Origin of the sequence: Roseimaritima sediminicola (assembly GCF_009618275.1) — a bacterium.
GTDB classification, from domain to species: Bacteria; Planctomycetota; Planctomycetia; order Pirellulales; family Pirellulaceae; genus Roseimaritima; species Roseimaritima sediminicola.
This window is the reverse complement of sequence record NZ_WIAD01000013.1, coordinates 57,672-109,851: the sequence shown is the minus strand read 5'-3', so window position 1 is coordinate 109,851 and position 52,180 is coordinate 57,672. Positions and strand designations below refer to the sequence as shown.

The following is a 52,180-nucleotide window of genomic DNA, read 5'->3' as shown; positions in this document are numbered from 1 at the left end:
CAACCAACAACCAACAACCAACAACCAACAACCAACAACCAACAACCAACAACCAACAACCATGCTCCGCCACCACCTTCCCTTGATCCTCTTCGCCGCCCTCGCCATCCCCGCCACCGCTCGCGGCCAGGGCAGCGAAGCGGACTACTACCGCGTGATTTCGGTTGCCGTCGCCGAGACGGCCACCGAGTCGCGGTCGAAGACGTGGCAACCGGCCCCCGACGGGTTGCCGCTGGAGGTCAGCGGGATCGCGGTGCTGGACGACCGCCGGGTTGCCGTCGCAATCCGCAAAGGCGAAATCTGGATCCTCGACGGCGTCTACGACGACCCGCCGGCGGAGGTGACCTACCACCGCTTTGCCACCGCCCTGCATGAACCGCTGGGGTTGCTGTGGCACGAGGGCAGCCTGTACACGGCCCAGCGCAGCGAACTGACGCGGATCACCGACACCGACGGCGACGGCACGGCCGACCGCTACGACACCGTGGCCAAGGGCTGGGGCGTCACCGGCCACTACCACGAGTACGCCTACGGGCCCAAGCTGGATGGCCAAGGCCGGTTGTGGGTCACGCTGAACATCGGTCTGGGGCTCAAGGGCGAACAACTCGACCACACGGTCCAGCACCCCGAACTGGGTTATCGCCAGGGACTGTGGCGCGGCTGGGGACTGCGGATCGACGACGCTGGCGACCTGGTTCCGGTGTGCGCGGGAATGCGTTCTCCCTCGGGCCTGGGCGCGAACGCGGCGGGCGACATGTTTTACACCGATCAACAAGGCAATTGGGTCGGCGCCGGGACGCTGCATCACATGCGCGAGCGCGCGTTCTTTCATCATGCCGACGCGTTGGCGTCGGCCGAGCAGCCGGGTTCGCCGCTGAAGGATGTGGCCGCCGTGCCCAATGGCCTGCCCTTCCCCGAAGCGCTCTCACGCTTTCCCCAGTTGGTCCCGCCGGCGGTTTGGTTTCCGTACAAGAAGATGGGCCAGTCGGCCACCGACATCATGTTGGACGCCAGCGAGGGGCGTTTCGGCCCGTTCGCCGGTCAGTTGTTTGTGGGCGAGTTCACGTTGGCGGGCATCAACCGCGTCTTTTTGGAACAGGTCGACGGCCAGTATCAGGGCGCGTGCTTTCCCTTCCGCAGCCCTCTGGCCTCGGCCGTACTGCGGTTGGCCCAAGGCACCGACGGCAGCGTATTCGTGGGCCTGACCAATCGCGGCTGGAGCAGCCTGGGCAGGGCGTCCTACGGGCTGCAGCGGTTGGTCTGGACCGGCAAGACGCCGTTCGAGATTCTCGAGATGCAGGCCCGGCCCGACGGCTTTGAATTGGTGTTCACCCGGCCGGTCGATCCCGCAACCGCCGCCGACCCCGCCTCGTACGCGCTTCGCAGCTTTACCTACCAGTACCACTCGGCCTACGGCAGCGACGAGATCGACGCCCGGCCCTTGGCGATCCAGTCCGCGGTGGTCAGTCCCGATGGCCGCCGCGTGCGACTGCGGATCGAGGGCCTGCGCGAGCTCTACGTTCACGAACTGGTGGCCGCCGGCGTGCGCGATGGCCAGGGGCATCCGCTGCTGCACACCGATGCCTACTACACGCTGAACCGGATCCCGGCGGTTGATCCGTAGTGGCGGGGTGGGGATTTCTTTCACAGGCTGGAAGCCTATGCCACTTAGGCGTCTTCGCTGAGGGCTTCGTCGGTGATGTTCAGGTTCGTGCTGACGGTTTGCACATCGTCGTGATCGTCGAGCGCTTCGAGCAACCGCAGCGCCTGCTTGGCGTCGGCGGGTTCGACGTCGACGGTGGTCTGCGGAATCTGGGTGACCTCGCTGTACAGCATCTCCAGCTCCCGCTCCTTGAAGGCGTCGAAGAGCTGCTGAAAGCTTTCGGGATCGCAGGTGACTTCCAGCTGGCCATCGGACTCGGCCACGTCTTCGCCACCGTTTTCGAGCGCAATCTCGGTGATCATTTCCTCGTCGTACTTCTCGGCGTCGAACTGAATCAGTCCTTTGCGGTCGAACAGGTAGGACACGCACCCGGTGCTGCCCAGGTTGCCGCCGAACTTGGAGAACAGCGAGCGGAGTTCGGGGGCGGTGCGGTTGCGGTTGTCGGTCATGATCACGCACATCACGGCGACGCCGGCCGGTCCGTATCCCTCGTACAGCAGCTCTTCGACCGGGCCACCGCCCAGTTCGCCCGTGCCGCGTTTGATCGCGCGGTTGATATTGTCCTTGGGCATGCTGACCGCTTTGGCATCGTCGATGGCTTTGCGGAGCCGCAGATTGGCGTCCGGATCGCCGCCGCCCATCTGTGCCGCCACGATGATGGCCTTGCTCAACTTGCTCCAAACCCTCGCCCGAGCCGAATCAACGCGGCTCTTGCGGTGTTGGATATTCGCCCACTTGGAATGGCCTGCCATAGGGAATCGATCTGAAAAGAGAGGAAGAAGGTCGGATCGCAGGACCGTTTGTTTAGCGAAAAAGGAGCGTTTTTTCCAGTCCGCCTGGCGTCGAAAGCCGCCTGCCGTTGCTCCGCTGGCCTCCGCCCCGTAGGCTCTGGGCCCACACCAAACCGTCGCACACGATCGATCACATGGCCAAGAAAAAACCGAAATTCTACGTCGTCTGGCAGGGACACACCCCGGGCGTGTATCGAACCTGGGACGCCTGCCAGCGAGAGATCAATGGTTTTTCCGAAGCCCGCTACAAATCCTTTCCCAGCCTCGCCGCGGCCGAAAAGGCCTACGCGGAAGGCTCCGAAGCCTACTGGGGCAAGAACCCTGCCGGCCGCAGCAAGCCCAAGACGCCGGTCCGCGATCGCGAGGAACTGGCCGACCTGGGCGTCGACATGACCGCTTGGTGTGTTGACGCCGCCTGCAAGGGCAACCCCGGCGAACTGGAATACCAGGGCGTGGAACTGGCTTCGGGAATCAACCTGTTCCACCGCGGCCCCTACCCCGAAGGGACGGTCAACATCGGCGAATTCCTGGCCATCGTGCACGCCCTGGCCCTGTTGGACCACGGCCAACTGGGCGACACCCCGATCTATTCCGACTCGCGAATCGGGATCAGCTGGGCCAAGAACGGTCGCTGCAAAACCAAGCTGCCGCAGACCAAGAACAACCAACAACTGTTTCGCTTGATCGCTCGGGCCGAGAAATGGCTGGCCGAACACCACTGGCAAAATCCGCTGCTGAAATGGGAAACCAAACGCTGGGGGGAAATTCCCGCAGACTTTGGACGCAAATAGAATTCCAATCGGGCCGCCGGCGCATTCAACCGAACCTACTTTCCGTCGGCGGCTGCAAGGCCTAGTTGGGGGGATTCCCACGGAACCATCCGCAGTTAGAATGGCTGCTGTGGTGCGGGAGATTTTTCCACACCCACTTTTATCTTTCGTCTTTGTGCGAACGCCGTTTGGTCCAGTTGCCCCTGGCCGAACGTGCTAGGCTGCCGTGATCACTGCCCCGGTCACGGCGGCCGTTTTTTTGCGCTCTCTCTGAGTTTTGCGTCATCTCTGAAACCGGATTCGCGTACGCGAAACCGCCGCCGCCCCGCACTCCCTGGTCACTCCGCGGCTGGGCCAGCACCGCGGCTGGGCCGGTACGATTAGTGGACGGCCGATGTATTCGAAAACGCATTGCGAATCGACAGGCCGATTAGCGGACGGCCGAGCCCAGGGTCTGCTCGTACCAGGCGGTCACCAAATCGACCAAGTGTCCAGCTCGCTCGGGGTGCTTTGCCGCCAGATTCTCGCTCTCTCCGGGGTCCGCGTCCAGGTTGTACAGCTGCGCACCGCTGCCGTCGTAGTCGCACAGCAGCTTCCACTTGCCGTCCCGGACCGCCAGATCGGGCAGATTCGACTCGCCATAAAACTGCTTGCGGTCCGGTGGACGGCTAAAGAACAGGGGGCCGGAGCGTGAGCGGGTGGCTTGGCCCAACAGCGTCTCGGCCAGCGACTGGCCATCGTACGGCGTCGCCCCCTGGGTGCGACCGAAGGCCGATGGCGGCTGCGCCGGAGGATCGACTCCGGCGATTTCGATCAGGGAGGGAACCAGATCAAAGGCGGCCAATACCGACTGAGCATTGCGGGTCCCACGTGCCGCCTCCGGCATCCAGCCAGGCGCCCAGACGATCAAGGACGAGCGGATGCCGCCTTCGTACAACTGGGCCTTGAATCCGCGGAAGGGCCCGGCCTGCCCGGCACCTCGCTCGGGTCCGTTATCAGAACAGATCAGGATAATGGTGTTCTCGCGCAGCCGGGGATCGTCGCGGACGAAGTCGAACAAGCGGCCCAGCTGGCGGTCCATCGCTTCCAGAACCGCCAGATAAAGCCCTCGTTTACCGGCCTCCTTGGCTACGCCGTACTCCTCGGCCGGCGGCCAGAACGGACTGTGCACGTCGTCGGGCCAGACGTTCACATAGAACGGCTGCTCGCTCTGGCGAGCCTGCTGCATGAATTCCACGGCCGCATCGACAAATCCCGTGGTGATCTCGCTCCGCTGCATCCAGGTGACCGGACCGCCCAAGATCTCGGCCCGTTGCCAGATCCGGCCTACCTTGCCGTTTTCATCCATGGTCAACGGCAGTAGCTTGGCGCCCATGCCTTCGAAATTGGTCAGCGACGCATCGAACCCGTACCGCGAGATCGGCGGAGCGTCGTCGACGTCGCGCTGACCTCCCATGTGCCATTTGCCAAAGTGCCCGGTCGCGTAACCGGCCTGCTGCAGCGTGCGAGCGAGCATCGGGGCCGCCGGATCGAGCCACTGGGCCATGCCGCGCTGGCGATTGCTTTTGCGGTTATTCAAAAACGACGTGATGTTCCAGCGCTGCGGATACTGGCCGGTGGAAATCGCCACTCGCGAGGGCGAACAGATGGGCGAATTGACATAGAACTGCTCAAAGGCCAGCCCTTCGGCCGCCATCCGATCGATCTGAGGCGTCTCGGCATCGGGGTTGCCGAAGCAGGAGAAGTCGCCCCAGCCCATGTCGTCGATAAAGACCAACACGATGTTCGGTTTGCGATCGCCGTCCGCCGCCGAGCCAGGCTGGCGCGGGCCCTGCGACGGCTCTTGAGCATCCAGCGTCGCCCCCAGCAACGCCAACGCTGCGACCCACGCACCGTTCCAAGCAATCCAATATGTACGCCTACCCATAACGTCTCTCGCTCGCTGTATCAGGAGAGGAAAATGTTTGAGGTGGTGTCGGCACGGGGGCCGCCAACGTCCAACATAATACCATCAAACCAATAAGGATTCAGAGTCGATCGAGCGTCTCACCGTCGCAAGCTCCGCGGCGATAGTCACCGCCGACGTTTACGTCACAGGAGACGGATCAAAGGGGCCAGACGGATCAAAGGGGCCAGGCTTCTTTGATGAGCGGGTCAACCCTGAGCAATGAGCGTTAGCTTACTCCTTAACAACGAGAATTCGGGAAAGGGCTGGCGTCAGGCATCGCGGCAGGGACGACTGCGGCACAGATCCGTATGCGAAGGACTACCTCAAGCGGCTCCTGCTGCTAGTCGGGCCCGAAAACGATATTTCGGGTGCTGAGCGCAAGGACTCGCTAGCCTGCAGGGCGACCCAGCTTGCGCGCACCCCTGTCGCCCCTCCGGGGCTTTTGTTTGTTTGGGCAATGCAGACCGGCGGTTGACACCGCCGGCAGGGGCTGTGTCGCCCTTCGGGCTGGTTCTGCGGTCGGGACGATTGTTGCGGCATGGATTGTTTGCGTGCCGCTGCCGATCTAACTCTTGGTGTCCGAGCGGACAACCCCCACGCGGGTTCTTAGCCCGAAGGGCGGCACAGCCCCTGCCGGGGCCGGCGAGTCCCCGGATACGCGCGATTTAATCAACTGGCCGCGACGCCGGCGCCGGGGTGTGTTGGCGAGCAATTGTGGCATGTGGTTTGCGGCCGAAAGCTTTCAAAACTGACGTTTCCGTATGTCTTTGAACCCAGTCTGTCTCCGAACCTAAGGATCGATCCATGAAGATGGCACCCGCTTCCCGTTTGTTGTGCTCGCCGCTGCTATTGCTGCTCCCGTTGTTGGGTCTTGGCCTGGGGTGTGAGGGTCGCGACGAGACACCGGTCGTTACCCCGGCGCCGGTGGACCCGGAGCTGGCCGATCCCGAGGTGGACATGGATCCCGCTCCAAGTTCCAACGCCGGCGTCGATGTGGATAGCGACGGCGAGGCCGAACCGATCGAAGCGCTGGCTGTGCTCGAACCGGTTGGTGACAGCAAGGTCAAGGGTTCGGTCCGGTTCACGCAAACCGGAGACACCGTCCACGTGCACGGCGAAGTCACCGGGTTGACGCCGGGCCTGCACGGTTTTCACGTCCATGAAAAAGGCGACCTGTCCGACAAGGAAAAAGGCCAGAGCGTCGGTGGCCACTACAATCCTACCGATCAGCCTCACGGTAAACCGGAGGACCAAGAGCGACACGTGGGTGACCTGGGCAATATCAACGCCAACGACGAAGGCATCGCCACGATCGACCTGCAAGACGACGTCATCCGTTTGGACGGAGAACATTCGATCGTGGGCCGAGCCTTGGTCATTCATGCGGGCGAGGACAAATTCACTCAGCCCGCCGGCGATGCGGGTGCCCGGGTCGCGTTTGGCGTGATCAAACGCGAAGAATAAATCCACCGTCGCCCCCGGTGGACGGTTCGGCTGGCAAGCGACCCGCATCCCACGGGTTGGCAGCGGATTGCTGCTGCCATAACGGCTGTGGCACGACTTATGCAATACTCCTGGCAGTCTCTGAATTACCAAGGAGTATTGAGATGTTTGGTTCGTGGAATCTCGGCCGCTTTGCAGGGATCGATGTCCGTATTCACTGGACGTTCCTGCTGCTGCCACTGTATATCTATTTCTCCAGCCTGGTCGCTGGCAGCGGCGTGGTTGCTGCCAGCGTGGCAGTCCTGCTGTTGCTAGCTATTTTTGGCTGCGTGGTGCTGCACGAATACGGCCACGCCCTGACGGCTCGCCAGTTTGGAATCCCCACCCGCGACATTACGTTGCTGCCGATCGGCGGGGTGGCTCGGCTGGAGCGGATGCCGCGCAGCCCGCTGCAGGAGCTGGCGATCGCGGTGGCGGGCCCGGCGGTCAACGTCGTCATCGCCGCTGGACTGTTCGTCGCCTTGGCGTTACCGCCAGTCGTAGCAGCGCTGCCCGTGGCCGTGGCGTCCTTTCTGACCCAGTTGGCGTGGGTGAACGTGGCACTGGTGGTCTTTAATATGCTGCCTGCCTTTCCGATGGACGGCGGCCGGGTGCTGCGCGCTGTGTTGGCGATGGTGTTGCCCTATGCGGCGGCGACACGAGCTGCCGCGGGGGTGGGCCAAGTCGCCGCGATCGGACTGGCCCTGCTGGGACTGTTCAGCGGCAACTTTGTGCTCGTGCTGTTGGCCGGCTTCGTGTTCTTGGCCGCTCGCGGCGAAGTCATGATGGTTCGGCAACAGGACCGCGCCGCATCCGCTTGGCCCCCGCAGACCGCGGAGACCGCGGCGGGGCCCGCGGGTGCAACCTGGTCACAGCCAGCCGCGACGGACCCGTATGCCAGCCCCTCGGATCCAGCGGGCCATCATCCAGCGGGCCATCATCCAGCCTCGCAGGGCTGGGGTTCACAGACGGCAAGCCATCAGCCCGCGGGCGGCTCGGCGCCGCTGCGTTCGCTGCCGGTCGTCAGTGCAGCCTGGAACGCCCGGCATGTGCTCAGCTGGCTGGCTTCGGCGCCGGTCGAGGAGTTCCTGGTCGCCAGCGGAGGCGTGGTCATTGGAATCGTCCACAAACGGGACCTCAGCGAAGTGGTCCGAGCCGGGCTGGGGACGCTGTCCCTGGAACGCCTGCTGGCCGGCCGCCAGTTGCCGTTTCACGACGTCCGCGGCGGATCCGCAACCGTCTAAGTGGCATCGGCTTCCAGCGGCTCTCCACAGGCTGGAAGCCTATGCCACAAAGGGGGCGTCTTAGACTTCCTGGGCCTGGACCATCCAGAGATGCTTTTCCAGAGGCCCGGTGACCGCGATCAACAGGTCTTCGGTAACCGGGTCCAGATCGCCGGTCTTTTCGATCGCCTCGCGGAGGCTATCGATTGTCGTGCTAATCGCCCGAAGCTTTGCTCAATTCGCTTTCGCTCTTGAGCACTTCGGCGCCGTCCTCCTGCTGGATCAAATACGCCGGCTCCTCGTCGGTCGCGTTGCGAGTCACTTCGCTGCCCTGCAGCGTCCGCGTGACTTTATCCTTGAACGCCTCTTTGATCTGCCCGCTGGCCGTCCCCTGGCCGTAATTCCACTGGACGTACTGGTTGACTTGAAATTTCTGAGCCATGCGTCTGAACTGTGTAAGGGGCTTGAACCGTGAAAGGGGCTTGAACCGTGAAGGGATCGCGGGAGGAAAAACCGAGGGCAGGCGAGAACGACCACGCCCGTGCAGTGGCAAGGACGAGCAAATCGCGGGCCAGGTTTGCTGCAAGCCGCACCCGGCGGCCCGGCCCGATCCCGACGCCTGGAGCGGCCGACAAAAAAAAACGCGATATTTGAGTCGATCGAAGTGCAACTGGCGTAAAGCTTGCTTCACAAAGCCGGACATCGCTTTCAACCTTCGCCTTCCTCTTTGCTGCGTTAAGACATGTCCGAATCGCCTTCGCAACCCACGCCCCGGCCCGATCGCGGCCCCCAGCGGGACCAACACGTGCCCCTGAACCACACGGCCTGCCCCAACTGCGGCTTTGAGGTCGACGATCGCAGCCCCGCCTGCCCCAAATGCGGGGAGAAAATCTACGTGGAGCATCCCGGCGGGATCACCCCGACGCGGCACGAACAACTGCCGACGTTGCGTCCGGACCAGAAGGAAGAACCGCCCCAGTAAAAGTGCAGGGCCGCCAAATGCCGATAGGAGCGGTACTGCGGCGTCTACCGGGAAAGATTTCCCGGTATGATGAAGTTGCCCGTTTCCACGAAGATCGATTCTTCGGTTTCTCTGTAGATCCTCAGCACAGCTCGCCACCACTGCCGGAGACATCGCGTTGGACGAAGTACTGCTCGTCATTTACCTTCTGATCGCCATTGGGTTTTCTTTCTTGTGCTCGATCGCCGAAGCGGTCTTGTTGTCGATCACGCCCAGCTATCTGGCCGAGCGGCGGCGGGACCCGACACGCTCGGCCAATCGGATCATTCGCTTGAAGGAGAACATCGACCGCCCCTTGGCGGCGATCCTCAGCCTGAACACGATCGCCCACACGGTCGGTGCGGCGGGCGTTGGAGCGCAGGCGGCGAAGGTCTGGGGCAGCGGATACGTGGGGGTGACCAGCGCGGTCCTGACGTTGTTGATCCTGGTGCTCAGCGAGATCATTCCCAAAACCATCGGTGCCCTGCACTGGCGACGCTTGGCCGCGCCGGTGGCCGTCTTGGTGGAGGGCCTGGTGTATCTGATGTTGCCCCTGGTCTGGCTCAGCGAGGTGCTCACGCGGCTGCTGTCCAGCGGCCAACATGGACAGCTGGTTACCCGAGCGGAAGTGGCGGCGATGACCGAACTGGGCAGCCAACAAGGGATCCTCAAGGCGAGGGAATCGCGAGTGATGCGAAACCTGTTGCAGTTGGATTCGATCTTGGTCGAAGACGTGATGACACCCCGAACGGTGGTGATCGCGGCCGACCAGACCCTGACGCTGGCAGAGTTCAGCGAGCGGCTTTCCACCCTGCCGGTTTCTCGCATCCCCGTCTACGACGGTTCCCTGGATCAGATCCGCGGCTTTGTTCTCAAGAGCGACTGCTTGGTGACCACGTTGTCGGGCGACGACCAGAAGACGCTGGGCGAACTGGCTCGGCCGATCAGCGCCCTCCGCGAAAACGACTCGATCGCCACCGCCTTCGAAGTCCTCCTGAACCAACGCGAACACATCGCCATGGTGACCGACGATTATGGCGGCATGGAAGGCATCGTTACCCTGGAGGACATCGTCGAAACCCTGCTGGGCATGGAGATCATCGACGAACATGACGCCCATGCGGACATGCAAAAAGTCGCTCGCCAACGCTGGGAGGATCGCGCCAAGAAACAGGGGCTGAAGATAACCGATCGGTCCCCGTCCAACCCGTCCAACATGCCCGACGGGTCCGACACCCCAGGCACGCCCGACGGGTCCGACATTCCTGACACGTCCGACGGGTCCGACGCGCCCGACGCGTCCGACGGGTCCGACGCGTCCACCACACTCGACCGCGAAGATCGAACGTAACGCTACCGCACCGTGCGACTTCGCACGTGCGGGAGTCCCGCTTCCTTATCTGCTCCTCCTTTTTCGCACCACCGCGCCATGTACTCGGAATCCACCGGCGGCCGCAAGACGCTCGGCGATGTCGATGTCTATTTTCACGATGGCATTTACCACCTGTTCCATCTCGTGCTGCCCAACCACGACTTCGTCGCCCATGCGGTCAGCAACGATTGCTTCAGTTGGCGGCGGGTTGAGAACGCCCTGCACCTGGGCGACCCGGGTTCTTTCGACGATTCGATGCTGTGGACCACGCACGTCACCGAGGATCCCTTCCGCAAGGGTTGGTGGCGGATGTTTTACACCGGGCTGTCGCGCCGCGATCACGGCAAGAAGCAGCGGATCGGGTTGGCCGAGAGCAACGATTTGTATCGCTGGAAGAAGGTCGCGGTCCGCTGGGTCGACCGCCGCAGTGAACTGCCGTACGACTTGCCCGGCCGGCCGCCTCAGCCGCCGTTCGCCTACGACCCGGACAGTTGCTTTCCGCTGGAGCCCGATCCCGCGTACTACGAATCCAGCACCGACGAGGGCCGCCACTGGGTATCGTTTCGAGACCCCTTTTACTATCGCGACAACGGCCGCGGTTTTCTGTTGGCCGCCGGCCGCGTGAACCAAGGTCCGGTGGTACGACGCGGCTGTGTGGCCGTGATGGAAGAAACCGAACCGGGTCATTTTTCCTCGCTGCCTCCCCTGCACCACCCCGGTTTGTACGACGACGTCGAGGTTCCCAACCTGATACGCATCGATGGTGACTATTACCTAGTCGGCAGCATTCGCGAGGACGCCAAGGTTCGTTACTGGCACACCACCGAAGTCGACTTGCCGTGGCACAGCTACTCCGACAACGTGTTGCTGCCCGGCGGCAACTATGCCGGACGGATCTGCCACGACGACAAGGGCTGGTTGCTGTTCAGTTTCTACACCCCCGGCGGGCCGGATCGCACGGCGATGAATTTGATGCCACCGCCCAAGCGGATCGAACGGCTGGACAATGGCCACTTGGCGGTCCGCTCCTTCGAAGGTTTTCAGGACCTGAAGGGGCATGCTCTCGACCCGCATCAGGTTTGCCCGATCAAGGATTCGGCCGACGGCAACTGTGTGATCCTCCGCGACGGTTGTCTGGAACTGACCAACCATGCGGGCTTTCAGGTGTTCGCCTTCGACGAAGACCTGGACTGTTTCAAATTCAACCTGACGCTGCAGATGCGGACCGATGGAAAGTGTGGGTTGGTGTTTCGCGTCAATCGCGAGACCCACGACGGGTACTACTTCTCGCTGGATCTGTTTAAAGGCGTCGCCCAGGCCCGCGCCTGGGGTACCGGCCCGGACGGCAGCGGCGAGAACATGATGCAGTTTCGCAGCCTGCAGTCCGGTTACTGGCGAGCCAGTCCCGATGCCAAGGCGGAACTGCAGCTGATTGCCTACGGCAGTTACCTGGAACTGAGCGTCGAGCAGTGCGTGGTGCTGACGTTGGCGGATCAGGAATTTCGCTGCGGTGCGGTAGGCATCAGCGTGGAAAGCGGAACCGCCGTCGCGTCGAACGTACGGCTCCGCGAAATGGCTTCGCCGATCCAGAGCGACGAACACCTGGCGAACGGCTAGCCGCGGTTCACACCGTTTGGTCGGCGTGTTTGCCTTCGGCGAACTCCTCGACGGCTTTCGCACAGAACGCCGGCAGGTCGTCGGGCCGCCGACTGGTGACCAGTCCTTCGTCGCAGACGCATTCTTCGTCCACCCAGTGGGCGCCGGCATTTTTCAGGTCGGTCTTGAGGCTGGGCCAACTGGTCATCCGCCGTCCTTCCACCACTCCGGCTTCGATCAATACCCAGGGGCCATGACAGATGGCGGCCACGGGTTTGTGCTGTTTAAAAAAGTCGCGGACAAAATCCACGGCTTCGTCGTTCATCCGCAGGGCATCGGGATTGAAGACGCCACCGGGCAGGACCAGACCATCGTACTGTTCGGCCGAAACCTCACCGACCACTTTGTCGACGTCGAACTGATCCCCCTTTTCGTCGTGATGCACTCCCTGGACTTTGCCCTTTTCCAGAGACACCAAGTGCACCTGGGCACCGGCCTGCTTGATCGCCTTCCAGGGCTCGGTGAATTCGACCTGCTCGAAGCCGTCGGTGACGAGAAAGGCGATGGTTTTGTTTTTCAGCGTGTCTTGTTGGCTCATTCGGATGGTCTCCTTGTCGTGGTTGAACGGGTCGTGGTCGAACGGGTCGTGGCCGAACGGGTGTCGGCAGACGGCGTTCGCTCCCCCAGCGAGTGTGCCGGAGTCGACTGTGACCACAACATGTGCGATTTGCGTGCCACACCCCGCCGATCACGTCGGGGTTCGCCCAAGCGTTTGGGAACCGCTCACGCAAACCGCTTCCGCGCCGGCACACGGATGGGTTTTCGCCAGAGGAGCGAAATAAAAAACCCCACCGGCCACGAAGGCTTCGGTGAGGTTCTGCGTATTATTCCAAGGCTTGCGAAGCCCATTATTCGGGAACGTCGACATCGACATTGGGCGTTTCGATGGTCTTTTCTTCCATCTGCACGTCCACATCGGGCACTTCCACCTGTTTCTCTTCCATGTTCACATCCACATCTGGGCCTTCGACATCGTAGGCCGGCATTTGGCCCGGATCGCCTTCGACGTCGACATCGACGTTGGGCAGTTCACCTTCGCGAGTCTGGTCCACGTCGCAGCCGACGGTCGCGAAGACCAGTGCCGTCGAACAAAAGCTAACCAGCAGGGTTTTGGTGATGTTACGTTTCATTTGGATTCTCTCGGGGTATGCCTCACAATGGCGGATCGCGAGACAGGCTTGAAGGAAAGGCAAAGCCGCCAATACCAGGGAACTTGAGCAATTACTGTACCAAAGCCGCGAGCGCGGCGGGTCGCCGGGCTTCTTCCCCGGACCGCCGGCCGCAGTTCCACCGGAAGGGCGCTATCCCGCCGGAAGGGCGCTATCCCGCCGGAAGGGCGCTATCCCACCGGAAGGGGCACTTGCGTGGCCGCGGGGCCGAGCCCCCGCGCAGCGGCACGATTGTTGCTCCGCAAACGATCGTCGCTTCGCTACCTGGTTCGGCACCGCTTCGGCACCAGCGAGGCGATGACACGTTGCCGTTCTTCTTTGCTGCTCTAGCCCCTCGGTCCGATCGATGCCCACGCTCGCTGTGCGATCTTCTTTTCACCAATGGTTCCCCGGCCGGTTGTTCAGCACGGCTGCCGGGATGTTACTCGGCGCAGCCATCTGCCTCGCCACGGCTTCCACCGGGCTGGCTCAGTCTCCGGCGCGGCCGGACCTGCCGGAGGTGGTCGACGCGATCATCCGCCAGACCAATGAGTTTCGGCAGTCGAAAGACCTGCCGCCACTTGAGAGCGAAGCCTCGCTGACCCAAGCAGCCGAGCGTTTCGCCCAGTTCATGGCGGAAACCGATCAGTACGGCCATCGCGCCGACGACCGAACTCCGGCTCAGCGAGCCGAAGCGGCCGGGTACGATTACTGTGTGGTGCGCGAGAATATCGCCTATCGCACCAACACGGGCGAAGTCAGTGTGGATTCGTTGACCGAGGTGTTCGTCCAGGGCTGGATCGATTCGCCCCCACACCGCAAGAACATGCTGGCCGACTACTCGACCCACACCGGCGTGGCGGTGGCCTCCGAAGACGGCACCACGTTCTACGCCGTCCAGCTGTTCGGCCGCCCCAAGTCGGCCGCGTTTCGAGTGAAGCTGATGAATCAAACGGGTCAGACGCAAACCGTTCGCTTTCGAGCCGATGACCAACAGGACGAAGTGGAGCTTCGACCACGCATGATTCTGACGCTCTCCCGCTGCTTCCCTACCGAGATCTCGATCGTCGACCGGGAAGCTTCGGTGCGGGTCAACCAGAGCGCCACCTACCACGTCACCGACCAGGGGCTGGAACAGGCGGAATCCGAAGCGACCGAATCCTCCCCTGTGAAGCAATAATTCCCTCCGAAGACAGGATCAACCATGCCGGAAACCACAACCGAATCCTGGCGAAACGAATTGAAATCCTGGGTTACCCGAGCCGCTTCGTCGGTTGACGACGTTGCCGATGCAGGCATGCGCCGCTTGCGCAAACGCCTCGGCCGCAGCGGCAAACCCAAGATCCAGGCCTATCGTGGATACCGCTCGGGCGACGCGGTCCGCGTCCACGGGCGGATCCTGACCAATCCACCGCTGAACCCGGATTTCCAGAACGACCAGTGGTGGCACAACCTCAGCAATACGGTGCAGCGATTCGCCAGCGATGAAGTCCCGGGGGTGCGAATCAGGGCGGCCCTGGGTTCGGCCACGGCCACGGCAGTCAGCGATGCCGAAGGCTATTTTCATTTGGACTTGCCGTGCGACCAGCCGCTTTCGGAAAACCTGTTCTGGTCCTCGGCGCAGCTGTGCATCATCGACCACGACGGTCAACCGGTCTCCGGGACCGATACGACGGCCCCCTTCCTGCAGGTCTCCGGCGGGGCGCAGTACGCGGTCATCAGCGATGTCGACGACACGATCCTGCACACCGGAGCGACCGACCTGACGACGATGGCCAAGTTGACGTTCTTCGCCAACGCCCGCACGCGAGCTCCGCTCGAAGGCGTGGCCGGGTTGTACGAGTCGCTGCAGCACGGCGGTCATCTGCACGACCCGCCGCGGAACCCCATCTTCTACATCTCCAGTTCGCCTTGGAACCTGTACGACCTGCTGGAAGATTTCCTGGAACTCAACGCCATCCCCCACGGGCCGCTGCTGCTCCGCGACCTGGGTTTCGACCAGAACAAATTCTTAAAAGCGGGCCACGAACATAAATTGCACAAGGCCAAGGAGCTGGTCGAGCGCTTCGAAGGTTTGCCGTTTGTGCTCTTTGGCGACTCGGGACAGGAAGACGCACGGCTGTATTCCCTGCTGGCCGAAGCGCATCCGTCGCGGATCAAAGCCATCTTCATCCGCGACATCGACCCCGCCGAGGACAGCGTCCACGACGAAAAGGTCGCCCGTCACGTCCGCCGCAGCGAAGCCGCGGGCGTACCGATGCACTTGGTCCGGGACAGCATCGCGGTCGCGGAACTGGCTTGCCAGCACGGCTTGCTGCCCACCTCGGCCAAGGAAGCCATCGTCAAAGCGACCCATCGCGACAAGCAGCGCAAAGCCGGTCTGGTGTAAGTCAGACCGGGCGTCGGCGAGCCAACCAGATGCTGGCCGCGACGTACAGCGCCGGATACACCAGCGAGACCAGCGTCAGAGACGGCGGCGGGTCCGGGTAGGGCCACAACATCGCCAGCATCAACAACGACCAGACCGCCGCGCCGCCCAGCAGCCACGTTCGCCAAGGCGGCGGAGCCAGGTTGGGGTAAATAAAACGGATCGGCAGCACCGTGGCTACCGCCAGGACGGCCATCAACGCCGCGACCGGCCACGGCCCTGCCGCAGCAAACAACAAACCGGCGTAGAACGCAAAGATGTTCCAGTACGAGGGAAAGCCTCGAAAAAAACCGCCGCGCTCGTCCTTGGCTTCGCGATGGGCGAACCCGAACAGGCTGGCCCCCATCGCCACCGACACGGTCCAACCCCACCCTTCCGGCAACCACCCCATCCGCCAAACCAGCATCAGCGGAATAAAAGCAAACGTCAGGTAATCCAGCAGATCGTCGATCGTGCGACCATCGATCGCCCGCGCATATCGTTTGACGTGGTATCGCCGCGCCAGCGGTCCGTCGACCGCATCGATAAGCGTGGTCAATAACAGATACACGAACACCCACCGCGGATCGCAGTCCGGGGAAGCGATCTCCGCCATCGCCAACGCGGCCGGCACGATCCCCGAAGCGGTCAGAACGTGGACGCCGTAGGCCGGCCAGCGATGTTCTTCGATGCCATCGTTTAGGCCGTCCGTCGTGGGGTCTACGCCGTCCGTCGTAGGGTCTACGCCGTCCGTCGTGGGGATCGGGCCGTCGGAATTGGCGGGCAGGTTCAAGGTGACACCGGCGAATGATTGCAGAAAACGCACCGCGATCGGAACGCGGCGATACAGATGGCAGCAGCAGTGGCTGGGTGGGCCAGAAACGGAGCGGGCCAGAAACGGAGCGGGCCCAAAACCGAGCGGGGTGTGATGCGAATCCTATGCCAACCCAATCCCGGACAATCGCACGGCTTGGCATGCCGCTTGCACCAGCTGTAAATCCAATTGCTCGCCTCCGCGAGGCGAAACGAACGCATGTTACCTGTATCTCTAAGAAGAGCTGATATTTCGATGCAAACGACGACACTGATTCAAACCAACCATGGCGTTTCCTATCCGTTGGTAGGCGTCAGCCGGGTGGAACAGAGCGAACTGGGTGAAGACGAGGTGCCTCCTGCCAGCGGCGCCGGCTCCGATCCGTCCGGCGCCCCAGCTACCGAATCCCAGCACCGGGCCTCGCAATTCCAGTACGCCCGACCGCGGCGGGCGGCTTCGCCGGCTCCCGTCGATCGAGCGGTCGCTGGCTGAACCGTTTCTTTCTCTTCTTTTCTTTCCTCGTCACAGGAATTCGTCACATGTCCGCAACCACTCCCAGCGGCCCCATCACTTGGCATGGGTTCCGTACCCGTTCGCTGCCCGAAGTGCCCGGTTGGATCGAACCATTGGGGCGAGCCGGCTATATCGCCAAAGGAGTGGTGTACGGCATCATCGGGTTTCTGGCCTTCCAGTTGGCGATCGGTGCCGGCGGTGAGATTGCCGGGGCACGAGAGGCCATCCGCGAGATCGGTCAACAGCCCTTTGGTCGGATCTTGCTGGGTTTGGTAGCCATCGGTCTGTTCGGCTACACGGCTTGGCGGTTGGTCCAAGCGATCAAAGACACCGAGGGCGAAGGCACCGATGCCAAGGGTGTGATCAAACGTATCGGATACACGATCAGCGGTTTGGCGTATTTGACCCTCGCGTTCTTTGCCGCGTCGATCGCCATCGGTTCCGGCGGTGGCGGTGGACAGGGCCAAGCCGGTCCCCTGCTCGATACGATGTGGGGACGCGTCCTGCTGGGCATTGCCGGAGGAATCACCATCGGCGTGGCCATCGCCTTTGTTTACAAAGCGATCAAAGCCAAGTTCATGGAGAAATACGACCTGGCGGCGATGGACGAGAACAAACGCAAACTCGCCTTGTATGTCGGTCGAATCGGGCTGAGCACCCGGGCGGTGGCATTCGCCATCATCGGTGGCTTCATCATCATGTCCGCGGTTCGCGGCACCGGCGACGGCGACATCGCGGGGATCAGCGATGCCCTGGCGGCCATCGCCTCGCAACCCTACGGCAAGATCCTGATCGGAATCACCGGCCTGGGCCTGATTTGTTTCGGTATCCATCAAATCATGATGGGCCTGTATCGGCGATTCAATGTCGCCGGAGCCAACCACTAATACCAGGAGACCCTCAACCATGGCTGAGCTTAGCGTCCAGTGGAAGCACGAAGGCTTCTCGCACGATGCCGGTCGCCGCGACAGCGACGAAGTCGAAGGCACGGCGGCCGATAGCGTGCATACGGGAGTGTTGACCGATGAACACCAGGAGGTGACCGATGGTCGGCCGGTGTTGGTCGAGGACGTGACCGAACGCGTTTACCGCGCGGCGGACTTGCCGCCCGATACCCGCGTCATCGTCCCGGATGTCACCGCTGTGCGACGGGCGATGATCGACAAGGCCAAGCAGGCCGGCTTCACCATCGTGCCGCGTTGATCTGGCTCAAACCCCACGATCACCATGTCCGCCTTTCAAGAACCATCCTCCGCCGCGCAGCGTCGTCAGCTGATCCGCCAACTCGAGCAGCAAGTCGATGATCCGGCGGTTCTGCAAGCCCTCGAGCAAGTACCGCGCGAAGCCTTCGTGTCGGAGGATCTGCGGGAGGAGGCCTACGCCAACACGGCCCTTCCCATCGGCCACCGACAGACCATCTCCCAGCCCTACATCGTGGCCCTGATGGCCAGCGCCCTGCAGCTCTCACCCGACGATCGCGTGCTGGAGGTCGGTACCGGTTCGGGCTATGCCGCCGCGGTGCTCAGCCACTTGGCGGCTGCGGTTTATACGGTGGAGCGACTGGGTGAGCTGGCGTCCGCGGCTGCGGAGTGCTTGCAGCGTGGCGGTTACGACAACGTCTATGTCCATCACGGGGACGGCACTCGCGGCTGGCCGGACCACGCCCCCTATGACGCGATCAGCGTGGCCGCGGCCAGCGCCCAGATCCCGTCGGCCTTGCTGGACCAGCTGGCCGAGGGCGGCCGATTGGTCATTCCCCTGGGCGCCGAAGCCGCCCCCCAGCACCTCGTTCGCATCCTCAAGCGAGGGCCCGAGGACTACGAACGAGAAAACCTGGGCGGGGTGCGTTTCGTGCCCTTAATCGGCGATGCCTAAGTACTGGCATCCAGCGTGAAACCGATCTTCACGGTAACCTGCCAGTGGTTCACCGCGTCACCATCGATTTCGCCCCGGGTTTCGGTCACCACGAACCACCGCAGCGAGCGGACGGTTTTGGCCGCATGCCGAACGGCGTTGTTCACGGCTTCTTCGATCGAATTGGTCGAGGTTCCGGTGATCTCGATCGTTTTGTAGATATGGTCGGACATCGCGAGTAGCTCTCCTTCAGAATCGCTGGGGACAAACAAAGTGGTACAGCGTGATAGGTGCTGCGAATCCCATGCCGGCTTGAAGCCGACTTGTCCGTTCAGCGATCGACCTGAGCTTCCAACAAACGTCGGCACCTGACCGCCGCGCGCTGCCAGCGTTCTTGCCGGGCGGCGTCGACGATCTCGCGGATCGCTTGCTGCGACTCGGCGGAACCGATCGCCGCCGGATCGGTTTCCAGCAAGTTCTCGATCTGGTCCAGTTCTGCGAGCCGGCGCTGGTTACAGATCCGGTACAGCGCGATCGTGGTGTCGTACTCGTGCCGGTTCAGTTGCGGCTCCTTCTGCAGCAGCCACCAAACCAGCACGAAACAGCCGACCAGCGCCGCCGCGAGCATCGCGACCGAACGACCGTCCCATTTTGTTTCCGAGTGTTTTGATCCCATGACGGTTTTTCTCCTAGAGTTTGTCCCAGCGGATGACTTCGCCTTCGTTCATGCTCGACAGCTCTGCCCACACGTACAGATCCACGAACTCGCTGATAAAGCGGACCGAACCGTCCCCCAGGGCCACCATCCCGCCGCCGGGATGTTGGGAAAACATCTGCCCGACGTGATAGGTGGGAAAGTTAACGGGATGAATGATCGGGTGGCCGGTAATGTCCAGCTCGCCGCCCGAGGGCCCGCCATGGACCAGGGTCAGCGTGGCCGCGGCATCGGGTCCGTTTTCCGGCGAGCTGAACCGGGGATGCGTCATCGCGCCGGGCACCACGCCCACCCAGGTTTTGTCGCTGAGGGCCGAACTGTGTTCGCCGAAGAAGATCGTATTGCTCAGGCCGTCGGTGACATCGCTGTAACGGGTCCGGCTGTTGCGATAGAACGGACCATCGGCCACTCGGCTGGCATCGCCTTGGATCCTGACCACGGCGGTCTCGGACGTGTAGATATCGGTGAACACCGGCCCGCTGGTCACCGCCCCGCACTCGCCCCAACAGCTTTCTTGGCCATGGCTGGCGACGTAGTGACTGCGGCCGAGGCGAACCGGCGCCCCGCCCACGCTCAGCGGTTGTCCCGAGGGTCCGGTAACCAAGAACGGCTCGGAATCGCCCGAGCTGGTTGGACACAGCCACAGCGGCAGATTCATGCCCACGGTCGAACGGTTCTCGGGGGCCCAGATCGGGCGGTCGAAACGTAGGTTATCGGCCACCACATTGGCTTCGGCAAAGGGCAACAGGCCGGCGGCCCAGCCCCAGCCCGGACCCGCATCCCAAGTATCGGGATCGATCAACACATGCGCGGGCACCGCCCCATTGTTGGTCGGATGCGACACATAACCGGACGGCAAGCGATTGAAGGTGGCGTGATAGTTCTGTGCGGCCAGGCCGATCTGTTTCAGATTGTTGCTGCAAGACATTCGCCGCGCGGCCTCACGCGCCGCCTGGACCGCTGGCAGCAAGAGTCCAACCAATACGCCGATGATCGCGATCACGACCAACAGTTCCACCAGCGTGAATCCCGAGCGGCGCCGAGCCGCACCTGCGGCCATGCCCGCGGCCTCAACGCCGCTCGCCTCTTCGGAACCCACCTGTTTCGCCTGCCTTGGTATCTGACCTGCCATCGTTTTCCGCATCTGTTTCAAACCTCCACAAAACGTCGAGCACCGGCCCCTAAAGTTAGCCACGGCTAACTCGGGGCACAAAAAAACGGAGCCGAACCGTTGGAGCGCCTCGAAAAGTTAGCAACGACTAACTTTATGCTGGGCGATTCTAGGCTGCCGGGCACCGCGGGAGAAGGGGGTACAGAGGAAAAATGATTCAGGTAAATTAAAGGGCCCTCGGCCACCGGGCCGGACCAGCCGATCGCGTCGCCGCCGCCGAAGAGTCTTTGAATTGGCCGAAAGAATCCACAAACGCACCCGCGACGACCACGCCAGCGAAGTCGCCGAGGACTACGTCGAAGCCATCGCCGACACGATTGCCGAAAAAGGACGGTGCCGTTCGATGGACCTGGTCCGGCATTTTGCGGTCACCCACGCGACGGTGAATAATACGATTGCCCGCTTGCAGCGGGATGGGTTGGTGACGACCGAGCGTTACCAGCCGATTGAATTGACCGCTCGCGGCCGGCGGTTGGCCGCCGCCTCACGCAAGCGGCACGAGATCGTGCAAAGTTTTTTGGAAGCGATGGGCGTCAGCCCCCAGACCGCGGCCATCGACAGCGAAGGCATCGAGCACCACGTCAGCAAGGAAACCTTGCAGGCGATGACGCGGATCCTTAAAGACGGCTGGCCGACTTAACCACAGAGACACAGAGATGAGTGGATCGGAATTGACCGGAGCCGTAATCGGTGCCGCCATTTGAAATCCGTGACATCGCTGGCACCGGTGCACACGGCCCAAACACTCTCCTACATGAAACTTGCCAACGTTCCTTTGGGACTGCTGATCAATTTCAACGTCCCCGTCCTCAAGGACGGAATCAAACGCCTCGCTCTGCAACACCCACCCTCTGTGTCTCTGTGGTTAATCCTGTCCCGAGCACCAACCGATGAAAAACTGCTTTCTAACCCTCTGCCTTGGACTGCTGATCGCCGGCAACACAGTTTCCGCTGCGGCCCCGCCACCGAACGTCGTGATCCTGCTGGCCGACGACCTGGGCTGGAACGCCGTGGGGTACCATTCCGATTGGGCCCGGACGCCCAACCTGGATCGCTTGGCCGGAGAAGGCATCGAACTGGACCGTTTCTACGTGGCCCCGATGTGCTCGCCCACGCGAGCCGGATTATTAACGGGCCGCTACCCGATTCGCTTTGGGCTGGCCCGCGCGGTCATCCCGCCTTATCGCGACTACGGCTTGCCCACTGCCCAGCGCACGCTGGCCGAAGCCCTCGCCGATGCGGGCTACACACACCGGGGCATCTTTGGCAAATGGCATCTGGGACACCATCGACTGGACTGGCATCCGCTGCGGCAGGGCTTTACGGCGTTCGAAGGTCATTACAACGGCGCGATCGACTATTTCAGTTTGCAGCGTGAAGGCCAGCGAGATTGGCATGAGGGGTTAGAACCTTCGCAGCGCAGCGGCTACGCCACGGACTTGATCGCCGACGCGGCGGTCGAGTTCATCCGCCAGGCGGCCCCCGAAGAGGCACCGTACTTCTGTTACGTTCCCTTCAACGCGCCCCATTCTCCCTTCCAAGCCAAACCCGAAGCCATCGCGCGCCATACCCGCCCCGGCCGCCCGCAGCGCGAAGCGACTTACCTGGCCATGATCGAGAGCATGGACGAGGCCATCGGCCGCATTCTGGCAGCGATCGAGGCCAGCGGCAAAGCGGAGGCCGAAAACACGCAGGTTTGGTTTTTCAGCGACAACGGCGGCGTCGGCCGTTTCGAGCGCAACAACCGTCCGCTTCGCGGCAGCAAGCTGACGACGTTCGAAGGCGGGATCCGCGTGCCGGCTTGCGTGCGTTGGCCGCGCGCTTGGCCCGGTGGGCGAACGGTCCGCCAGCCGATGGGTTACATCGACGTGATGCCCACCATCCTGGCCAGCGCCGGCGTGCCACCGCAATCCGCGGAAGAACGCGTCCGCCCCTTCGATGGCATCGACGTCAGCGACGTGTTATCCGGCCGCGGGCAAACGTTGCCACCGCGCCCGTGGTTTTCCTATCACGGACAACCGGGCCCGGAAAAGGAAACGATGGCGATCACCACGCCGAATTGGAAGCTGGTCGTGATCGGTCCCGACCTGCGCCGCGCGGGAATCACCGACCGCCACCGCGTCCACCTATTCCGCCTGGGCGAAGACCCAAACGAGCAAAGCGACGTGGCGGCAGAGCACCCCGAAGTCGTGCAGACGCTGGTCGCCAAGCTGAAGACGCACCGCGAGCTACAACCGGCCGGCGGCGTGCCACCCTACAACGTCGGCAAAGCCAACTTCCAGCCCTGGCCTAACTGGGACATCCGCGCCACGGCGAAAGAGTAGCTTCTACCAATCCAAAGTCTTGCCAACGAATAGGGCCGCCCCCTTGGGGCTCGGCGCCTTGTCGGTTTTCAACCCCAGGGCGTTGCCCTGCCGTCACTGCCCGGTGGCTGTAATCCTCGCCCTTGTTCCTAACGGCCTTGGTTATTTGCCGCTTGTTCGCCGGACAACGTGCGGCGGGGGGCGCCGAAGGTGCGGGCTCCGGCGCCGAAACGGTCGTGGTCGCCGATGTCCTGCCGCGCCTGCTCGGCCAGCTCCATCAGCTCGGCAACTTTCTCGGGATGCTCGGCGGCGACGTTCGTGGTTTCGCCGATGTCGGCGTCCAGGTCGTACAGCTGGGGCCGGCCGATCCGCACCGCATCTTCCTTGGCGACATGTCGCCGCCATTTCGTGGCGATGCTGCCCTGCACCGGTTCGGTGTGCGGCAGCATCAGTTTCCACTTGCCCGCTCGCACCGCTCGCAGGCTGTCGTGTTGATAGTAGTAAAACGGCCGCTGCAGCTGGTCCTGTTCGCCGTGCATCAGGCCCGAGATATCGACGCCATCGATGACGCGGTCGGCAGGCACGGTGCCGCCGGCCAGCTGAGCCAGGGTGGGCAGCAGATCAATCGTTGCCGTCACCGCGTCACACTGGCTGGCCGCCGGAATCCGACCGGGAGCTCGCATCACACAGGGCACGCGCAGCCCGCCCTCCCAGCACGACGTCTTCGCCCCGCGCAGCGGATCCGCGTGGCCGCCGTGATCGCCACGCAGCAGCCACGGGCCGTTGTCGCTGGTAAAGATGACATAGGTGTTTTCGTCCAGCCCCAGCTGCTGCACCCTGTCCAACACCCGTCCGACGTTGAAATCGATCTCTTCGATCACGTCGCCATAGAACCCGCCGGCGGACTTGCCTTTGAAAGCTTCGGAGACGGCCAGGCGAGTGTGCGGCATCGTGTGGGCGAGATACACGAAGAAGGGCTGGTCACGATGACGGTCGAGAAAGTCGAGCGCCTCGTCGGTGTACCGCCGCGTCAACGTGGACATGTCCGCGTTGATTTCGACTCGCCGGGTACCGCGGATCAGATTGACCGCTTGGTCGTTGCTGCCGGGCGTACCGAAGTACTCGTCAAAGCCCTGATGCGTCGGCAGCAACTCCGGCACGTAGCGGAATTGATGATGCCCCGCCAAATCCCATTTACCGAACGCCGCGGTCGCGTACCCCTGCTGCTTCAAAATCTCCGCAATGGTCACTTCGTCGGTGTGCAGCTCGGGATGAATCGAATCGGGGTCGGCATGCCGGGCGACCCGCAATGGATAGGATCCGGTCAACAACGCTGCTCGCGATGGGCCGCAAACGGTTTGCGCATAAAAGTTCGTAAACCGCATCCCTTCTGCGGCCATCCGGTCGATACGCGGAGTTTCAATGTCGGGCGAACCAAAGCAGCCCAGATCCTGATAGCCCTGATCGTCGGTAAAGATGACGATGAAGTTCGGCTTGTCGGCGGCGGCCGGTGCGGCGGCCGTCAGACAAGACGCTAACAGAGCAACGCCGGCGGCGAGCCTGCCCGCCACACCAGTCAGCAAAAGCTTTTCAAACAAAACGCAATCTCCGTGACCGAACGGATTCTAGACCCCGCTATGCACGCCACAACGTTAACTTCGGCACCACTGCCCCCTTTGGGACAGTGCTGACGCAGGGGTTTACTGCTGGATTCATGCCGACGTGCCTGACCTATTGTAAACCATCACTTTGCAACAACGCGTAGAATGAGCACATACCCAGAGCCCACGGAACGTTGCCCTCTGCGGCTCCGCGTCCTCTCTTCACGTCCTTCTCTGTCCGAGAGTCCAGAGCCATGCGCCGCCCACTATTTGCCTTCCTCTGCCTGCTTACCGCGTGCCCTGCCCTGTTTGCGGACGACTGGCCTCAGTTTCTTGGGCCCCATGGGAACGCTAAAACCGAGGATGTCGTCCCCGTCACTTGGAGCAATTCGCAGAACCTGGCGTGGAAAGTTGAGTTGCCGGGGCCGGGATCATCCAGCCCGATTGTGGTCGGCGACAAGGTGCTGGTCACGTGCTATGTCAGCAGCGATTCCGAAGCGAAACGCCAGGTCCTGTGTTTCAACAAGCACACCGGCCAACCGCTGTGGTCCGTCGATTTCCCGATCGACTACCGCGAAGATCGCTACGAGGGTTACATCACCGAACACGGCTACGCCAGCAATACGCCGGTCAGCGACGGCGAGCACGTTTACGTTTTCCTCGGCAAGGGCGGCGTCCATTCGCTGAGCCTGGACGGCAAGAAAAACTGGAGCGTCGATGTAGGCAAAGAGTCCAGCAACCGACAATGGGGCTCGGCGGCCAGTTTGATCCTGTTCGAGGATCGCCTGATCGTCAACGCGTCCGAGGAGTCGAAGTCGATCATCGCGCTGGACAAGGCCACGGGTGAAGTGCTGTGGAAACAGGAAGCCGGCATGTTGGAATTGACTTACGGCACGCCCCGCTTGGTCAACCTGGGCGACGGCGATTATGAGCTGGTGATCAGCGTGCCCGAAGAGATCTGGGCGCTGAATCCGAAGACGGGCAAGCTGCGTTGGTTCTGCGAATCACCGATGTCCGGGAATGTGTGCCCGTCGGTCATCGTCGATGGGAAAACGATCTACAGCTTTGGCGGCTTCCGCGCATCGGGCAGCATCGCGGTCGAGGCCGGTGGAAAAAAGGACGTTACCGACTCGCACGTTCTCTGGTCCAACCGGTCCAGTTCCTACGTCGCCACCCCGCTGCTTCACCAGAACCGTCTCTACTGGATCGATGACCGCGGGATCGCCTACAGCATCTCGGCCGAAGATGGCGAGGAGATCTATCGCGAGCGTGTTGACGACCTGGCAAGCGGCCGCCCGGTGTACGCTTCACCTGTGTTGATCGGCGAACATATCTATGTGGTTACGCGTCGCAGCGGGACGCTGGTCTACAAGCCCGGCGATACCTTCCAGCCGGTGGCTCAAAACGTCCTGGCCGGCGACGACACCGACTTCAACGCTTCACCGGCCGTTTCTGAGAACAAGTTGTACTTGCGCAGCGATCAAGCCCTGTACTGCATCGCCGATGCCCATCGTTGAATTTCAAGCAGGCACGCTCCGCTTGGCGGGGTTTTCGCGATCGCTGCTCGTCGAGCGACTGGGCGGGCTGCCGATTCGCTTCGATCCCCGCGACGGCGGCTTTCGCTGCGACGCCATGTGGTTCGGCGAGGTGTCGCGGCGGCTGGCTCCGGAGCTGCCCGGTGGCGACACGATCCGGTGGCAGGTAGAACCACCGCGGAAGCGGCCCTTGTCGGCGTCGTTCTCTGACCGCCGAACCATTCGGCTGCGCGACGACCAGCGCCGGGCGGTGGCCGATTTCGAAGCGGGCGACCGCCGCGGGTTGTTGGTCTTGCCAACGGGAACGGGCAAAACCGTGATCGCGATCGAATTGATCCTGCGGCACGCCGACAGCGTTTTGGTCGTCGTCCCGGTGCGAGACTTGATGTACCAGTGGCACGAGAAAATCCGCCAGGCCACCGGCCTCGATGCCGGTCTGATCGGGGACGGTGTTTACCGGGTCAGCCCGATCAGCGTGACCACGTATGATTCAGCCGCCATCCACATGCCTCGCATCGGCAATCGGTTCTCGATGATCGTGTTCGACGAAGTCCACCATCTGTCGGGGTCTTGGCGATCGGACGCCGCTCGGATGTCGATCGCGACCACGCGGCTGGGGCTGACGGCGACGCTGCCGAGTTCGCCCGAGCGACTTGCGGTGCTGGAACAATGCGTCGGTCCCGTCCTGCATCACCAAACGATCCAAGAGGCCGCCGGTCGCACCCTGGCCGATTACACGGTCCGCCGAATCGCCGTCAAGTTGACCGAGGCCGAAGAGCGAAGCTACCGCCAACTGTCCGCCGTGGTGCAGAACTTTGTTTACGACCAGCGGCAGATCGACGAATCCTTCCGCTGGGAAGACGTTCACAAATTGGTCGCCGCCGCGAGCGAGGATCCCGAGCGAGCCACCGAGGCACGGGCCGCGGTCCAAGCCTTTCGTGCCAAACGCAAAATCGAAGAGCACGCCGAAGGCAAACTACGCGTGCTGGAGGACCTGTTTCGTCTGCATGCCGACGCCCCAGTGATCGTGTTCACCGGCTCCAATGTGATGGCCCGCAAAGTCTCGCTGCGGTTCATGGTGCCCTGCCTGCTGTCGCACTGCGCCAAGAAAGAACGACGGGAATACCTGGAAGGCTTTGCCGCCGGCCGCTACCCGGTCTTGGTCGCCAACCGTGTCCTCGATGAAGGCGTCGATCTGCCCGAGGTGAAAACGGCGATCGTCCTGGGCGGGCTGTCCAGCGGCCGACAAGCGATCCAGCGGCTGGGCCGAGTGCTGCGAAAGAGCAACGACGCGGACGCCACCTTCTATGAAGTCGTCGTCGAAGGGACCAGCGAAGTCGAACGCAGCCGCGCCCGCCGTCGCAACGACGCCTACCGCAAACCATCCTAAGGTCATGCTGCGCAGCGAACACGCGATCATCGCTTACGACTTTGCCACCATGACGGCGCGTCCGGATCGTCTGCTGCGCTCCCGCGACCGAGCCTATCAAGCGGCCCTCGCCGACTGCGTAACCCTCTATCGCCAGGGGACGGGGTCGCGCAGGCAGGACCTGCACGCCGCCGTCGCCGAGCGGCTGGAAAGATTGCCGGGCTGTCCGCCGCGACGCATCGCCGCGTTCTGCAAACTGCTGGACGACGCTTCGCAATTCAAGAACCCAGGCCAGGCGGCCGCCTCTTTGCGGCGGCGCTTCTTCACCGCTGCGGCTCCGCTGCACCCCATCGTCTCGACGCGAGAAGGCATCTTCGAACACGAACTGGGCGCAGCCCGGCAGGAGATCAGCAAACAACTGGGCATGCCGTGGGAGGAGATCGAAGCGGAGTTGTTTTCCGACGTGATCGAATTGCAAAGGTTGGAATCGTTCCGCGAGACACTGGGCGCGGGCGACGTGCTGGCTCGCTACAACGTCGCGCAAACACAAGCCGCTCTGTATCGCGCCAGCCAGATTCGGGTCACCGCCTTTGCCGATTTTCGCACCATCATCGCCCACGCCAAACTGGCTCGACTGATGCATCACATCGATCGAATCGAAGGGCCGCGACGCGGATACCGTTTCCGGTTCGATGGCCCGGGGTCGGTCCTGCGGACGACGACGCGATACGGCGTGGGATTCGCCAAGCTGCTCGCTTCGCTGCTGCACTGCCGCGATTGGACGTTGGCGGCGGATCTGGTGGGCCCGGGCGGCCGCCGCTTTACGCTGGCGATCAGTGATCGCGATGGCCTCCAGCCGGGCGCGGCAGCGGAGACGGGCTTTGATTCCGACCTGGAGCGCGAAGTCCAAGCCGTCTGGGACGCACGGCCCGTCGCCGATTGGACGCTGGAACGCGAGACCGAATTGATCGCCTGCGGGCAAACCGTCATGACGCCCGACTTTGCTCTTCGCCACCGCGACGGCCGCGTGATTCACGTCGAAGTCGTGGGTTTCTGGACCCCTGAATACCTGGCAGAGAAAACGCGGCGTCTGGCCGCCTTTCGCCGGCAAACCTGCCACGAATGGCTGTTGCTGTTTCCCAAGAAGCAGGTGAAGGCCGCCGAAGACATCGCTCGCGCGGTCGATTTACCCTATCGCTTGTTCACCAAACGCTCCGATCCGGCCGATTGGATCAATGCCATCAACAAAAGCCCCGCCAGCTAGAAGATTAAGGGGACGTATGTCACATGCGCCGCTGTAATGCATGGCCTGGGAACTTAAAATACGGACCTGCCAGGTTTGTCTCGGCCCGGGGTATGGCCAACCTAGACAGGCCAACATGCCAAATGAAACGCAAAACTTTTCGTTCCCGCGAGGATTGAACCATATGAAATCAGCGATTACCTCCTTAGCGATCGTGGCCTGGGGGACGCTGTCGATGTCTGCCGTCCGGGCAGATGAAGCGGGCGACGAAGCGGCGATTCGCGAAGCGGTCGAAACCTACGTGGCGGCTTATAACCAACACGACGCCGCCGCCGTGGCCGCCCTGTGGTCGCCCGAAGCGGTCTATCTGGATCCGCTCAGCGGGAACGAAGTGGCCGGACGCGAAGCGATCGAAAAACGGTTCTCGGACCTCTTCGCGGCCGACAAGGGCGTGCAACTGGCGGCGACGACCGAATCCGTCCAATTCGTCTCGCCCAACGTCGCCGTCGAAAAGGGCACCGCAGTTCTCAAGCGTCCCGAATCAACGCCGGAAGAAACCCAGTACTCGGCGGTCTACATCAAGCGGGACGGCAAATGGTTGTTGGACCGTGTGAGTGAAAACGAGCCGCCCGCGATCGCTCCCTCCAACGCCGAACACCTTGCCCCGCTGGAATGGATGATCGGCTCCTGGGTCGACAGCGATGACCAGGCCACGGTGAGGACGCGATGCCAATGGACCAAGAACCGCAATTTCATCCTCCGGCTGTTTTCCATCGCCGTCGATGACCAGATCGAGTTCGCGGGCATGCAAATCATCGGTTGGGATCCCGGCCAGCAGCGAATTCGGTCCTGGGTGTTTGATTCCGAGGGCGGGTTTGGCCAAGGCGTGTGGCGCAAGCAGGACAACGCCTGGTACATCGAGACCACCGGCACCGCACCGGACGGCAGCGCGGCCTCCTCGGTGAACATCATCGACCCGGTGGACGACAACACCTTCACATGGCAGTCCATCGATCGTGTGGCCGATGGACAACTGCTGCCGAACGTGGATGAAGTCGTCGTCCGGCGTCAGGACACCCAGCCGTGACTCCGGCAAGCGGTGTCCGAGCATCCAAACGAACAAACAGAGAAACCCCATTGCGTACTCCCAACCATGCAACCTCCGGAGTCCACACGATGAATCACATGCTGCGAATAATCCTGGTAATCGGCATCGGCTTGCTGATGTCGACCGATGTGTTGGCTCGCGGCGGTCGCGGCGGAGGCGGCTTTCGAGGCGGCGGGGGAGGTTTCAGCCGGCCGTCGGTCGGCCGCACGCCATCGATGAGCCGGCCCAGTTATCCGCGGCCCAGCATGGGAGCCCGTCCCAGTGTGTCGCGTCCCAATGTGGGAACCCGTCCCAGTGTGGGCACACGGCCCAGTGTGGGCACACGGCCGAGCGTGGGCACACGGCCGAGCGTGGGCACGCGGCCGAGCGTTGGAAACCGACCTGCCACCGGCACCCAGCCCAGCGGCGGCACCCGGCCGGCGAGCGGCAACCGGCCCAGTGCGGGCACGCGACCGAGCGTCGGGACCCGGCCCAGCTCCGGCGAGCTGCGCAACTTCTTGGACTTGCCCACCTCCGGTGCCGGCAGGCCGAGTACGCGGCCGGCGCCCGGACGGGGCAACCTGCCGGGCGGTATCGCCGGCGGCGCGGCCGCAGAATTCCTTCGCGATTCCGGACCCCGAGCCGAAACGCTGCCGGCCGAACGTCCCGGGATCGGCGAACGTCCCGGGATCGGCGAACGCCCCGGAATCGGCGAACGCCCGATTGCAGACAATCGTCCCGATCGAATCGCCGATCGCATAGACCGTCGCGAGGCTCGACAGGACCTCCGCCAGGACCTCCGCCAGGACCGCCCGCTGGTCGACAATCGTCCCGACCGGATCGAAAATCGCGGCGAACGACAAGAAATGCGACAGGAACGTCGCGATGAAATCTGGGATCAGATCGACGACACGCCGATTCGTGATTTTTGGTCGGATCACCCGGCGTGGGGCGTCTGGGCGATCACGCGTCCGTATCGCTGGGCCACCTGGGGCGGAGTCGTCCGCTGGGTCAACTATGGTTGGTCCCAACCGGTCTACTACAACTACGGCGAAAACATCTATTACCAGGGCGGCTCGGTGTATTACGGCGATCAAGTTGTCGCCACCGAACAGCAGTACGCTCAACAGGCCGAAGCCATCGTCGCCAGCGCCCCGGAGGCGCCCGCCGAGCAAACCGAGTGGATGCCGCTGGGGGTGTTTGCCCTGACACCTGATGGCCAGCAGGCGGGTCCCGAGCCGACGCTGTTCCTGCAGTTGGCGATCAGCAAGCAGGGAGTCATTGCCGGAACGCTGAACAACACTGCCGGCGACACGACACAGATGATCGAAGGCATGGTCGACAAGCAGTCGCAGCGTTCGGCTTGGAACGTCGAAGGTAAATCACGCCCGATCATGGAGACCGGCATTATTAATCTGACCAAGGACACAGCCCCCGCGCTGGTCCATTTTGCCGACGGAACCACCCAGCAGTGGTTGATGGTGCGGCTGGAAGATCCCCAAGGCCAGCCGGAATAGTTCTAGGCGCTGTCACAACGAAAGGAGATTCATCAATGGACGATAGGACCAGCGACCGGCAAGCTTCCAGCCATCGAGATCGCAGCGTTAGGACATCGCCGCTGTCAGCCGATCAGCTTCACAAACTGAACGCCTATTGGCGGGCGTCGAATTATCTGTCGGTCGGGCAGATCTATCTGCTGGACAATCCGTTGTTGGAGCAACCCCTGCGGCGCGAGCACATCAAGCCGCGATTGCTGGGACACTGGGGCACCTCGCCGGGCCTGAACATGTTGTATGTTCATCTCAATCGCGTCATCAAACGCGATGACCTGAACATGATCTACATCATCGGTCCCGGCCACGGCGGTCCTTCGCTGGTCGCCCACGCCTACCTGGAAGGCACGTACAGCGAAATCTATCCGGATATCAGCCAGGATACCGAGGGCATGCAGAAGCTGTTCAAACAGTTCAGCTTTCCCGGCGGGATTCCCAGCCACGTGGCGCCGGAGACGCCCGGCAGCATCCACGAAGGGGGCGAATTGGGTTACGCCCTCAGCCATGCCTTTGGCGCAGCCTTCGACAACCCCGACCTGATCGTCTCCTGCATCGTGGGCGACGGCGAAGCGGAAACCGGCCCCTTGGCCACGGGCTGGCACGGCAACAAGTTCCTCAACCCGGCACGCGACGGCGCCGTCCTGCCGATCCTGCACCTCAACGGCTACAAGATCGCCAACCCCTGCTTCCTGGCTCGGATCCCCAAGACCGAGTTGACCAGTCTGTTCGAGGGCATGGGATACAAACCCTACTTCGTCGAAGGCGACGACCCCAAGGCCGTCCATCAACAGTTGGCCGCCGTACTCGATACGGCGGTCGCCGAAATCAAACAGATCTGGGCGGAGGCTCGCGAGGGCGGAACGGTCACGCGTCCGACCTGGCCAATGATCGTCTTCCGCACGCCCAAGGGCTGGACCTGCCCGGCCGAGATCGACGGCAAGAAGTGCGAGGATTACTGGCGCAGCCATCAAGTGCCAATGGGCGAGATGGACAACGTCGAACACATCCGGATTCTCGAACAGTGGATGAAGAGCTATCGGCCCGAGGAGTTGTTCGATGACTCCGGCCGCTTGATCGAAGAACTGGCCGAATTGGCACCCGACGGACAGCGGCGGATGAGCGACAATCCACATGCCAACGGCGGGGTGCTGCTGCGCGACCTACGACTGCCCGATTTCCGCAACTACGCGGTCGACGTCCCGCAACCCGGCGTCACCATCGCGGAATCGGCTCGCGTGATGGGAACGTATCTGCGCGACGTGATGCGGCGCAACTTAGAAAGCAAGAACTTTCGTCTGTTCAGCCCCGACGAAAATAATTCCAATCGCTGGCAGGATGTACTGGAGGTCACCAACCGCTGCTACATGGGTGAAATCTATCCCGACGACGACCACCTCTCGCCCGATGGCCGCGTCATGGAAGTGCTCAGCGAGCATCAGTGCCAGGGCTGGCTAGAGGGTTACCTGCTGACCGGTCGACACGGCTTCTTCTCTTGTTACGAAGCCTTCATTCACATCATCGATTCGATGTTCAACCAGCACGCCAAATGGCTCAAGACCTGCAATCACATTCCTTGGCGACGTTCGATTGCTTCGTTGAACTACTTCCTCAGCTCCCACGTCTGGCGACAGGACCACAACGGCTTGAGCCATCAAGACCCCGGGTTCATCGACCACGTCGTCAATAAAAAACCCGAGGTGATTCGCGTCTACCTACCGCCGGATGCCAACTGCTTGTTGTCGGTGACCGAGCACTGCCTGCGGAGCCGCAACTATGTGAACGTTGTGATCGCCGGCAAACAACCCTCGCCGCAGTGGTTGACGATGGACCAGGCGATCAAGCACTGCACGGCCGGTCTGGGGATCTGGGAATGGGCCAGCAACGACAGGGACTCCGAACCCGACGTGGTGATGGCCTGCTGTGGCGACGTCCCGACGCTGGAAACCCTGGCCGCGGTCGATCTGTTGCGCACGCACCTGCCCGAATTAAAGGTCCGCGTGATCAACGTCGTCGACCTGATGAAGCTGCAGCCGCAGAGCGCCCATCCTCATGGCCTGTCCGATCACGACTTCGACGTCCTGTTCACGAAGGACAAACCGATCATCTTTGCCTTCCACGGCTACCCCTGGCTGATCCACCGGCTGACCTATCGCCGCACCAACCACCACAACTTGCACGTCCGCGGCTACAAGGAAGAAGGCACGACGACGACGCCGTTTGACATGGTGGTCATGAACCAACTGGATCGTTTTCATCTTTGCGGAGACGTCATCGATCGGCTGCCACAGCTGGGTGCCCGAGCGGCGTACTTCAAACAAGAGCTGCATGAAAAGTTGATCGACCACAAACAATACGTGCGGCAGCATGGGGATGACATGCCGGAGATCAGCGGTTGGGGCTGGGGCAAGAACGCGAGCGATGCCCCTGCTCGCACATCCACCGAAGGCGACAATGTGTAAGCTCCCCCAGATTCCAAGTTCCGATTCCGCATGTTGCGGTGCGATCTTTCTTCGCCGTGCGTCCGTCGCTCGGCGTGCTCATCATCCCGGTGAGCGGCGAAGTGCGCCGCACCAAAACTGGGAACGGATTGTCGTCTGAGCGGCTCAACAAATCGACAGGCCGTCGCGCCGCCTTCGGCTTAGGTTTTCAGACAGAAGCTAGAACTCCGCACCGTACTTTTTGACCATCTTGCGGCGTATCTCCGCGCGGGACTGCTCGATCTGCTGGAAGATCTGCTGCACCGACGCCGCTCCCGCGGTCCGCTCTTGCTGGCGGATCACTGCATCGGTGCGGCTCTTCTCACGCACCGAAGCCCGCCCCGGGCCGATTCCCACGGTCACGCCGGTGGGACCGTAACCGGGACCCACATAATTGGACCGGTACCCGCCCATCGTCGCGTAGTAACCGCCGGAGGCCGGGTTGTTGTTGGCGGTCCGCACACCGGTCCGCATCCCCACGCCCTTCATCGCCAGCTCCGCATCGCGCAGTGCCGAAGCCACCGATGCCCCATAGTCCACCAGTTCCTCATCGACGTTTAACAAGGGCAGGTTGTCGATCCTGCGGGCATAGCGATCGCACCACATCGCCGCTTGGCCAAAACTCTGCACGTGATCCCGCTTGGGTTTCTTGCTCAAATCGTCCAACAGCGTGTTGATGGAAATCCAGTACTGTTGGCTGGCCATCAGTTTGGCGGTTTGCTCGGGATCCGATCCCGAAGCCGCTTCACTGCGCATCGCATCGGCCAATTCACGCGGCAACTCCAGCAGACTCATGATCTTGCGCAGCCCGGTCTCCGACAGCGTGCCCCGCAACATCAACGTGTTGCCGGTGACCTCGGAACGCCAGTCGCGAATGTCCTCGATCATGGCGCCGTTGTGTTCCAGGATTTCGATCAGCAAGGGCTTGCCGACCTCGGCCAGCATCTGCGGCGACTGGTCGAAATCCACACGGATCGCGCCGACCGCTTGATCTTTCAAAGTCACCCCCAGCGTGATGCCTTGAACCTGTTCGAGCACTTCGGTCAATTGGCCGACCGAAACGCTCGCACCGGAAATCGACTCGAATTGCCCGAGGCCTCGCTGAATCATCGCCGGCGAGATCGCGTCGTGCAGGTCCATGGCCAAAATAATCGGGCTGCCCACCTTGGCGGCGTAATTAAAGGCCTGGAAGAGATAGGGCGACAAACCGTCCTCGGCGGAAATGACGTCGGTGGACGCCAGCCATCGGCTGACGTCTTGACGGTTCGCCGGTCGATGGGAACCCAGCAGGGTGGGCGTGATCTGCACGATGTATTGGTCGTTGGGCAAGCGCGCCGCGGAGCGACCGCGAATCTCGTCCATCGTGCCGCCAAACCGCGTCGCCACCGAAGCCAAGTTGGCTTGCTTGGCGAAATGAATCAACGCCAGCTCCCAAATCGGCTCGCCGAATTCAATGTCGGTACGCCCCGCCAAAATCACCTCCGTGGCGTCGGGCGGCAGTGCCATGATGCCCGCTTCGTAAGCGGCCTGCCGGCGTTCCTGCCAACGCTGCCGCTCGGCGATCGCCGAGCCGAAAACCTTTTCGGCATTGATCAATACCAACGTATTGGCGTCGCCGGGTATTCGATTTCGCATTCCCTGAAACTGGGCGGATGCCGTCGTCGTGGCCAGACAGCTGACCAGCAGGAGAAAAAACTGGAACGGACGTTTCATGAAGGGCCACCCGGATTTCTAGAGACAGAGGAGACTGAAGACAAAGGAGACTGAAGACAAAGGATCAGGGAACAGAGGCAAAACGATAACGAAAACACGCCCCGCGCGGCTCAGTTGCTGACTCTGCGCACCGGACCCGGCACATAGCCCGGATTCTGACGCAGGGCGGCCTGCGTCGCCGCCTCGCTGTTCCGACCCATCGTGACCACCCACAGCGGCGGCCGTGGATTGCCGGGCGCCGGATACAGGGTGACCTCCCAGGCACTGGTCAAGCCGGCATTGATCGCCTGCATGTTGAATTGCATCCGCGCCACCTGGTTGCGGACTTGTTGATCGCGTTGGTAGGCGGCCGCGCGCGCCTGCAGCCGCAGGGCGTGCAGGTCACCGGCCGCGGAGGCTTGTGAGCCGGTCGTCGAGCTGGAACTCGAGGACCGGGTGCCCGAACTGGCCGCGGCAACCGGGTCCGAGCTGGCAGGCTGGTCCGCGCTGTCAACCGGGTCCGCGCTGGCCACCGGGTCCGCGCTGGCAGGCTGGTCGCCCTCTTGGTCGCGCAGCCACGCGTCCCAGCCCTGCCGCAGCACTTGCCGGTCTTGCTCGGACAGCAAGAAGAAGGGCACGCCGTATTCGTCGCCGTTTTCCAGTTCGATGATGACGCCCTCGAGCGAATAGGTGCGGGAGTCGCTCCCCAAACCGCGAGCCCAGCGCTCCACGCCGGCGTCGTCCGCCAGCGTCACCCCCTCGAAATGCTCGACCACCCGTCGCAGAATCGTGCGGTAAACGCCTGGCAAGTTCTTGAACGCGCGGTCATTCACATACAGCCGACCACGGCGCCGCTGGACCGTGACTTCCCGCCGGGCGTAATCGACCAAGCGTCCGATCACCGTGACCCCGTTGACCGTGGTCCAACTCTGCAGCCGTCCCAGGCTGGCTTGGCGAGCGGCCAGGGCCTCGCGGCTTTGCAGGTATCGCCGATCCTGTTCCGACAACTGGTCCAGCCGACACGCTCCCAATTCCTTGTCGGCGCGCTGCAGGATGACTTGATGGTCGTCGAAACCGATCAGATCGGCCTCGAGACTGTATTTGCCGGTCACGTCTCGCCATTGCCGAGCCGCAGCGGGCGACGCCAGCAAAACAACCAACAAACCGAACGCAGGAGCAAGAATTCGATACATGACGAGGTGCGGTGTCCAGAGCAGGAAAGCGGACGGGTTCAACGGCATGTGTTTAGGATACACAACCGTGCGACGACACAAAACGACGAATGTCCCAATTCCTCGGAAGAGTTGCGTTCGCTTGCGTTCCGCCAACCGGCTCGTTCCGCACCAAACTAGGAGGCCGGCCGTTCGTGCAGGCGGTTGGTCTGATAGGCTTCGATCAGCCGCTCGAGCATCTGGATGCGGTACCCGATGCGCTGCCCGCGTTCGGTGTCGCCCGTGCGCCGGGCAGCGTCGAACTGGCGAATGGTTTGCACCTGGGGAATGATGTCGACGCCGTCGCGCACGGCCGCTTCGACCGACTCGAAGTGCGAATGCTGGGCCAGCACGATGCGATCCGGCTCCAGCAACAAGGTATACCCGTAGCCGCCGTAGGCTTCGGAAAAAGCGCCGTCGATCGTGATCGCTTTGCCGCTGCGTTTCAGCGGCGATTCCCCTTCTTCGACCTTCACCGGCACGTGACCGTTGACGATCAAGCCGTCGCGGGGATCCATACCAAACTCGGCCAACACCTTGTCGCAGAATGCCGCATCGTGGATCAGTGAAAAGTAAGCGTCCTTGGTCTCGCGATGCGACTGTTTGTCGGCGATGAAGTCCCGCTCCAGCGTCGCGATCCGATCCTTGCCAAACAGCGGCGACCGCGGTCCGCTCCACAGGTACCACAGAAAATCCAGGTCGGCCGCTTCCGCATTGACCACGGCCCGACGGACCACGGTCTCGATCTCCTCGAACATCTCCCGACCGGCCCGCGGATGTCCGTCGATTTCCAGCGGCAGAAAACCGCCCTCGGCGTCCACCGGCACACAGCCGTGAAAGATCAAACACTCGTCGCGGTTCAGGTACATCGATCCGTGCCCGACCAGAAATCGCATCTGTTCGGTCAATTTCTGACTGTTTAAAAAGGAATGCCGCAGCGCCGCCAGACACTGCGATTCCTCGGCGGACAGCGTGTACGGATCCTGAGGGTCGACGGTGGGAAAATGCGTATCGCGCAGCGCGTACGTCTTGCCATCGATCTCGATGGTTCCGGCCTCGTGATCGATCCGGTGCAGCAAGCGGCGGTGATCGAGATTCCAGTGCGGATTCCGCTCGATCACCTGACCTTCCAGTTTGAACTGCATGATCGCGGCGGCCTTCTGCATACGAGCCACGACCACCTTGGGCCGCATCCCATCGCCCTTGGGCATGAAGTGCTCGGCCGGATCATCCGCATAGACGGTTCGGGCCAAGTGTTCCAGCGGCGTCCAGGGAACGCTGTACCCTTCATCCAGTTGTGCCAACCGCCGGTAACGCAGCGAGACTCGCAGCACCGTGCAAATCAGGGCTTCGTGTCCCAGCGCGGCCCCCAACCACAGCACATCGTGATTGCCCCAGATCAACTCCACGTTGGGCTGGCGACGCAGATACTCCATCACCCGGTCACCGCGTGGTCCACGGTCCCAAAGGTCGCCGGCGATAATTAATTCGTCCACAGCCAGGTTGCGGATCAAACGTCCCAGCAGATGAATCAAGTGCAACGCGCGATCTCGACGCACCAATTCATCCAGCATCGCCCCCACAAATTCCGGACCGCGTTCGGTCGTCGGCGCGTGCATCATCTCCAGCAGCAACTCGCGGTACTCCGCCGGAAACACGTCGGTGGCCAGGCGAAGACTGAAGTTGGAAACCAGATAGCGCAGCAGTTCCAGTTGGGGGCGGAGCATCCGCAGCGCATAGGCTCGCACCTGTTCGGGATCCGTCAACGTTTGCCCAACCCGCTCGGTCACCTCGGCCGGATAGAAGGTCAACCGCAGAAACTCCTCGCGTTCCGCCGTGTCCATCGATTCGGCGAACAACTCCTCCACCAACGGCCGCAGCGTTCCCGAAGCGTTATTGATGACGTGCTGCAGTTTTTTGTCTTCGCCGTGGATGTCGCTGATCACGTGCACGACGCCTTTGGGCAGGGTCTGCACGGCGGCCAGACGAGCCGCTTCGGCGATGGCTGCGTCCACATTGGGATACTCGCCAGCCAACGATTCCAGGATCGCCAGATCGGCTTCGGGACGCTTGAACGAATGAGATGAGGTTTGCACGATTCCGCGCCAAGATCAGAGAAGCAATGCGGTACAGACAGAACAAGAATCATCATCGCCGCATCCTGCAGACGGCTCAACGGCCAACTCCCCTGCCGGATGCAGTTACAATCGGTGAGGCCTCGACCCAACAAGGTTTTCAAAGATATGACACATCGGTTCAACGGTCCACTCATCGGTATCGTCCTCACCGGGCTTGCGTTCGCGGTGTGGCCGTCGAGTTTGTGGGCTCAGAAAATCGATTTTTCGCGGGACGTTCAACCGATCCTTTCCGACAAATGCTTTGCGTGTCACGGTCCGGACGAGCAGGAGCGTGCGGCAGACCTTCGGCTGGATACGCAACAGGGTGCCTCCGCGGTGCTGTCGGCGGGAGGATCGGAGGAAAGCGAACTGCTCCGCCGGATCACGGCGGAGGATGAGAGTTCCATCATGCCGCCGCCGGAGCACAAGAAACCGCTGACCACCGCGGAGATTGCCGTGCTGCGGCAGTGGATACAGCAAGGCGCCTCGTGGAGCCGGCACTGGGCGTTCGAAGCGCCCCTCCGCCCTGCCCTGCCCCAAATCAAAGACGCCGAACATCCGATCGATGCCTTCGTGTGTGCCCGGCTTCGGCAAGAGAACCTCAGCGGTTCACCGGCCGCTTCGAAAGCCAAATGGCTGCGCCGTCTGTGTCTCGATCTGACCGGCCTGCCGCCGACGCTGGACCAACTGGATCAATTCCTCGGCGACGATTCCCCCGAGGCCCGCAAGACGATGGTCCAGCAACTGCTTGCCTCCGACCACTTTGGCGAACGCTGGGCGCGGTGGTGGATGGACGCCGCCAGGTATGCCGACTCCAACGGCTACGAAAAAGACTCTGTGCGATACGTCTGGCCGTATCGTGATTGGTTGATCGACGCCTTCAATGACAACCTGCCCTATGACCAGTTCGTCATAAAGCAGATCGCTGGCGACCTGCTTCCCGAGGCCACCGTTGCAGACCGAGTCGCCACGGGTTTTCTGCGGAACTCGATGGTCAACGAGGAAGGAGCGATCAAGTACGAACAGTTTCGTGTGGAAGGCATCTTCGACCGCATCGACGCGATTGGCAAATCGGTCTTGGGTCTGACGATGCAGTGCGCGCAGTGCCACACCCACAAATACGATCCGATCACCCACGACGAATACTACGGGATGTTCGCGTACCTGAACAACATGCACGAAGCCACCGTCGCCTACTACACCGCGGAACAGCGTGATCAGATCGCACAGATCACGGAAGATCTGCAGCGGACACGCGAGCGAATCCAATCGGCCAACCCGCAGTGGCGCGAGGACCTCGAGCGGTGGATCGCGGAACGCAAAGGCGATTTTGAAAGCGAGCCGTCGTGGACGGTCGTCACTCCCGAATTGCTCGGCGATGGCGGTCAGAAGTTCTATCCTCAACCCGATGGCTCGCTGATCGCCAAAGGGTTCTCACCCGCCAAGAGTACCGAGCGGTTCGCAGGCCAGACGACGCTGCCAGTCATCAACAGTATTCGGTTAGAGTTGTTGATGGATCCCTATCTAACCTACGGCGGCCCCGGCCGATCCATCGAAGGCACCGCGGCCCTCAGCGAACTGAAACTCTTTGCCGGCGAATCGCCTGACTCGCTTTCGCCCGTGGCGCTCACACTTGCGAAAGCGGACCTGGATCCACCGAAGCGCCCGATCGATTCCGCAAAGTATCCGCTGAAAAATGGCACGCCCGAGAGCGACCGCGTGGAGGGACCTGCGTCGTTTGCCACCGATGGCGATATGCAAACGGCATGGGCGACTGAAACGGATATCGCCAACACCAACCAACCGCGAGTGTTGGTCGTGAACCTCAAGCAACCTCTGCAGAACCCCGGTGCCGCAGCGGGCCGGCCGTTGCACCTGCGATTTGAAATCGCTTGTCAACACGGTGGCTGGAACAGCAACGACAACCACCATCGCAACCTTGGCCGTTTCCGACTGTCGCTGGCCTCGCAGCGCTTTCCCGAACACCGTCCCGAAACGCCGCGGGTTCGCGAGGCCATGGACGTCGAACGCGCGCATCGATCGCCGGCCGAAACCAAGCGTTTGTTTGACGCGTGGATCTCCGCAAGCGAGCGTTTTGCTGACGAAGCCGCGGAGATGGCAGAGATCCGCAGCCGCCATCCTCGCCCCACACCGCAACTGGTTGCCCAAGAACGCGAGTCACAGCGGCGGGTGACACGTCTGTTTCATCGAGGCGAACAGCACCAACCGCGTCATGAGGTCCAGCCGCATGTCCCCGCGTCGCTCCACCCTCTGCCCCACGGCCAGGACCCCCAATCGCGTTTGACCTTCGCACGTTGGTTGGTCGATCGCCGCTCTCCGACCACCGCCCGCACCCTGGTGAACCGCGTGTGGCAAGCCGTGTTTGGAACGGGGCTTGTCGAATCGGTCGAAGACCTTGGTCATCAGGCCACGCGTGCCTCCCACCCCCAGCTGCTCGATTGGTTGGCCGTGGAGTTCATGGAATCCGGGTGGGACTTCAAACACCTCGTCTCTCTGATCGTGACGTCCGAGACCTACGCCCAGCGTGCTCATCATCGCCCCGACCTCGCCGAACGTGATCCCCGCAATCGCTTGTTGGCACGCGGTCCGAGATTCCGCCCTGAAGCCGAGATGGTTCGTGACATCCAGCTTGCCGCCAGTGGCTTGTTGGATCGAGACGTCGGAGGCCAGAGCGTCTTTCCGCCGATTCCCCAGTTCCTGTTTAATCCGCCCGTCAGTTTTGGCTACAAAGTATGGCGGGAAGACACGGCACCCCAGAAGCGATACCGCCGCGCGCTGTACACGTTCCGCTTTCGCACCGTACCGCCTCCCTTCATGGCTGCTTTCGATGCGCCCACCGGTGAAGTCTCCTGTGTTCGGCGTCCCCGGTCGACCACCCCGCTGCAGGCTCTGGCCATGCTGAACGAACCGCTCTCGATCGAAGCGGCGGAGGCGCTGGGCGGCGAGATCAAGCGACAGGACGAGGACCTAAGAGGGGCGTTGTCGGCCGCCTTCCGGTGCTGCACCAGCCGGACCCCCAGCGACGGCGAACTGAATTACCTGCTCCGGCTGTTCGAACAGGAGTCCACAGCCGGAGACGTCGATCCCTACGTCGCGGTCGCCCGAGTGCTGCTGAACCTGGACGAAACGATCACCAAGTGACGGAAAGCGATCGCGACGCGACGGAAAACGATCATCAAGTGACAGAAATCGATCGCGACGTGACGGAATACTGTCACCACGTGACGCCAAACGCTCATCAAGCAAAGTGACAAGAACGATGCCGCATCACAACGTTTTTCACCAGACCCAACGCTCGTACGCGCGACGTTGGTTTCTGCGCGACTGCGCCGTCGGGCTGGGAGGGATCGCGCTAGGGTCGCTGCTGGGCAGTCCCGCCGCGGCCGGCGAGCCGACGGACCTGCTGGCGCCGCGCCGGCCGCATCACGCGGCTCGAGCAAAGCGGGTGATTTTTCTGTTCATGGGCGGAGCGCCCAGTCACGTCGATCTGTTCGAAAACAAACCGACGCTGTCGCGGCTGAGCGGAACGAATCCGCCGGCGGAGTTGCTGGAGGGTTATCGCTCGGCATTCATCAAACCGACCAACAAACTGCTGGGCCCCAAGTTCGGCTTCCAGCGTCACGGCGGGTGTGGCATCGAACTGGCCGAGATCCTGCCTCACCTGGGCAGCGTGGCCGACGAGATCACCTGGATCCGCTCGATGCAAACCGATGCCTTCAACCATGCTCCGGCGCAGATCCTGATGAGCACCGGTTCACAGCAATTCGGCCGTCCCTCTCTGGGCGCTTGGTCCGTCTACGGTCTGGGATCGGAAACCAAAGACCTGCCGCCGTTCGTCGTGCTCTCCTCGGGACAAAAAGGACCATCCGGCGGGGCTTCCAATTTTGGGTCCGGGTTTCTTCCCTCGGTGTGCCAAGGCGTGCCTTTCAATTCCGCCGGAGATCCGGTCCTGTACCTTTCCAACCCCGCGGGTGTCACCAAACGATCCCAGCGGGCGGCGATCGATGCGATCAACGCCTTGAACCAGAAACGATTTGACACGGTGGCGGACCCGGAGATCCAAACGCGAATCAGCGCCTTTGAGACGGCCTACCGGATGCAGGACGTCGCGCCGGAGGTGACGGACATCAGTCGCGAGACCGAGGCCACGCTAAAGCTATACGGTGCGACGCCCGGCAAAGCGTCCTTCGCCAACAACTGCCTGCTGGCTCGCCGACTGGTACAGCGGGGCGTGCGATTTGTCGAGCTGTTCCATGAATCCTGGGACCAGCACGGCAACCTCGAGCGCGGCTTGAAGAACAATTGCCGCGACACCGATCGCGCGGCTGCGGCCTTGATCAAGGATCTCAAAGCCCGCGGCATGCTGGACGACACGCTGGTGATCTGGGGCGGCGAATTCGGTCGCACCCCGATGGTTCAAGGCGGCAACGACGGACGCGACCATCACCCCAACTGCTTTACGATGTGGTTGGCCGGCGGCGGCACCAAGCGCGGTTACGTGCACGGAACAACGGACGAATTAGCATTCAATGCCGCCGAGAACCCCGTCCACGTCCACGACCTGAACGCCACCATCCTCCACCTGTTGGGCTTCGACCACGAACGCCTGACCTTCCGATCCCAAGGCCGCGACTTCCGCCTGACCGATGTCCACGGACGCGTGGTCCAGGAGTTGTTGGCTTAGTCTCCGATCTCGAATCCGAGGATCGAGACATCGTCGATCGGGCCGCGCTCTCCATACCACTGGTCGACCGCGCGGAGCAACTTCGCAACACTGGCCTTGAGCGTCGCTTCGGAACCTCGCTCGATGGTGTCCAACATGCGTTGCTTGCCGAATTCCTCCAAGTCCTCGTTCATCGCCTCGGGGACGCCGTCGGAGTACATGTAGATCCGGTCTCCCGGATCCAGCCGCACGACCTGCTCTTCGAACGGAGCGTCTTCCATCCAGCCGATGGTCATCCCGTCGGCTTCGATCATGACGGGGTCGCCGCCACGGGGCACGTGGATCACCGGGTCATGACCGGCCGACACGAACCGAAACTCGCGCGTTTGCAGATCGCACACGCCGTACAGCATGGTGAAGGACAGCCCGTTCTGTTCCTCCATCGGAAACCGCCGGTTCAACTCTCTCGCCACCTCGCTCGGTGATACGATGTGCGGCGAAGCGTCGCCTTTGCGGCGCCGCATCAACAATGACGAAGTCGACACTCGCGAGGTCAACAACCGCCCGATCGTCACGGACAACAGCGACGCCGCCACGCCGTGGCCGGTCACGTCCACCACGTAGAACGCAACGTGGCGATCATCCAGCGGCAAGACGTTCAGAAAATCACCGGCCAGCTCGTCACAGGGGCGGAAAGCCCAAGCCACGCTCAACCCTTCGAGATCGGGCAACTCGGCGGGCAGCAGCGAACGCTGGACGCGGGCGGCGGCATCCAGGTCATTGCGCATCCGCTGGCCCGCCGCTTCCAGCTCCGCGTTCGACTTCCGCAGTGCCTGCTCGGCGTCGTGCCGGGCCGTAACATCGGACTGGATGCCGATAAAATGCGTCGCCTTGTTCTTGGCATCCCACACCGGCGTGACCGACAACCGATTCCAAAACGGCGTCCCGTCCTTGCGGTAGTTCAACAACTCGACGACCACGGCTCGCTGCTGGCGGATCGCCGTTCGCAGGGCGTCGACGGCCGCGTGGTCGGTGTCCTGGCCCTGCAAGAACCGGCAATTCTTGCCCAGCACCTCCTGCCGCGTGTACCCGGTCAGCCGCTCGAAGCCTTCGTTGGCATAGATGATCGGATTATCGCTCTGGCTGGGATCGCTGATCGTGATGCCTTCGGCGACCGAGCCGAGGGCACGATTCTTCAGGGCCAGCTGATAGGCGTCCCGTTCGTCTTCCAACAACCTGGGCGTCGTTGCATCCGAATCCTGCGGCGGTCGCTTGGCGTTCATTCGATTTAACTATTCCACTGCTTTTGGTGCAGCAGGTTTCCATCCAGGTCGAGGATGCGGATGTTCATTTCGGCACGGTCGCCGTCTCGCTGGGCATCGACCACGGTCAGTGTGGCCTGCTCGGGCTTGGGCCCACCACCGACGAACTGCAAGACCGGCATCTGGTCGGTGGCTTCGTCCAATCGGTCGCGGTGCATGTGCCCCGACAGCACGGCCTGGAACCCGGCCGCTTTCAACGTCGGCAGCCAGAGTTTGGCGCCGAATCCGCTGTAGTAGGCATAGCCATCGACGGCCGTACCGTCGTTGTGCCCGGGCAAGCCGCGCAAGGGAATGTGCGTGGTCGCGATCTTGAAGGGCGCCGACCGAATCGCCGGCTGGGCCACGACCTGTTTCAGCCACGCGGCTTGCTGCTCGCGATACGGTTCATAGGCAGCCGTTCCGGCGAACACGGGGTGCGCGTCGGGTTTGTCTTCGCCGGTGTCCAGGGTGACGATGGCCAGGGGACCGAACCGCAGGGCTTGGTTGTAGGGCAGATCCGGTGATTCCGGACAACCGACCAGCGAACGCGATGCTTCCCGCGCTCGCTCGCCGCGAACATCGTGGTTGCCATTGGAAAACAGCAAGGGGCGCGTGCTGGCCCAGCGCTGCGCAAGATCGTTGGCGGGATTCAGCAGGATCTGCTCGGTCGCTTTGGGGGCGTTGAAATCGTTGCACGTGTCGCCGTTCCAAACCAACAGATCCGGATCCAGCTCTTCGATCTTCGCATGCAGCCGGCGGATGGTCGCCGCGTTTTCGTGCGTGTCGTTGATCGACACCACGCGCAGCCGTTTCGCATTCGGATCGGGCAGACGCAGGGCAAAGACCGGCGTTTCCTGGGGCTCGCCACGTTCCAACTGGTAAGCGCTGCGGTACCGCAGCGGCTGGACGACGACGCGGTAGAACACCGGCCGATCCGTGGGCAGCTCGTCCGGATGATGCACGCGGACATGCAGCACTTGGTCGTCGGCTTGGACCAAGCCGTGGTGGCTGGCGATCGCTGTAAAACTCAGGTCGTCTTCGGCAAAACCATACTCGACCCAGGCGGTCGCCAGTCCGGCCACGGCGATGCTGACCCCAAAACCCTGTGATCGCGGATTCTGAACCACCGGCGGACTGGCGATCAGCGGCCGATTGAAATCGTCGCTTGGGTCTCCCGTACCGGACGGATTCGGCTCGGCGCCCTGAACAACCGTCCCCGGAACCGTCGTCAGAGCCACGGCGCTGACGGGAATGACACCCATAAAATTTCGGCGATTTAACATATAAAAAACTATTTTTTCCGGTAAAGTTTCAATAACGGCAGCCCGTTCGCCAGGACCGCCCCACCTCCGCCAGGACGAATCGACAAACGCAACAAAGCGGTCCCGCCGTCAGCCATTGTCGACGCTGCAACACCATCTGGCAACATTCCCGCCCAAACGCTGTTAGAATTGATACCCGTCGTTCTGTGGCGTTCGCCGGTATCCAGCGGGTAAACTGGTGGATGAACGCATCCGTTCGAGAGCCTCTGGACGACTCCCACCTTGCCGATCCGGCGTTGATCGCCGGCCTGCCGGAGATGAAATGAGATTGCAACGCCCGACAAGTCCGCCTGTTGTGGATCGTCAAAGCCACACTGTGTGGCGCACCGCGCCAGGTGTGAGAACCGCCTCGCTAGGCGTGGCCCTGCTGCTGTGGGCAGGCGGAGCGTTGGTTCCGGCCACGTCCTTGGGGCCTGCGACGTTCTTCTGCGGGACCCGCTTGTCGGCTGCGGAGCCGACGCCCCAGCAGCGCGACCTGTTCGAGAATCACATTCGGCCGACGCTGGTCAGCGACTGCATCCAGTGCCATGGCGAAACGAAGCAGGAGGGTGGTCTGCGGCTGACATCGCTGGAAGGCCTGCTCGCCGGCGGTGACTCCGGACCGGCGATCGTGCCGGGCGAACCAGACGCGAGCTTGCTTGTCGAAGCCCTGCGGTTTGAATCCTTCGAGATGCCGCCCAGCGGTCCGCTGGAGTCGGAGGCGATCGACGGTGTCGCCGCGTGGATCGCCGCCGGCGCCCCCTGGCCGCAAGGGGTGACGCTGAAACCCACTCCCAAAATCACCGCTCACGATCGCGACTGGTGGTGTTATCAGCCGATCGCCGACCCGGCCGTCCCATCGGTGGACGATCACGGCTGGTGCCGCAACGAAATCGATCACTTCATTTTTCGGCGGCTGCACCAAGAGGGCCTCTCGCCCGCCTCCGAAGCCGACCGCCGCACGCTCACCCGCCGCGTTCACTTTGCCGTGACCGGACTGCCGCCCACCGACCAAGCGGCCGCTCCGACCGAAGAAACCGCCGCCCAGGACGCCTGGTACGAAGCCCTGGTCGATCGCCTGCTCGAACAACCGGCCTACGGCGAGAACCAGGCTCGGTACTGGCTGGACCTGGTTCGCTATGCCGATTCGGATGGCTACAACGCCGATCACCCGCGTCCCCAAGCCCACCACTACCGCGACTACGTCATCCGGTCCTTCAACGAAGACAAACCGTATGACCGGTTTGTGCAGGAGCAATTGGCCGGCGACGAAATCGATCCCGGCAACCGCGACGCCTTGATCGCCACGATGTACCTGCGGCATTACATCTACGAGTACAACCAGCGCGATGTCGAAGGCCAATGGGCCCAGATCATCAACGACGTGACCGAAACGACGGCCGACGTGTTCCTTGCGCAGGGTGTGAAGTGCGCGCGTTGTCACGATCACAAATTCGATCCTCTGCTGCAGCGCGACTACTACGCCCTGCGGGCCTTCTTCACCCCGCTGCTGCCGCGGGAGGATCAACCGATCGCCGACGTCGAGACCCGCGCCGCACACCTCGAACAACTGCACAGGTGGGAGGCGGCGACCGAGGACATCCGCCGGCGGCTGCACGAGATCGAAATGCCGGTGCTGCTGGAAAAGGCCGGCGGACAGGGGTTCGACAAATTCACCACGGAGATCCAAACGCTGGTCGCCAGCCGGCGTCACGAGATCAGTCCTTACGAGTTTCAGATCGCCGAACTGACTCGCAACCAACTGGTCATGAATCCCGAGAAGTTGCCCGAGTGGTTGGACGAAGAACAAGCAGCGGAGCGTCAGCGGTTGCGGGCCGAGCTGGCGAAGCTGGAGCACTTGAAGCCGGAACCGCTGCCGACGATTTCCTTCGTGGCCAGCGACGTGGGACCGGTCGCCCCGCCAACGTTCATCCCGGACGCCGCCGACCCGTCACCGATCCAACCGGCTTTTCCGGTGATCCTCGATGGCGAACCGGCGACGATCCAGCCGCCGCACGAGGCGTTGCAGTCGACCGGTCGCCGCACGGCCCTGGCGCGCTGGATCACCAGCCCGGAAAACCCGCTGACCGCCCGCGTCATCGTCAATCGGGTGTGGCAGCAGCATTTCGGTCGCGGGCTGGTTCCGACGCCCAGCGACTTTGGCCGCCTGGGCACGCCGCCGTCGCATCCCGAACTGCTCGACTGGCTGGCGCGTCGCTTCATGGCCGATGGCTGGAGCCTTAAACGGCTGCATCGCTTGATCCTCACCTCGGCGACCTACCGGCAGTCTTCCCTGCGGCCGGCGGACCCGCAACTGGCCGAGCTCGATCCGCAGAACGTGCTGCTGTGGCGGATGAATCCGCGGCGGCTGTCCGGCGAAGAGATCCACGACAGCGCCCTGACGGCCAGCGGCGAACTGAGCAAGGGCAAACGTGCGATCTATAAAACGGTCAAGCGCAACGCCCTGGATCCGCTGCTGGCCGCCTTCGATTTCCCGGACCGCGTCGAGAGCCAGGGCAGCCGACATCGCACCACCACGTCGCCGCAAGCCCTGCTGCAGATGAACAATCCCTGGTGGCACGAGCGTGCCCAGGCGATGGTCAAGCGAGGCCGTGGCGACAGCACCGAAGCTCTGGTCCAAACCGCTTACCAGCAGCTTTACTTCCGCGCCCCCACCGCCGACGAACAACAGCGGGCCGTGTCTTTTGTCCGTTCCTATGCCGAACTGATCCCCGACGCGGAAGCTCCGCAGCGACTGGCCGCCCTGCCCGATGGACGACCGGCGATCGCCCTCGATGCAAAACAATCCGCGTCGATTCAGGTGCCGGCCATTGCGGAACTGTCCAACCGACCCGCCGCAGCCGACCAAGAAGGTCACGGCGACTTCACGATCGAAGCGACCGTGATGTTGCACTCGCTGTATCCGGACGCCTCGGTGCGGACGATCGCGGCCGGTTGGTCGGGAAACAATGCCCAGCCGGGTTGGTCGCTGGGGGTCACCTCGACCAAGAGCTCCTACAAGCCGCGCAACCTGATCCTGCAACTGGTCGGATCGCGAGACAGCGTCGACGGCAAACCTCAGTACGAAGTCATCGCTTCGAATTTGCGAGTGGAGCTGAACAAGCCTTATCATATAGCGGTCGCGATCGACCTGGATGACGCATCCACCGAGGGCATCACTTTCTATCTGCGAGACCTCTCGAAACCGGGTGCGCCGCCCCAGGTCGCTCACGTCGCCCATCAAGCGCGCTGGAACGTCCATGCGAAGCGGCCCATTGAAATCGGGGGCCGCTCGAATCACCATCGTTGGGATGGCCTGATCCAAAACGTTCGCTTGCACGCCGCGGCGCTGAGCCGCGAAGAACTGTTTGCCCCCGCCTCCACCGCCGAACCCGCCTCCACCGCCGAACCCGCCCCAACCGCCGAACCCGCCTCCACCGCAGCGCCGCCCGAGGGCCCTGCCCCACCCCAAAACGACAAAGCTCCACCTCCCGACGACGAAGCCGATTCGCGACTGCTGCTCGACCTGCACTTTGCCAGCGAGACGCAATTGGGTCACGATCGCTCGCCGTCGGCTCGGCATGCCACGGTCCGTTTCGAGGACGCCGCCCTGACGTCCCCTCGAGAGATTGCCCGGACGGCCCTGCTGCACGCCTTCCTTTGCTCCAACGAGATGATCTATGTGGACTAAGAACGCGAATTCCGGCGGTCTGTCACGACGCCAGATATTGCTGCAAACCGGCGGCGGCTTCGGCGCTCTGGCACTGGCCGGACTGCTTCCGCAGGCGCGGGCGGGTGCGGCGGTAAAACGCCCCGTGCCGGCGGCGTCATCGAAGATGGTCACCCATCCGGCCCGAGCCAAAAGCGTCATCTTTCTGTTCATGGACGGGGGACCGAGCCATCTCGATACGTTCGACCCCAAGCCGGCTCTGGAAAAACTGGCCGGTAAACCGATCCCCGAAAGTTTTGGACGCGTGATCACGGCGATGGGCGAGTTTGATTCGCCCATCATGGCTTCCAAACGTCAATGGAAACAGCATGGCGAAGGCGGCCTGTGGGTCTCCGACTGGTTGCCGCACACCGCACAGATGGCCGACGAACTGGCCGTGATCCGGTCCTGCTGGACCAACGGCATCAACCATTCCGGCGGGATCTGCCAAATGAACACCGGCAGCCAGTTCGCCGGGCGTCCCTCGCTGGGCAGCTGGGTCACCTACGGCCTGGGAACCGAGAACGAGAACCTGCCGGCCTTCGTCGTCATGCAGGAGGGTTCGGGCCGCGTTATCAACGGAGCCCGAAACTGGGGCGCCGGCTTCATGCCCGCGGTCTACCAGGGCACGACGATGCAAAAGAAAGGCCCGCCCTTTACCGATTTAATTCCGCCCGAGCACGTCGCACCGCCGCAGCAGCGCAAGCAGCTGGAGTTCCTGACCGAACTGAATCGTCATCACGCCGCTCGCCGCGAAGACAACACCGACCTGGAAGCGCGCATTCGCAGCTTCGAACTGGCTTATCAGATGCAGTCGCACGCGCCCGAAGCGGTCGATCTGTCGCAGGAAACCGCCGAAACGCACAAGCTGTACGGCCTGGACAACGAGAAAACCGCATCCTACGGACGGAACCTGTTGATGGCTCGGCGATTGGTCGAGCGCGGCGTCCGCTTCGTGCAGTGCTACAGCGGAGCGGGCAGCAAGTGGGACGCGCACAGTAATATCGAAGCCAACCACGACCGGATGTGTGGCAGCACCGACCTGCCGATCGCCGGCCTGCTGAAGGATTTGAAACGACGCGGCTTGCTGGAACAGACACTGGTGGTCTGGGGGGGCGAATTCGGGCGGACGCCGATGAGCGAAAAGGGCGACGGTCGCGACCACAACCCCACCGGATTCACGATGTGGATGGCCGGTGGAGGCGTCCGCGGCGGACAGGCCTACGGCACCACCGACGACGTCGGCCTGCACGCCGTCGAAGACCGCCTGCACGTCCACGACATCCACTCCACGATCCTGCATCTGATGGGCGTCGATCACCGGCAACTGGTTTACCTGCACAAGGGCCGGCCCGAACGCATCGATCAGAACGAAGGCCGCGCGTACAAGGAAATTGTTGCATCATGAGCTGGAAGCTTTTGCCGCTGGTTACGATTCTGTGCATCCTGGGCCTCCCGCCGGCGATCGCCCAAGCAAGCGACCGGCCCGACGAGAACCAACCGCGCGAAACCGTTCGCTGGGACTTTCAATCCGAACCGGCGACGCCGCTCGAGCCGCGAGGCAACGTGCAACCGGACCAAGCTGGGCCGCGCCCGCCGGAGTTTCCCGAGATGCCGGCCGACAATACGGCCGTGAAAGTCGATGCCGGGGCGTACTTGGCGACCGCCGACGCGGGTGCGGACAGCAAATTCGATTTCACCAATGGCGATGCGGTCACGCTGGAGGCCTGGGTCAATCCCAGCGGCATCCAAGACGGCCAGGCGCAGTACATCGTCGGCAAGGGGCGAACCGGCGCGCCGCAGTTCGCTCGCGACAATCAGAACTGGGCCCTGCGGCTGATGGGCAAAGACGGGCAGGCTCGCGTCAATTTTCTGTTCGCGTCCAAACTCTCCAGCGATGGCACCCACTGGCATCGCTGGACGTCGAAGCTTGGCTTTCCCGCCACCACCGGTTGGCATCACGTCGCGATCACTTACGTGTTTGGAAAACCCGAATCGATTCGAGGCTGGGTCAACGGCGAACCGACTGACGGCACCTGGGACATGGGCGGCCCAACCACCGCTCCGCCGGTTGTCGATGACGACGAGGTTCGGATCGGCGAGCGTTTCGCCGGGTTACTGGACGCCGTGGCGATCCACCGCAAAGTGCTGGATGACCAAACGCTGGCCGCTCGATTCAAACGCGTCGGCAAAGAACGCGTCGTGCGTCTCGCTCCTGAAGTCATGCCCGAACTGGGTGACATCCCTGCCGGCCAAGTCCTGTTCCAACTGTGCGAGAACATGCCCGGTGCGTCTCGTTGGTTGTACGAGAGCGAATCGTGGCCGCCGGAAACCACGCGTTGGCTGGGCGAAGCCTTCCTGTTGTCCCGGATTCCCGTGCGCTACGACGACTGGGGCATTCGTTCCAGTTGGAAAGCGCCGTTGCTGCTGCGAATCGCCGGCGACGTCGAACTGCCCGCCGGCGAGCATC

The 52,180-nt window shown here is 62.5% G+C and carries 41 protein-coding genes and 1 pseudogene (1 of these 42 running past the window's edge); 27 read left to right on the top strand and 15 right to left on the bottom strand.

The genetic code is table 11. The features are described from left to right. Nucleotides 1–61: 61 nt before the first annotated feature. Entirely contained in the window at nucleotides 62–1,624 is a 1,563-nt protein-coding gene (locus tag GE027_RS09175) for a hypothetical protein (protein ID WP_237607417.1), read from the top strand. 44 nt (nucleotides 1,625–1,668) lie between these two features. Here the strand turns inward: GE027_RS09175 and GE027_RS09170 are convergent, their stop codons facing one another. Beyond that, nucleotides 1,669–2,415: a YebC/PmpR family DNA-binding transcriptional regulator gene (locus tag GE027_RS09170; protein WP_153556889.1), complete on the bottom strand. Its 747-nt coding sequence runs from the start codon at nucleotides 2,413–2,415 to the stop codon at nucleotides 1,669–1,671. Nucleotides 2,416–2,588: 173 nt separating this feature from the next. On the opposite strand from GE027_RS09170, the gene GE027_RS09165 reads away from it, so the two are divergent. Beyond that, nucleotides 2,589–3,245 (top strand): ribonuclease H1 domain-containing protein, encoded by a 657-nt coding sequence (locus tag GE027_RS09165; RefSeq protein WP_153556888.1) that lies wholly within the window; start codon nucleotides 2,589–2,591, stop codon nucleotides 3,243–3,245. A 409-nt stretch (nucleotides 3,246–3,654) separates the two neighbouring features. Here GE027_RS09165 and GE027_RS09160 read toward each other — a convergent pair whose 3' ends face one another. After that, nucleotides 3,655–5,151: a sulfatase family protein gene (locus tag GE027_RS09160; RefSeq protein ID WP_153556887.1), complete on the bottom strand. Its 1,497-nt coding sequence runs from the start codon at nucleotides 5,149–5,151 to the stop codon at nucleotides 3,655–3,657. Nucleotides 5,152–5,976: 825 nt separating this feature from the next. On the opposite strand from GE027_RS09160, the gene GE027_RS09155 reads away from it, so the two are divergent. Beyond that, complete coding sequence (locus GE027_RS09155; RefSeq protein ID WP_237607415.1) at nucleotides 5,977–6,636, top strand: superoxide dismutase family protein; 660 nt, start codon at nucleotides 5,977–5,979, stop codon at nucleotides 6,634–6,636. Between the two features lie 143 nt (nucleotides 6,637–6,779). Further along, complete coding sequence (locus GE027_RS09150) at nucleotides 6,780–7,898, top strand: site-2 protease family protein (protein ID WP_153556886.1); 1,119 nt, start codon at nucleotides 6,780–6,782, stop codon at nucleotides 7,896–7,898. 193 nt (nucleotides 7,899–8,091) lie between these two features. Here GE027_RS09150 and GE027_RS09140 read toward each other — a convergent pair whose 3' ends face one another. Further along, on the bottom strand, nucleotides 8,092–8,319 hold the full coding sequence (locus GE027_RS09140; RefSeq protein WP_153556885.1) for a hypervirulence associated TUDOR domain-containing protein: 228 nt from the start codon (nucleotides 8,317–8,319) through the stop codon (nucleotides 8,092–8,094). Between the two features lie 300 nt (nucleotides 8,320–8,619). Between GE027_RS09140 and GE027_RS09135 the strand changes: the two genes are divergently transcribed. The 3 genes from GE027_RS09135 (at nucleotide 8,620) to GE027_RS09125 (ending at nucleotide 11,866) form a co-directional block, all read left to right on the top strand. After that, nucleotides 8,620–8,859 (top strand): zinc ribbon domain-containing protein, encoded by a 240-nt coding sequence (locus GE027_RS09135; protein ID WP_153556884.1) that lies wholly within the window; start codon nucleotides 8,620–8,622, stop codon nucleotides 8,857–8,859. Nucleotides 8,860–9,016: 157 nt separating this feature from the next. Next, entirely contained in the window at nucleotides 9,017–10,228 is a 1,212-nt protein-coding gene (locus GE027_RS09130; protein WP_153556883.1) for a CNNM domain-containing protein, read from the top strand. Between the two features lie 78 nt (nucleotides 10,229–10,306). Further along, nucleotides 10,307–11,866 carry a glycoside hydrolase family protein gene (locus tag GE027_RS09125; RefSeq protein WP_153556882.1) on the top strand — a complete coding sequence of 520 codons (1,560 nt, stop codon included), beginning with the start codon at nucleotides 10,307–10,309 and terminating at the stop codon, nucleotides 11,864–11,866. A 7-nt stretch (nucleotides 11,867–11,873) separates the two neighbouring features. On the opposite strand, the gene GE027_RS09120 is transcribed toward GE027_RS09125, so the two are convergent. Together GE027_RS09120 and GE027_RS09115 are read right to left on the bottom strand one after the other, a co-directional pair. Continuing rightward, nucleotides 11,874–12,443: a type 1 glutamine amidotransferase domain-containing protein gene (locus GE027_RS09120; protein WP_153556881.1), complete on the bottom strand. Its 570-nt coding sequence runs from the start codon at nucleotides 12,441–12,443 to the stop codon at nucleotides 11,874–11,876. A 310-nt stretch (nucleotides 12,444–12,753) separates the two neighbouring features. Further along, nucleotides 12,754–13,035 (bottom strand): hypothetical protein, encoded by a 282-nt coding sequence (locus GE027_RS09115; protein ID WP_153556880.1) that lies wholly within the window; start codon nucleotides 13,033–13,035, stop codon nucleotides 12,754–12,756. Nucleotides 13,036–13,435: 400 nt separating this feature from the next. Here GE027_RS09115 and GE027_RS09110 point away from each other — a divergent pair, with 400 nt between their 5' ends. Both GE027_RS09110 and GE027_RS09105 read left to right on the top strand, forming a co-directional pair. Beyond that, nucleotides 13,436–14,233, top strand: coding sequence for a CAP domain-containing protein (locus GE027_RS09110; protein WP_162006649.1), 798 nt, complete (start codon nucleotides 13,436–13,438; stop codon nucleotides 14,231–14,233). A 24-nt stretch (nucleotides 14,234–14,257) separates the two neighbouring features. Then, nucleotides 14,258–15,442, top strand: a complete 1,185-nt coding sequence (locus GE027_RS09105; protein WP_153556878.1) for an App1 family protein — start codon at nucleotides 14,258–14,260, stop codon at nucleotides 15,440–15,442. A gap of 1 nt (nucleotide 15,443) precedes the next feature. Here GE027_RS09105 and GE027_RS09100 read toward each other — a convergent pair whose 3' ends face one another. Continuing rightward, nucleotides 15,444–16,286, bottom strand: coding sequence for a CDP-alcohol phosphatidyltransferase family protein (locus GE027_RS09100; protein ID WP_390621580.1), 843 nt, complete (start codon nucleotides 16,284–16,286; stop codon nucleotides 15,444–15,446). A 243-nt stretch (nucleotides 16,287–16,529) separates the two neighbouring features. Here GE027_RS09100 and GE027_RS09095 point away from each other — a divergent pair, with 243 nt between their 5' ends. From GE027_RS09095 to GE027_RS09080, 4 genes are read left to right on the top strand one after another with little or no spacing between them, the layout of a single operon-like run. After that, nucleotides 16,530–16,766 (top strand): hypothetical protein, encoded by a 237-nt coding sequence (locus GE027_RS09095; protein WP_153556877.1) that lies wholly within the window; start codon nucleotides 16,530–16,532, stop codon nucleotides 16,764–16,766. 47 nt (nucleotides 16,767–16,813) lie between these two features. Continuing rightward, nucleotides 16,814–17,674 carry a DUF1206 domain-containing protein gene (locus GE027_RS09090; RefSeq protein ID WP_153556876.1) on the top strand — a complete coding sequence of 287 codons (861 nt, stop codon included), beginning with the start codon at nucleotides 16,814–16,816 and terminating at the stop codon, nucleotides 17,672–17,674. A 19-nt stretch (nucleotides 17,675–17,693) separates the two neighbouring features. Then, nucleotides 17,694–17,990 (top strand): hypothetical protein, encoded by a 297-nt coding sequence (locus GE027_RS09085; protein ID WP_153556875.1) that lies wholly within the window; start codon nucleotides 17,694–17,696, stop codon nucleotides 17,988–17,990. Between the two features lie 24 nt (nucleotides 17,991–18,014). Next, complete coding sequence (locus tag GE027_RS09080) at nucleotides 18,015–18,662, top strand: protein-L-isoaspartate(D-aspartate) O-methyltransferase (protein ID WP_153556874.1); 648 nt, start codon at nucleotides 18,015–18,017, stop codon at nucleotides 18,660–18,662. On the opposite strand, the gene GE027_RS09075 is transcribed toward GE027_RS09080, so the two are convergent. From GE027_RS09075 to GE027_RS09065, 3 genes are all read right to left on the bottom strand, one after another. Continuing rightward, nucleotides 18,659–18,874: a dodecin gene (locus tag GE027_RS09075; RefSeq protein WP_153556873.1), complete on the bottom strand. Its 216-nt coding sequence runs from the start codon at nucleotides 18,872–18,874 to the stop codon at nucleotides 18,659–18,661. The genes GE027_RS09080 and GE027_RS09075 overlap by 4 nt on opposite strands. Before the next feature lie 98 nt (nucleotides 18,875–18,972). Then, the gene (locus GE027_RS09070; RefSeq protein ID WP_153556872.1) at nucleotides 18,973–19,317 is read right to left on the bottom strand and encodes a hypothetical protein; all 345 of its coding nucleotides are present in this window, start codon (nucleotides 19,315–19,317) and stop codon (nucleotides 18,973–18,975) included. A 13-nt stretch (nucleotides 19,318–19,330) separates the two neighbouring features. Further along, a complete protein-coding gene (locus GE027_RS09065) occupies nucleotides 19,331–20,416 on the bottom strand; it encodes a DUF1559 domain-containing protein (RefSeq protein ID WP_153556891.1) in 1,086 nt (361 codons plus the stop codon). A gap of 343 nt (nucleotides 20,417–20,759) precedes the next feature. Here GE027_RS09065 and mntR point away from each other — a divergent pair, with 343 nt between their 5' ends. The 3 genes and pseudogenes from mntR (at nucleotide 20,760) to GE027_RS09050 (ending at nucleotide 22,851) form a co-directional block, all read left to right on the top strand. Then, nucleotides 20,760–21,167 (top strand): manganese-binding transcriptional regulator MntR, encoded by a 408-nt coding sequence (gene mntR / locus GE027_RS09060; protein WP_153556871.1) that lies wholly within the window; start codon nucleotides 20,760–20,762, stop codon nucleotides 21,165–21,167. Between the two features lie 69 nt (nucleotides 21,168–21,236). Next, nucleotides 21,237–21,347 (top strand): annotated as a pseudogene (locus tag GE027_RS23585) (GxxExxY protein); the annotation flags it as partial. A 70-nt stretch (nucleotides 21,348–21,417) separates the two neighbouring features. After that, nucleotides 21,418–22,851, top strand: coding sequence for a sulfatase-like hydrolase/transferase (locus GE027_RS09050; RefSeq protein WP_153556870.1), 1,434 nt, complete (start codon nucleotides 21,418–21,420; stop codon nucleotides 22,849–22,851). Nucleotides 22,852–22,979: 128 nt separating this feature from the next. Here GE027_RS09050 and GE027_RS09045 read toward each other — a convergent pair whose 3' ends face one another. Then, a complete protein-coding gene (locus GE027_RS09045; RefSeq protein WP_237607414.1) occupies nucleotides 22,980–24,428 on the bottom strand; it encodes a sulfatase family protein in 1,449 nt (482 codons plus the stop codon). Between the two features lie 257 nt (nucleotides 24,429–24,685). Between GE027_RS09045 and GE027_RS09040 the strand changes: the two genes are divergently transcribed. The 6 genes from GE027_RS09040 (at nucleotide 24,686) to GE027_RS09015 (ending at nucleotide 33,677) form a co-directional block, all read left to right on the top strand. Next, complete coding sequence (locus GE027_RS09040) at nucleotides 24,686–25,948, top strand: outer membrane protein assembly factor BamB family protein (protein ID WP_153556869.1); 1,263 nt, start codon at nucleotides 24,686–24,688, stop codon at nucleotides 25,946–25,948. Next, nucleotides 25,935–27,356, top strand: coding sequence for a DEAD/DEAH box helicase (locus GE027_RS09035; RefSeq protein ID WP_153556868.1), 1,422 nt, complete (start codon nucleotides 25,935–25,937; stop codon nucleotides 27,354–27,356). Before GE027_RS09040 ends, GE027_RS09035 begins: the two co-directional genes overlap by 14 nt. Nucleotides 27,357–27,360: 4 nt before the next feature. After that, complete coding sequence (locus GE027_RS09030; protein WP_162006648.1) at nucleotides 27,361–28,599, top strand: DUF790 family protein; 1,239 nt, start codon at nucleotides 27,361–27,363, stop codon at nucleotides 28,597–28,599. A 163-nt stretch (nucleotides 28,600–28,762) separates the two neighbouring features. Next, nucleotides 28,763–29,665, top strand: coding sequence for a YybH family protein (locus GE027_RS09025; protein ID WP_153556866.1), 903 nt, complete (start codon nucleotides 28,763–28,765; stop codon nucleotides 29,663–29,665). Nucleotides 29,666–29,754: 89 nt separating this feature from the next. Next, a complete protein-coding gene (locus GE027_RS09020; RefSeq protein ID WP_153556865.1) occupies nucleotides 29,755–31,182 on the top strand; it encodes a hypothetical protein in 1,428 nt (475 codons plus the stop codon). Nucleotides 31,183–31,217: 35 nt separating this feature from the next. After that, a complete protein-coding gene (locus GE027_RS09015; RefSeq protein WP_153556864.1) occupies nucleotides 31,218–33,677 on the top strand; it encodes a phosphoketolase family protein in 2,460 nt (819 codons plus the stop codon). A 198-nt stretch (nucleotides 33,678–33,875) separates the two neighbouring features. Here the strand turns inward: GE027_RS09015 and GE027_RS09010 are convergent, their stop codons facing one another. The 3 genes from GE027_RS09010 to GE027_RS09000 form a co-directional block, all read right to left on the bottom strand. Further along, complete coding sequence (locus GE027_RS09010; protein WP_153556863.1) at nucleotides 33,876–35,408, bottom strand: hypothetical protein; 1,533 nt, start codon at nucleotides 35,406–35,408, stop codon at nucleotides 33,876–33,878. A gap of 110 nt (nucleotides 35,409–35,518) precedes the next feature. Then, on the bottom strand, nucleotides 35,519–36,580 hold the full coding sequence (locus GE027_RS09005) for an SHD1 domain-containing protein (RefSeq protein WP_162006647.1): 1,062 nt from the start codon (nucleotides 36,578–36,580) through the stop codon (nucleotides 35,519–35,521). A gap of 155 nt (nucleotides 36,581–36,735) precedes the next feature. Further along, the gene (locus GE027_RS09000) at nucleotides 36,736–38,694 is read right to left on the bottom strand and encodes a fructose-bisphosphatase class III (RefSeq protein ID WP_202617369.1); all 1,959 of its coding nucleotides are present in this window, start codon (nucleotides 38,692–38,694) and stop codon (nucleotides 36,736–36,738) included. Nucleotides 38,695–38,841: 147 nt separating this feature from the next. Here GE027_RS09000 and GE027_RS08995 point away from each other — a divergent pair, with 147 nt between their 5' ends. Beyond that, on the top strand, nucleotides 38,842–41,877 hold the full coding sequence (locus GE027_RS08995) for a PSD1 and planctomycete cytochrome C domain-containing protein (RefSeq protein ID WP_153556860.1): 3,036 nt from the start codon (nucleotides 38,842–38,844) through the stop codon (nucleotides 41,875–41,877). 118 nt (nucleotides 41,878–41,995) lie between these two features. After that, the gene (locus GE027_RS08990; RefSeq protein ID WP_153556859.1) at nucleotides 41,996–43,420 is read left to right on the top strand and encodes a DUF1501 domain-containing protein; all 1,425 of its coding nucleotides are present in this window, start codon (nucleotides 41,996–41,998) and stop codon (nucleotides 43,418–43,420) included. Here the strand turns inward: GE027_RS08990 and GE027_RS08985 are convergent. Together GE027_RS08985 and GE027_RS08980 are read right to left on the bottom strand one after the other, a co-directional pair. Then, nucleotides 43,417–44,682, bottom strand: coding sequence for a PP2C family protein-serine/threonine phosphatase (locus GE027_RS08985; protein WP_153556858.1), 1,266 nt, complete (start codon nucleotides 44,680–44,682; stop codon nucleotides 43,417–43,419). The genes GE027_RS08990 and GE027_RS08985 overlap by 4 nt on opposite strands. A 5-nt stretch (nucleotides 44,683–44,687) precedes the next feature. Then, nucleotides 44,688–45,962 (bottom strand): metallophosphoesterase family protein, encoded by a 1,275-nt coding sequence (locus tag GE027_RS08980; protein WP_162006646.1) that lies wholly within the window; start codon nucleotides 45,960–45,962, stop codon nucleotides 44,688–44,690. 397 nt (nucleotides 45,963–46,359) lie between these two features. On the opposite strand from GE027_RS08980, the gene GE027_RS08975 reads away from it, so the two are divergent. The 3 genes in view from GE027_RS08975 to GE027_RS08965 are tightly spaced (each overlapping or abutting the next) and all read left to right on the top strand, a layout consistent with a single transcriptional unit that may run on beyond the window. After that, nucleotides 46,360–49,692, top strand: a complete 3,333-nt coding sequence (locus GE027_RS08975) for a DUF1553 domain-containing protein (RefSeq protein ID WP_237607413.1) — start codon at nucleotides 46,360–46,362, stop codon at nucleotides 49,690–49,692. Next, nucleotides 49,682–51,118, top strand: a complete 1,437-nt coding sequence (locus GE027_RS08970; protein WP_153556855.1) for a DUF1501 domain-containing protein — start codon at nucleotides 49,682–49,684, stop codon at nucleotides 51,116–51,118. The genes GE027_RS08975 and GE027_RS08970 overlap by 11 nt, the downstream gene beginning before the upstream one ends. Then, nucleotides 51,115–52,180, top strand: partial view of a DUF1553 domain-containing protein gene (locus GE027_RS08965; RefSeq protein ID WP_153556854.1) — the 5' portion only. It continues 2,636 nt past the right edge of the window; only the first 1,066 of its 3,702 coding nucleotides appear in the window; its start codon is at nucleotides 51,115–51,117; its stop codon lies beyond the right edge, outside the window. The genes GE027_RS08970 and GE027_RS08965 overlap by 4 nt, the downstream gene beginning before the upstream one ends.

Bases quoted from the DNA above. Each gene is read 5' to 3' on its own strand.
- GE027_RS09105 (WP_153556878.1), top strand. From the start codon at position 14,258: ATGCCGGAAACCACAACCGAATCCTGGCGAAACGAATTGAAATCCTGG.
- GE027_RS09120 (WP_153556881.1), bottom strand. From the start codon at position 12,443: ATGAGCCAACAAGACACGCTGAAAAACAAAACCATCGCCTTTCTCGTC.
- GE027_RS08985 (WP_153556858.1), bottom strand. From the start codon at position 44,682: ATGAACGCCAAGCGACCGCCGCAGGATTCGGATGCAACGACGCCCAGG.
- GE027_RS09030 (WP_162006648.1), top strand. From the start codon at position 27,361: ATGCTGCGCAGCGAACACGCGATCATCGCTTACGACTTTGCCACCATG.
- GE027_RS09165 (WP_153556888.1), top strand. From the start codon at position 2,589: ATGGCCAAGAAAAAACCGAAATTCTACGTCGTCTGGCAGGGACACACC.
- GE027_RS09115 (WP_153556880.1), bottom strand. From the start codon at position 13,035: ATGAAACGTAACATCACCAAAACCCTGCTGGTTAGCTTTTGTTCGACG.
- GE027_RS08990 (WP_153556859.1), top strand. From the start codon at position 41,996: ATGCCGCATCACAACGTTTTTCACCAGACCCAACGCTCGTACGCGCGA.
- GE027_RS09070 (WP_153556872.1), bottom strand. From the start codon at position 19,317: ATGGGATCAAAACACTCGGAAACAAAATGGGACGGTCGTTCGGTCGCG.
- GE027_RS09020 (WP_153556865.1), top strand. From the start codon at position 29,755: ATGAATCACATGCTGCGAATAATCCTGGTAATCGGCATCGGCTTGCTG.
- GE027_RS09035 (WP_153556868.1), top strand. From the start codon at position 25,935: ATGCCCATCGTTGAATTTCAAGCAGGCACGCTCCGCTTGGCGGGGTTT.
- GE027_RS09015 (WP_153556864.1), top strand. From the start codon at position 31,218: ATGGACGATAGGACCAGCGACCGGCAAGCTTCCAGCCATCGAGATCGC.
- GE027_RS09090 (WP_153556876.1), top strand. From the start codon at position 16,814: ATGTCCGCAACCACTCCCAGCGGCCCCATCACTTGGCATGGGTTCCGT.
- GE027_RS09160 (WP_153556887.1), bottom strand. From the start codon at position 5,151: ATGGGTAGGCGTACATATTGGATTGCTTGGAACGGTGCGTGGGTCGCA.
- GE027_RS09025 (WP_153556866.1), top strand. From the start codon at position 28,763: ATGAAATCAGCGATTACCTCCTTAGCGATCGTGGCCTGGGGGACGCTG.
- GE027_RS09075 (WP_153556873.1), bottom strand. From the start codon at position 18,874: ATGTCCGACCATATCTACAAAACGATCGAGATCACCGGAACCTCGACC.
- GE027_RS09065 (WP_153556891.1), bottom strand. From the start codon at position 20,416: ATGGCCGCAGGTGCGGCTCGGCGCCGCTCGGGATTCACGCTGGTGGAA.
- GE027_RS09155 (WP_237607415.1), top strand. From the start codon at position 5,977: ATGAAGATGGCACCCGCTTCCCGTTTGTTGTGCTCGCCGCTGCTATTG.
- GE027_RS09080 (WP_153556874.1), top strand. From the start codon at position 18,015: ATGTCCGCCTTTCAAGAACCATCCTCCGCCGCGCAGCGTCGTCAGCTG.
- GE027_RS08980 (WP_162006646.1), bottom strand. From the start codon at position 45,962: ATGGGTGTCATTCCCGTCAGCGCCGTGGCTCTGACGACGGTTCCGGGG.
- GE027_RS09040 (WP_153556869.1), top strand. From the start codon at position 24,686: ATGCGCCGCCCACTATTTGCCTTCCTCTGCCTGCTTACCGCGTGCCCT.
- GE027_RS09150 (WP_153556886.1), top strand. From the start codon at position 6,780: ATGTTTGGTTCGTGGAATCTCGGCCGCTTTGCAGGGATCGATGTCCGT.
- GE027_RS08970 (WP_153556855.1), top strand. From the start codon at position 49,682: ATGTGGACTAAGAACGCGAATTCCGGCGGTCTGTCACGACGCCAGATA.
- GE027_RS09005 (WP_162006647.1), bottom strand. From the start codon at position 36,580: ATGTATCGAATTCTTGCTCCTGCGTTCGGTTTGTTGGTTGTTTTGCTG.
- GE027_RS09125 (WP_153556882.1), top strand. From the start codon at position 10,307: ATGTACTCGGAATCCACCGGCGGCCGCAAGACGCTCGGCGATGTCGAT.
- GE027_RS09170 (WP_153556889.1), bottom strand. From the start codon at position 2,415: ATGGCAGGCCATTCCAAGTGGGCGAATATCCAACACCGCAAGAGCCGC.
- GE027_RS09050 (WP_153556870.1), top strand. From the start codon at position 21,418: ATGAAAAACTGCTTTCTAACCCTCTGCCTTGGACTGCTGATCGCCGGC.
- GE027_RS09175 (WP_237607417.1), top strand. From the start codon at position 62: ATGCTCCGCCACCACCTTCCCTTGATCCTCTTCGCCGCCCTCGCCATC.
- GE027_RS09135 (WP_153556884.1), top strand. From the start codon at position 8,620: ATGTCCGAATCGCCTTCGCAACCCACGCCCCGGCCCGATCGCGGCCCC.
- GE027_RS09140 (WP_153556885.1), bottom strand. From the start codon at position 8,319: ATGGCTCAGAAATTTCAAGTCAACCAGTACGTCCAGTGGAATTACGGC.
- GE027_RS09095 (WP_153556877.1), top strand. From the start codon at position 16,530: ATGCAAACGACGACACTGATTCAAACCAACCATGGCGTTTCCTATCCG.
- GE027_RS08995 (WP_153556860.1), top strand. From the start codon at position 38,842: ATGACACATCGGTTCAACGGTCCACTCATCGGTATCGTCCTCACCGGG.
- GE027_RS09010 (WP_153556863.1), bottom strand. From the start codon at position 35,408: ATGAAACGTCCGTTCCAGTTTTTTCTCCTGCTGGTCAGCTGTCTGGCC.
- GE027_RS09085 (WP_153556875.1), top strand. From the start codon at position 17,694: ATGGCTGAGCTTAGCGTCCAGTGGAAGCACGAAGGCTTCTCGCACGAT.